54 protein-coding genes and 5 pseudogenes (1 of these 59 only partly in view) are annotated in these 57,110 nt (G+C 58.4%); 24 read left to right on the forward strand and 35 right to left on the reverse strand.

What is annotated here, in order from left to right:
- Positions 1-151 precede the first annotated feature (151 nt).
- The 3 genes from N2601_RS29225 to N2601_RS29235 form a co-directional block, all read right to left on the reverse strand.
- Positions 152-463 carry a type II toxin-antitoxin system RelE/ParE family toxin gene (locus N2601_RS29225; protein WP_260304545.1) on the reverse strand — a complete coding sequence of 104 codons (312 nt, stop codon included), beginning with the start codon at positions 461-463 and terminating at the stop codon, positions 152-154.
- Positions 460-711: an antitoxin gene (locus N2601_RS29230; protein WP_260304546.1), complete on the reverse strand. Its 252-nt coding sequence runs from the start codon at positions 709-711 to the stop codon at positions 460-462. Before N2601_RS29230 ends, N2601_RS29225 begins: the two co-directional genes overlap by 4 nt.
- A 245-nt stretch (positions 712-956) precedes the next feature.
- A complete protein-coding gene (locus N2601_RS29235; protein WP_260304548.1) occupies positions 957-2,723 on the reverse strand; it encodes a rhomboid family intramembrane serine protease in 1,767 nt (588 codons plus the stop codon).
- A 415-nt stretch (positions 2,724-3,138) separates the two neighbouring features.
- Here N2601_RS29235 and N2601_RS29245 point away from each other — a divergent pair.
- Positions 3,139-3,268, forward strand: a pseudogene (locus N2601_RS29245) (recombinase family protein); the annotation flags it as partial.
- A 2-nt stretch (positions 3,269-3,270) separates the two neighbouring features.
- Here N2601_RS29245 and N2601_RS29250 read toward each other — a convergent pair.
- Positions 3,271-3,642 (reverse strand): annotated as a pseudogene (locus N2601_RS29250) (acetolactate synthase large subunit); the annotation flags it as partial.
- Positions 3,643-3,733: 91 nt separating this feature from the next.
- Here N2601_RS29250 and N2601_RS29255 point away from each other — a divergent pair.
- The 4 genes and pseudogenes from N2601_RS29255 to N2601_RS29270 form a co-directional block, all read left to right on the forward strand.
- A pseudogene (locus N2601_RS29255) lies at positions 3,734-3,853 on the forward strand (IS630 family transposase); the annotation flags it as partial.
- A 136-nt stretch (positions 3,854-3,989) separates the two neighbouring features.
- Positions 3,990-4,294 (forward strand): annotated as a pseudogene (locus N2601_RS29260) (transposase); the annotation flags it as partial.
- 191 nt (positions 4,295-4,485) lie between these two features.
- Positions 4,486-4,968, forward strand: coding sequence for a hypothetical protein (locus N2601_RS29265; RefSeq protein ID WP_260304549.1), 483 nt, complete (start codon positions 4,486-4,488; stop codon positions 4,966-4,968).
- A gap of 322 nt (positions 4,969-5,290) precedes the next feature.
- Positions 5,291-7,123, forward strand: a complete 1,833-nt coding sequence (locus tag N2601_RS29270; protein ID WP_260304550.1) for a sigma-54-dependent Fis family transcriptional regulator — start codon at positions 5,291-5,293, stop codon at positions 7,121-7,123.
- A 151-nt stretch (positions 7,124-7,274) separates the two neighbouring features.
- Here the strand turns inward: N2601_RS29270 and N2601_RS29275 are convergent, their stop codons facing one another.
- The 7 genes from N2601_RS29275 to N2601_RS29305 all read right to left on the reverse strand — a co-directional run bounded on the left by N2601_RS29275 (position 7,275) and on the right by N2601_RS29305 (position 15,229).
- Complete coding sequence (locus N2601_RS29275; protein WP_260304551.1) at positions 7,275-8,906, reverse strand: molecular chaperone GroEL; 1,632 nt, start codon at positions 8,904-8,906, stop codon at positions 7,275-7,277.
- Positions 8,907-8,975: 69 nt separating this feature from the next.
- Complete coding sequence (locus N2601_RS29280) at positions 8,976-9,779, reverse strand: iron-sulfur cluster assembly protein (protein ID WP_260304552.1); 804 nt, start codon at positions 9,777-9,779, stop codon at positions 8,976-8,978.
- Between the two features lie 5 nt (positions 9,780-9,784).
- Positions 9,785-10,807, reverse strand: a complete 1,023-nt coding sequence (locus N2601_RS29285; RefSeq protein WP_260304553.1) for an amidohydrolase family protein — start codon at positions 10,805-10,807, stop codon at positions 9,785-9,787.
- 73 nt (positions 10,808-10,880) lie between these two features.
- Positions 10,881-11,249: an MmoB/DmpM family protein gene (locus N2601_RS29290; protein WP_260304554.1), complete on the reverse strand. Its 369-nt coding sequence runs from the start codon at positions 11,247-11,249 to the stop codon at positions 10,881-10,883.
- A 16-nt stretch (positions 11,250-11,265) separates the two neighbouring features.
- Positions 11,266-12,324, reverse strand: a complete 1,059-nt coding sequence (locus tag N2601_RS29295) for an aromatic/alkene monooxygenase hydroxylase subunit beta (RefSeq protein WP_260304555.1) — start codon at positions 12,322-12,324, stop codon at positions 11,266-11,268.
- A gap of 55 nt (positions 12,325-12,379) precedes the next feature.
- Positions 12,380-13,465, reverse strand: coding sequence for an NADH:ubiquinone reductase (Na(+)-transporting) subunit F (locus N2601_RS29300; RefSeq protein WP_260304556.1), 1,086 nt, complete (start codon positions 13,463-13,465; stop codon positions 12,380-12,382).
- A 96-nt stretch (positions 13,466-13,561) separates the two neighbouring features.
- Complete coding sequence (locus tag N2601_RS29305; RefSeq protein WP_260304557.1) at positions 13,562-15,229, reverse strand: aromatic/alkene/methane monooxygenase hydroxylase/oxygenase subunit alpha; 1,668 nt, start codon at positions 15,227-15,229, stop codon at positions 13,562-13,564.
- Between the two features lie 489 nt (positions 15,230-15,718).
- Between N2601_RS29305 and N2601_RS29310 the strand changes: the two genes are divergently transcribed.
- The 4 genes from N2601_RS29310 to N2601_RS29325 are packed head-to-tail and all read left to right on the forward strand — an operon-like array spanning position 15,719 to position 17,863.
- Complete coding sequence (locus N2601_RS29310; RefSeq protein ID WP_260304558.1) at positions 15,719-16,189, forward strand: hypothetical protein; 471 nt, start codon at positions 15,719-15,721, stop codon at positions 16,187-16,189.
- 35 nt (positions 16,190-16,224) lie between these two features.
- Positions 16,225-16,539 carry a hypothetical protein gene (locus N2601_RS29315; protein ID WP_260304559.1) on the forward strand — a complete coding sequence of 105 codons (315 nt, stop codon included), beginning with the start codon at positions 16,225-16,227 and terminating at the stop codon, positions 16,537-16,539.
- A 1-nt stretch (position 16,540) separates the two neighbouring features.
- Positions 16,541-17,656 carry a WD40 repeat domain-containing protein gene (locus N2601_RS29320; protein WP_260304560.1) on the forward strand — a complete coding sequence of 372 codons (1,116 nt, stop codon included), beginning with the start codon at positions 16,541-16,543 and terminating at the stop codon, positions 17,654-17,656.
- A gap of 30 nt (positions 17,657-17,686) precedes the next feature.
- Positions 17,687-17,863 (forward strand): hypothetical protein, encoded by a 177-nt coding sequence (locus tag N2601_RS29325; protein ID WP_260304561.1) that lies wholly within the window; start codon positions 17,687-17,689, stop codon positions 17,861-17,863.
- Positions 17,864-17,938: 75 nt separating this feature from the next.
- Here the strand turns inward: N2601_RS29325 and N2601_RS29330 are convergent, their stop codons facing one another.
- A complete protein-coding gene (locus N2601_RS29330) occupies positions 17,939-18,232 on the reverse strand; it encodes a ribbon-helix-helix domain-containing protein (protein ID WP_311319450.1) in 294 nt (97 codons plus the stop codon).
- 103 nt (positions 18,233-18,335) lie between these two features.
- Positions 18,336-19,388, reverse strand: a complete 1,053-nt coding sequence (locus N2601_RS29335) for an NAD(P)-dependent alcohol dehydrogenase (RefSeq protein ID WP_260304562.1) — start codon at positions 19,386-19,388, stop codon at positions 18,336-18,338.
- A gap of 228 nt (positions 19,389-19,616) precedes the next feature.
- Between N2601_RS29335 and N2601_RS29340 the strand changes: the two genes are divergently transcribed.
- Entirely contained in the window at positions 19,617-21,530 is a 1,914-nt protein-coding gene (locus N2601_RS29340) for a sigma-54-dependent Fis family transcriptional regulator (RefSeq protein WP_260304563.1), read from the forward strand.
- On the opposite strand, the gene N2601_RS29345 is transcribed toward N2601_RS29340, so the two are convergent.
- The 3 genes from N2601_RS29345 to N2601_RS29355 form a co-directional block, all read right to left on the reverse strand.
- Positions 21,527-21,922 carry a VOC family protein gene (locus N2601_RS29345; protein WP_260304564.1) on the reverse strand — a complete coding sequence of 132 codons (396 nt, stop codon included), beginning with the start codon at positions 21,920-21,922 and terminating at the stop codon, positions 21,527-21,529. The genes N2601_RS29340 and N2601_RS29345 overlap by 4 nt on opposite strands.
- A gap of 315 nt (positions 21,923-22,237) precedes the next feature.
- On the reverse strand, positions 22,238-23,131 hold the full coding sequence (locus tag N2601_RS29350; protein WP_260304566.1) for a VOC family protein: 894 nt from the start codon (positions 23,129-23,131) through the stop codon (positions 22,238-22,240).
- 4 nt (positions 23,132-23,135) lie between these two features.
- Complete coding sequence (locus tag N2601_RS29355; protein ID WP_260304567.1) at positions 23,136-24,188, reverse strand: amidohydrolase family protein; 1,053 nt, start codon at positions 24,186-24,188, stop codon at positions 23,136-23,138.
- A 124-nt stretch (positions 24,189-24,312) separates the two neighbouring features.
- Between N2601_RS29355 and N2601_RS29360 the strand changes: the two genes are divergently transcribed.
- Positions 24,313-25,038, forward strand: a complete 726-nt coding sequence (locus N2601_RS29360; protein WP_104827762.1) for a GntR family transcriptional regulator — start codon at positions 24,313-24,315, stop codon at positions 25,036-25,038.
- An 82-nt stretch (positions 25,039-25,120) separates the two neighbouring features.
- Here the strand turns inward: N2601_RS29360 and N2601_RS29365 are convergent.
- Positions 25,121-25,339 (reverse strand): annotated as a pseudogene (locus N2601_RS29365) (acetyl-CoA hydrolase/transferase C-terminal domain-containing protein); the annotation flags it as partial.
- A 153-nt stretch (positions 25,340-25,492) separates the two neighbouring features.
- On the opposite strand from N2601_RS29365, the gene nuoH reads away from it, so the two are divergent.
- The 3 genes from nuoH to N2601_RS29380 are packed head-to-tail and all read left to right on the forward strand — an operon-like array spanning position 25,493 to position 27,560.
- Entirely contained in the window at positions 25,493-26,479 is a 987-nt protein-coding gene (gene nuoH / locus N2601_RS29370; protein WP_104827763.1) for an NADH-quinone oxidoreductase subunit NuoH, read from the forward strand.
- 30 nt (positions 26,480-26,509) lie between these two features.
- Positions 26,510-27,076, forward strand: a complete 567-nt coding sequence (locus N2601_RS29375) for an NADH-quinone oxidoreductase subunit I (protein ID WP_104827764.1) — start codon at positions 26,510-26,512, stop codon at positions 27,074-27,076.
- Between the two features lie 43 nt (positions 27,077-27,119).
- The gene (locus N2601_RS29380; protein ID WP_104827765.1) at positions 27,120-27,560 is read left to right on the forward strand and encodes a CBS domain-containing protein; all 441 of its coding nucleotides are present in this window, start codon (positions 27,120-27,122) and stop codon (positions 27,558-27,560) included.
- Positions 27,561-27,610: 50 nt separating this feature from the next.
- Here the strand turns inward: N2601_RS29380 and nuoG are convergent, their stop codons facing one another.
- The 18 genes from nuoG to N2601_RS29470 form a co-directional block, all read right to left on the reverse strand.
- Positions 27,611-30,202 carry an NADH-quinone oxidoreductase subunit NuoG gene (gene nuoG, locus N2601_RS29385; RefSeq protein WP_260304570.1) on the reverse strand — a complete coding sequence of 864 codons (2,592 nt, stop codon included), beginning with the start codon at positions 30,200-30,202 and terminating at the stop codon, positions 27,611-27,613.
- A gap of 32 nt (positions 30,203-30,234) precedes the next feature.
- On the reverse strand, positions 30,235-31,500 hold the full coding sequence (gene nuoF, locus N2601_RS29390; RefSeq protein WP_104827767.1) for an NADH-quinone oxidoreductase subunit NuoF: 1,266 nt from the start codon (positions 31,498-31,500) through the stop codon (positions 30,235-30,237).
- A gap of 2 nt (positions 31,501-31,502) precedes the next feature.
- Positions 31,503-32,015: an NADH-quinone oxidoreductase subunit NuoE gene (gene nuoE / locus N2601_RS29395; RefSeq protein WP_104827768.1), complete on the reverse strand. Its 513-nt coding sequence runs from the start codon at positions 32,013-32,015 to the stop codon at positions 31,503-31,505.
- 16 nt (positions 32,016-32,031) lie between these two features.
- Complete coding sequence (gene nuoD / locus N2601_RS29400) at positions 32,032-33,246, reverse strand: NADH dehydrogenase (quinone) subunit D (RefSeq protein WP_104827769.1); 1,215 nt, start codon at positions 33,244-33,246, stop codon at positions 32,032-32,034.
- A gap of 1 nt (position 33,247) precedes the next feature.
- Positions 33,248-33,811, reverse strand: coding sequence for an NADH-quinone oxidoreductase subunit C (locus tag N2601_RS29405; protein WP_104827770.1), 564 nt, complete (start codon positions 33,809-33,811; stop codon positions 33,248-33,250).
- Entirely contained in the window at positions 33,808-34,311 is a 504-nt protein-coding gene (locus N2601_RS29410) for a NuoB/complex I 20 kDa subunit family protein (protein WP_104827771.1), read from the reverse strand. The genes N2601_RS29405 and N2601_RS29410 overlap by 4 nt, the downstream gene beginning before the upstream one ends.
- A complete protein-coding gene (locus N2601_RS29415) occupies positions 34,299-34,664 on the reverse strand; it encodes an NADH-quinone oxidoreductase subunit A (protein ID WP_104827772.1) in 366 nt (121 codons plus the stop codon). The genes N2601_RS29410 and N2601_RS29415 overlap by 13 nt, the downstream gene beginning before the upstream one ends.
- A 150-nt stretch (positions 34,665-34,814) precedes the next feature.
- On the reverse strand, positions 34,815-36,254 hold the full coding sequence (locus tag N2601_RS29420; protein ID WP_104827773.1) for an NADH-quinone oxidoreductase subunit N: 1,440 nt from the start codon (positions 36,252-36,254) through the stop codon (positions 34,815-34,817).
- The gene (locus tag N2601_RS29425) at positions 36,251-37,726 is read right to left on the reverse strand and encodes an NADH-quinone oxidoreductase subunit M (protein ID WP_104827774.1); all 1,476 of its coding nucleotides are present in this window, start codon (positions 37,724-37,726) and stop codon (positions 36,251-36,253) included. Before N2601_RS29425 ends, N2601_RS29420 begins: the two co-directional genes overlap by 4 nt.
- Before the next feature lie 8 nt (positions 37,727-37,734).
- Complete coding sequence (locus tag N2601_RS29430; RefSeq protein ID WP_260304571.1) at positions 37,735-39,510, reverse strand: Na(+)/H(+) antiporter subunit D; 1,776 nt, start codon at positions 39,508-39,510, stop codon at positions 37,735-37,737.
- Positions 39,503-39,757 (reverse strand): hypothetical protein, encoded by a 255-nt coding sequence (locus tag N2601_RS29435; protein ID WP_104827776.1) that lies wholly within the window; start codon positions 39,755-39,757, stop codon positions 39,503-39,505. The genes N2601_RS29430 and N2601_RS29435 overlap by 8 nt, the downstream gene beginning before the upstream one ends.
- On the reverse strand, positions 39,754-41,217 hold the full coding sequence (locus tag N2601_RS29440) for a monovalent cation/H+ antiporter subunit D family protein (RefSeq protein WP_104827777.1): 1,464 nt from the start codon (positions 41,215-41,217) through the stop codon (positions 39,754-39,756). Before N2601_RS29440 ends, N2601_RS29435 begins: the two co-directional genes overlap by 4 nt.
- 4 nt (positions 41,218-41,221) lie before the next feature.
- The gene (nuoK, locus tag N2601_RS29445) at positions 41,222-41,524 is read right to left on the reverse strand and encodes an NADH-quinone oxidoreductase subunit NuoK (RefSeq protein WP_104827778.1); all 303 of its coding nucleotides are present in this window, start codon (positions 41,522-41,524) and stop codon (positions 41,222-41,224) included.
- Positions 41,524-42,024, reverse strand: coding sequence for an NADH-quinone oxidoreductase subunit J (locus N2601_RS29450; RefSeq protein ID WP_104827779.1), 501 nt, complete (start codon positions 42,022-42,024; stop codon positions 41,524-41,526). Before N2601_RS29450 ends, nuoK begins: the two co-directional genes overlap by 1 nt.
- Positions 42,025-42,213: 189 nt before the next feature.
- Positions 42,214-42,996, reverse strand: coding sequence for an ATP-binding cassette domain-containing protein (locus N2601_RS29455; RefSeq protein WP_104827780.1), 783 nt, complete (start codon positions 42,994-42,996; stop codon positions 42,214-42,216).
- Positions 42,989-45,244 carry an ABC transporter permease gene (locus N2601_RS29460; protein WP_104827781.1) on the reverse strand — a complete coding sequence of 752 codons (2,256 nt, stop codon included), beginning with the start codon at positions 45,242-45,244 and terminating at the stop codon, positions 42,989-42,991. The genes N2601_RS29455 and N2601_RS29460 overlap by 8 nt, the downstream gene beginning before the upstream one ends.
- Before the next feature lie 80 nt (positions 45,245-45,324).
- Positions 45,325-46,407 carry a substrate-binding domain-containing protein gene (locus N2601_RS29465; RefSeq protein ID WP_104827782.1) on the reverse strand — a complete coding sequence of 361 codons (1,083 nt, stop codon included), beginning with the start codon at positions 46,405-46,407 and terminating at the stop codon, positions 45,325-45,327.
- A 353-nt stretch (positions 46,408-46,760) separates the two neighbouring features.
- A complete protein-coding gene (locus N2601_RS29470) occupies positions 46,761-47,765 on the reverse strand; it encodes a helix-turn-helix domain-containing protein (protein WP_158704618.1) in 1,005 nt (334 codons plus the stop codon).
- A 415-nt stretch (positions 47,766-48,180) separates the two neighbouring features.
- On the opposite strand from N2601_RS29470, the gene N2601_RS29475 reads away from it, so the two are divergent.
- The 10 genes in view from N2601_RS29475 to N2601_RS29520 are tightly spaced (at most 20 nt apart) and all read left to right on the forward strand, a layout consistent with a single transcriptional unit that may run on beyond the window.
- Complete coding sequence (locus tag N2601_RS29475; RefSeq protein WP_104827998.1) at positions 48,181-49,752, forward strand: ABC transporter substrate-binding protein; 1,572 nt, start codon at positions 48,181-48,183, stop codon at positions 49,750-49,752.
- Positions 49,749-50,525 (forward strand): SDR family NAD(P)-dependent oxidoreductase, encoded by a 777-nt coding sequence (locus tag N2601_RS29480; RefSeq protein WP_104827784.1) that lies wholly within the window; start codon positions 49,749-49,751, stop codon positions 50,523-50,525. Before N2601_RS29475 ends, N2601_RS29480 begins: the two co-directional genes overlap by 4 nt.
- Before the next feature lies 1 nt (position 50,526).
- Positions 50,527-50,823 (forward strand): hypothetical protein, encoded by a 297-nt coding sequence (locus N2601_RS29485; RefSeq protein WP_158704619.1) that lies wholly within the window; start codon positions 50,527-50,529, stop codon positions 50,821-50,823.
- Positions 50,816-51,703, forward strand: coding sequence for an SMP-30/gluconolactonase/LRE family protein (locus N2601_RS29490; protein ID WP_158704620.1), 888 nt, complete (start codon positions 50,816-50,818; stop codon positions 51,701-51,703). The genes N2601_RS29485 and N2601_RS29490 overlap by 8 nt, the downstream gene beginning before the upstream one ends.
- Positions 51,704-51,711: 8 nt before the next feature.
- A complete protein-coding gene (locus N2601_RS29495; protein ID WP_260304572.1) occupies positions 51,712-52,308 on the forward strand; it encodes a cysteine hydrolase family protein in 597 nt (198 codons plus the stop codon).
- Between the two features lie 5 nt (positions 52,309-52,313).
- Positions 52,314-53,330: an ABC transporter permease gene (locus N2601_RS29500; protein ID WP_245464135.1), complete on the forward strand. Its 1,017-nt coding sequence runs from the start codon at positions 52,314-52,316 to the stop codon at positions 53,328-53,330.
- Positions 53,327-54,181, forward strand: coding sequence for an ABC transporter permease (locus tag N2601_RS29505; RefSeq protein WP_104827788.1), 855 nt, complete (start codon positions 53,327-53,329; stop codon positions 54,179-54,181). Before N2601_RS29500 ends, N2601_RS29505 begins: the two co-directional genes overlap by 4 nt.
- Positions 54,178-55,074 (forward strand): SMP-30/gluconolactonase/LRE family protein, encoded by an 897-nt coding sequence (locus N2601_RS29510; protein WP_158704621.1) that lies wholly within the window; start codon positions 54,178-54,180, stop codon positions 55,072-55,074. The genes N2601_RS29505 and N2601_RS29510 overlap by 4 nt, the downstream gene beginning before the upstream one ends.
- An 11-nt stretch (positions 55,075-55,085) precedes the next feature.
- Entirely contained in the window at positions 55,086-55,982 is an 897-nt protein-coding gene (locus N2601_RS29515) for an SMP-30/gluconolactonase/LRE family protein (RefSeq protein WP_158704622.1), read from the forward strand.
- A gap of 20 nt (positions 55,983-56,002) precedes the next feature.
- A protein-coding gene (locus N2601_RS29520) for an ABC transporter ATP-binding protein (RefSeq protein WP_104828000.1) crosses the window boundary here: on the forward strand, positions 56,003-57,110 show its 5' portion. 530 nt of this gene lie beyond the right edge of the window; 1,108 of the gene's 1,638 nt are visible here — the first part of the coding sequence; it begins with the start codon at positions 56,003-56,005; the stop codon falls past the right edge of the window.

The following is a 57,110-nucleotide window of genomic DNA, read 5'->3' on the forward strand; positions in this document are numbered from 1 at the left end:
TGCCACATACAAAACCTAAGCATTACTCGGGTGATGCATCTTAGATCGTCTCGGGCGCCTTGAAGGGATCAGAACTGGCGATCCCGCTTAACTACCCGACAATAATGATCTATTGACTTTGCGCTCACGCAATCTCGCCTTCATCCAAATATCATTCGTTCAGACGACGAGCCAAACGCTGCATAAGATCCATTCGTTCATGAAAAATCGCCACGATCAAGGCGGGCGCATCCTCGCGAAGCAGACAAAAGACGTAGTGATGTTCGCACCGCGCCATTCGTAACGCCGGATGAAGCGCGCTCATATCCTTGAAAGGACCTTTGCCCTCGGCCAGGTTTGCGATACCTCGCTCCAAATCTGAGACGTAACGGCGTACCTGAGCGGCACCCCATTGCGCACGTGTATGGCGGATTACCGAACGTAGATCCGATTCCGCCTCTGCGGTAAGAATGTAGGCCCTCAAGCACGACCCTCGGCAATCTCCTCGTCGAGGATCTCACCTACGGTCTTGGTCGACAATTTTCCGGCGAGCCCGTCATTGATGCGCGTGTTCATCAACGTCTTCAACTCCTCCCAGGCTCGTTCTCCATCTGTGTCACCGGGAAAGAGGCGCTCAAGCACGTACTGCTTGATTGTCTTGCCCTGCAAAGCGGCGAGCGCCTTTAGGCTTTGATGTTGCTGGTCAGTTATGTCGATTGTCAATCGGCTCATCTAAAACGCTCCCGAACAGAGAAAACCCACATTAACACATATGTGGGTATATGGCCGCCGCGATGCTCCTTATCTTCCTAATGTCGCTTGATATGCCGCTGTGGAGTTTTGCGAGTTTTGAGCGAAGCGGGCTTTTCCTCTGTCCGAATGGGTCTGCTGTCTCAATCGCGAAAAAGATGCCGATCCGCCTATGCGCCTTGATGCGATATAAAGTGGCGATTGCATCATTAAATCCGCACATGCTCTCAATGTCGGCTAAGTTGCAGCAGTTCACCTTGCGCACCCTCATACTCCATGAATGTTTTCGGACATGAGAGCAGGGCCGCGTTGAACTTTGGAATAGCCTCGGCACTCTCCCCACGCAGCAGGTGCCATTCGCCAACGTAGAATGTAGCTTCACAAAGACTGTCGTTGTTTGTGGCCTTTGCGGTGACTTCTTCCGGCGTGAATTCTCCAAGGAAAAGCTTATAGACCGGATAGGGCCACTTGCTTTGATCCAGCTTGCCGGCCGCCATGCGGAGATCCGATGCTGCTTGGCTGTCATTACCCCGTGTTTGCGCAAGGAAGCGCCAGAGATGGTAATATGGCGTAGCGTCCGGGTTCAGTTTAATCCTTGCTACGAAATCGTCTGCTGCCCGTTGATACTGCCCCTGAAAATATTGCACGAAAGGGTCCCCAAGGTATCCAGCACGCAGCTGACTGACAGGCCAGATCGACCCAAGAGCAATCGTTGCAAATGCAACACTGCTGATGAGTGCCACGACACCGAAGCGTGGATGAGGTCGGTTGTTTGGCCAAGCCTTGAGCAGGCCGAGCGAAACAATGCCCCCGGCGAGTGCTCCGCCAAGATGGGCCGCATAATCGATATGCATGCCATCAGCAGTCTGGCCGACAAGGGGAAGAATGGAGGGTACGAGGATCTGTACAGCGCCCATCCGCAAAATTTCTGGTAGCGGACCCGCCGGAAAATGGAAGCTTGCGACGATCACGGCAGCAAACAAGCCGATGATGCCGCCGGATGCTCCGACACCGACCATGTTTGCAGGGTTCATCAGGAGCGATGCCGTAGACCCTCCGACTGCACTCAGGCAAAAGAGTGCGGCAAACCAGCGCCAGCCGATCAATCGCTCGAGCAAGATTCCGGCGCGCCACAAGGCAAAGCAATTGAATGCGAGATGGAGGATGTTGCCGTGCAGCAAGGAAGCCGTCACCAACCGCCACCACTCACCATATTGTAGAATCCGTTGACGAAACGTCCCGCCGAGGACCAACAGTGTTTGGGTGCTTGGCGCATATTGTTTTTCCGGCACAACGCCGAACTTTAGCTCAGCAACGTAGATGCCGACCAGAACGGCGATAAGGGCGTAGGTGAAGAACGGGCGTCCTTTCAGGTCAAAGACCGGCGCCGCATGGTCTTCCGGCGGGGAAGTTACACCTCCATCCGTCAGCGCCTGCTGTTCACGATTTTTGGCAAGAAATTCAAGGCATTGAGCGTATACCCAATCCGGATCAGCTCGAAGCAGCTTCAAGGAGACGACAGCCGGGGTAGCTCGCCCTTGTAAAGCTCTGGGCAGCCAGCGCATAAGCCCGCGCCTCGTCAAGGTTCGTGCCGCAATCGGATCCAGATCGACATAGAGTTGATCGGCACGTTTGCGTTGATATCTGCGGATGTCACGAACGGATCGCCACGGGATCGTTTCGTCGGCATGGGTTTCGATGTAGATCCCGTCCGGCGATGCGATGAGACCTGGTTTGCCCCGAGCAGCTTTGACGAGCAGGACGAGCCCTAGAAGGCTGATAAGCGCTGCAAGTGGCCAACAGAAAATAGCACTGAGGTGCGGATGCCCAGGCCTATCGGGTAGAAGGGGACCACCGGCAACAGCGACGGCGATCACCTGCGCCAAAAAAACAAGCCATAGGAGCCTACCCTTATCGTAGGCAAACTCCATTTTTCGCCGCACTTGTGGGTCCGCAGAGAAGCTCTCAAGCGAGATTGTGTCTTGGTTATGCATGTTCGGTGATATACCTCCTCAAAAGCGTTCTATCGCTCCTGCATCGCCTGCAAGGTGACCTCGACGATGGGCAAAACAGATATTCGACTATACGGCGCTTGCCGGTCTTGATCTCGGCGGTCGCTGCCCTGCCGGGTGAGAGCGGCACGATATCGCCTTCGAGGCTCATGGTGCTGGCGTCAAGCCGGGCGGTCACGGGAAAGACAAGGTTCTGCACGCGCTGCACATTCGTGATCGGCAGTGTTCATCTGCATTTTGCTGAAATATCCAAAAGTAAATCCATTTTCGATTGCCGCAGTTTAAAACCTAAGCGAGAACTCCGCTTCGATCACAACGCACGCAATATCAATATCTGTACGCGCATTTTGCTCAATGACAATATAGGATTTGCTACTTATGAGAGATATAAGAAGACGCAATAGCCCGTGCTCGCGGTCGAAAACGCGGAGCGCCCTTCAAAATGACACCCGCGAAATTGCGGGCTCGCTCAGGCGGCAATGGGCAAGCCCGAAACGAAGGTGGCCGATCTTTGCGCCGAGCTCGGCAGTTCGACGGTCGCTGGCTGATATCCGACATGCACGACGTTCAGACCGCCCTTACCCATGATGAAGGGCGGTTTCTCGATCGTGTCATGGCCGATGGTGATGATGAGATCAGCCTGTTCGATCGCCTCATGGACATAATCCCGCTCCGACAAGGCGGCGGTGCCCGTGTAAAGCTCCGTTCCGCCTGGAACCGTTCCCTTGCCCATCTGCATCGTGAAGAACGGGATGCCGGTGCAGATGACGAACTGTGCGATGTCCGACGTCGAGCGGCGGCGCGAGGCCGCGGCCCCAAGCATGAATAGCGGGTGTTTCGCCGCTGTGATGGGCGCGGATGCGCGATTGAGGGCCGCGTCACTCGCGATCGGCAGCTTTAGAGCGCGTCTTGAACGCGGAATCGGAATTGAGATTCCATTAGTAATTGATTTCTAATTCGATTGCCTGAGTGGTGATTTGGTCGGAGGCGATATGACCCGTGCTTTCAGCGATGATCTTCGCAGCCGTGTTCTGGCAGCGTCACGTGATGACATGTCGGCGCGATCGGCGGCGGCGCAGGGCGGCATTGCCATAAGATGGATTTCTTCCGCAGTCCGGGTCGCCACGATCGGTCTTTACGGCAGATATTGGTTTGAACAACAACTCAATATTTGCCTTTCGATGAAGGGCCCACGGCAGCATCGGCGCAAAATACAAGTCAAAGCCATTTCATAACCTTGGACCTTTTGTAGCTTCTCCGTCCTTCAGGCACACCATCGATGACGCGACCCGTTTCCGGTCAGCCGCAACCGTTGGAGCCTATCTCGGTCTGACCCCAAGACGAAAGCAATCAGGCGAGACTGACCTAAACGGCAAGACATCGAAATGGGGTGACAGACTTTTACGAACCTACCTGTTCGAAGCCGCGGCAGTACTACTGCATCGGACAAAGAAATGGTGTCGCTGAAAGCGTGGGGATTACGACTGGCCTAGCGCAGCGGAATGAAAAAGGCCCATGTCGCCGTTGCCCGAAAACTCGCCATCATACTTCATTCGTACAAGACGCGATTTATTTGGAGACCTTGGATGGGAGCTGTGCGACAGCAACCCTACGCGTTGCCACAGCGGGCTACCACCGCACCTGCCCAAAGCTCCTGTAATCTTCCCTATTGCATCTGCGGAAAAGTGCTACACACTGCCATAGGACTAGCGAAAGCGCATTGAGACAGGATCTGGGAGGGTTCATGGTCGAAATCTTTTCGAAGCAGGACGGTCCGCGTCGGGAGGACGCACGCATCAAGCACCTGATACAGCAAAATCAACATGTGATCACAAAACTCGCGGACCAGATCAGCGGTGGCCATTATTCGGAATCGAAGAAGCCTAAACTGGCGCCGCAGGCTGAGGGATTGATTATCCATATCGGTGGTTCTGCGAAACCGGCTCCTGAACCTGAACCCAAAATCAGGATCACGCCTAACGGTCGTGTGATCGCCGTCGACGTCAGCTCCGGACTGCAACTGCACTATATCGGAGAGCTGCGCGAGCGCCGCGGTCTGAAGATGTTTGCGCTAGCGACTACCGACAACGGTTTCATTGCCCCGCTGGACGAGACAATGATCGAAGCACTTGCTGATATCGATGGTGTCGCGCTTGGTCCCGCTTATGACAGCGCGGATCTGGCAGCCGATATCGGTCTTCGGCTCAATATTCCTTCCGAGGCGTAACGACGAACGGCATATGCTGCTTGCAAGGGCCGAGGTGGTGTCGAATCGCTAGAGCGAGGAATGTGGTAGCCACATGAAACAAGATTCATACACGCGGAGAAATTCCGCCATGGCTCAATCGTCCAGCGGGGATCGACTCATTGCTGCCGACTTGACGCTATACGCAGACTATGACGAGCGGGTAACCATGCGGGCGTGGGAAGCGTTGCTCGAAGGCCGCTCCGAACCTGCCTCCTCCTCATTACCTGTGAGATCGACGATTCACGAGTCCTGGCACCGTTGCGCAAACGGCGGCATTGATGCGCAACAAAACGAAGCGCCTTTGGAGACAGACAAAGATGCTGTCGAGGCGCTCGCACGAAGCAATTTCGAACTTCTGGCGGCCGCCGCCCGACCGTTTTCGGCAATGGGAAGACTGCTGGACGGAACCGGCGCTATGCTGATGCTTGCCGACAGCAAGGGCGTACTGATCCAGGCGATCGGCGACAAAAAGACTATCTATGACGGAATGGACATTCATCTCGGGGTGGGCGGCAAATGGACCGAAGACGTCGTTGGAACCAATGGCATCGGCACCGCTCTGTGGACCGGCGAGCCCGTGTTCGTTCATGCCGCAGAACATTTCTGCGCCGGGATCAAGGCCTGGACCTGTGCAGGCGCGCCGATCCGCGATCCTTTCGATGGAAAAGTCATGGGTGTCGTCGACCTTTCGGGACACCCCGATATCTTCCGGCCACACAATATCGCTCTCGTCGCAGCAGCGGCTCGAGAAATCGAGCGCGCACTCGCGGACTCCCAGAATGAAGAGCGGATGCGGCTTCTCGAAGCGTTCATCGCCTCTGTCGGCAGCTACCATTCAACTGATGCGGTGATGATCATCGATCGCCATGGACGCGCAATTTACAGCAACAACATACCGATTGCGGATAGCAAGCAGTTTGGCGACACTATTCGTCAGGAAGCCCTAAGCTGTCGGTTGCCGGAGTTGACAAACTCCGGTTTCCTGGATCGCGTCGCAGGTTCGATCCCACAGGACATGCAGTCGTGTAATGTTTGCCCCTTGGAGCTGGACGGAGCAGTGCGCGGTGCGGCGCTGGTCTTTGCCAAGGCCAAGGGCGGCAGAGCGGCCGAGATCGGTAGGGAAAGCAGAACTCAACGGCTCAAGGACGAATCCGCGCTTATCGTTGGTGAAAGCGAGGCGTTGCTGGCAGCCATCGATATCGCCTGTCGGGTCAGCGAAGCCGAAGGAGTAACATCGCTCCTGATCGAAGGCGAAACCGGCGTTGGTAAAGAGCTTTTTGCCCGGCTCATTCACGCAGGAAACCGCAAATCGTCGAACAACCCGTTTATCGCGCTCAACTGCGGTGCCGTTACCAAGGAATTGTTCGGCAGCGAGTTGTTCGGTCATGTTAGTGGCGCTTTCACCGGCGCTTCTCGGGATGGCAAGCCAGGCGTCTTCGAGCTCGCCAATGGCGGCATTCTCAGCCTCGATGAAATCGGCGAGATGCCGCTGGATATCCAGCCGTTCCTGTTGCGCGTGCTTGAGGAAAGGGTCGTGTACCGTCTTGGAGACAGCCGTTCGCGGCCGGTCGATGTACGGGTCGTCGCCTCAACCAACCGGGACCTTAAGGAAGAAGTAGCAGCCGGTCGGTTTCGCAGAGATCTCTTTTACCGGATCAGCACGGTGTCGATTCATGTTCCTCCCCTCAGGGAACGGGGCAGTGACAGCCTGTTGCTCATCGAGCATTTCAATCGAAAGCTCGCCCACCGTAAGGGAACTGCGCCGCTGCGCTTTTCAAACGATGCACTTGATTCGTTGCTCGCCTATCGCTGGCCGGGCAATGTCCGTGAGCTGCGAAATCTTGTCGAGCGCCTGCATCTGCTTTCAAGCAACGGTTTCGTCGACCTCAAAGACCTGCCCTCAGATATGGTCGAGCGGACACGAGATCATATCGACGTCCTGTCGGCAACGGATGCGCTGCCACGAGCGGAAGTGCCCGTCTTAAGCTTCGAGGAAGCAGAGCGGCAAGCAATTCGGAACGCACTGGCGGCGGAACACGGCAATCTCAGCAAGGTGGCTCGGCGGCTCGGCGTGTCGCGCCCGACGCTTTACCGCAAGCTGGAGCAATTCGGGATCAAGCGCGGCTTCATGTGACACGGCAGCCCAAATTTATCCAGTGCGGAGCTATAAACCCCCTGGTATTCGCAATGTGGGTGCGAACGTCTTTTCCTTCAACTGATTGAACACTATCACGCCGGTTGCCGGACATTTTTGTTGTTCCCGGCAACCGGTCGCCCCCTCCGCTCTACGCGCGGCCAAGCTTCTCCGCGCCACCGCCGAGAGCCGGGCCGGCGGTCGGATCTTCATTCTCGGCGAGATCGCCGATGAGCGTCTCCGTCGTCAGGATCAGCTTCGCGACAGAGGCTGCGTTTCTAAGTGCGGTGTAGGTCACGCGGACCGGGTCGACGATGCCTGCGTCAATCATGTTCTCATATTTGCCGATCGACGCATTGAAGCCGTGACCGCTGTTGATCCGGGTAACTTCGGCAATAATGGTATCGGGATCGCCACCGGCGTTTGTCGCTATCCGCCATAGCGGCCGTGTCAACACCGACTGCACGAGCCGAATACCCTCTGCGACATCATGATCCACGGTCGCAAGCGTGGCATTCAGCACGGACGAAATTTGGGCAAGAGCCGATCCGCCACCGGCCACAACGCCCTCTTCAGCCGCGGCACGCACGGCATGCAGAGAGTCCTCGATCAACTGGATCGTTCTCTTCTGTTCTACCGGGGTAACTCCGCCAGCATAAAGTACCGCCGTGCCACCCGAAAGTTTGGCCAGACGCTCCCGCAGCTTGTCCTGTTCGATGTTGGGCGGAGCGACCTCGAACTGCCGCTGTACTTGCGCCCGGCGGGCGGCAATCGCAGAAGGATCACCGCCTCCGCGAACGATCGTCGTATAGGTCGAGCTTGTTATGACGCGTTCAGCCGAGCCGAGATCTTCTGTAGTCACGTCCTCGATCCGCCCGCCGAGATCGCGCGCTATCACCCGCCCGCCGGTGAGGATGGCGACATCCTCCAGCATCGCCTTGCGCCAGTGGCCATATTCCGGCGGATGGACCACGAGATATTTCCCTGGTCCCTGCTTGCCGAGCAATGTCACGACGACGTCCGGCGAGACTTCTTCCGCAACGATGAGCAGTGGCCGACCCGTCTTGTCGGCAATAAGGCGCGCTGCATCTAGAGCAGATGGTTCGCGAATCTTAAGGTCGGTGAGGAGGATTAGCGGACGTTCGAGCACCGCCTCCATCTTTGCCTGGTTGGTAACCATATGGTGCGAAAGATAGCCACGTTCAAAGGACATGCCTTCGACGACATCCAGTGTGGTTTCTGTCGTAACGCTGAAATCGGTGGTGATAATGCCATCCGTGCCGACGCGCTCATAGGCTTCGGCAACCAGTGCGCCGAGTTTCGGGTCAGTGGCGGCGATGTTGGCGACCGCGGTAAGCGTGCCGTTACCCTTTGCAGGCTTGGCGCCGGCCTTCAGGGCCTCGACCACCGTCTCAACCGCAAGATCGATCCCCTTGCAAAGATCGACCGATCTTGCGCCGCGCTCATTGGCGTGAATGCCACCCTGAACGAGCGCATTGGCAAGCACGATGGCCGTCGTGGTGCCATCACCCGCAATCTCGTTGGTCTGCATCGAGACTTCACGCACGATCTGTGCGCCCATGTTCTCGAAACGATCGTGTAGCTCGATTTCGGACGCGATACTGACGCCATCGCGAGTGACCATCGGCGTACCCAGTGGCCGGTCTATCATTGCGTTCATACCTCTTGGCCCTAAAGTGGGCTCCACAGCGGCCGCCAACCTAGCGACGCCCCGGGCAAGCGCACGGCGCGCTTCGGAATTGTGCAACATCAATTTCGGCATGACTCCTCCTTCCGCCTGATGGGCGGTTTGTTGATTTGGGGCCTCTTTCGGGAAGGCCGTTGCTTTCAATTACGGGGTATCGGCGCGCACTGCGGGAGCGGGAACCCGGTTCAAGATGAAGTCGACCAGCGTCGGTTCACCATCGACTATCTCCACTTCCTTGTAGCGAGTATGCTTGAGCCCGCGGCAAAGTGCACCGTTGAACTCCATGTTGATCCGGACACTTCGAAGGTCGGCCAGATGAACGGGCAATGTCTCCGTCGTAACCCGACCGCCGTCATAGCTCAGAATTACCGGGTCGCGCGGATGCAGGGCCGGCCACCGCAAGAAAAGAGCCTGCCGATAACGCAGCCTCCGCTTCAGCACGTCTTCGCTGCCGAAGCCGAGGGTATCGAAAACGGACAGCGTCATGCCGGCGATTTCACTATCCGCCATCCCGCTGCTGCGAAGATCGAGGATTATCGCTTCCTGACGGCGCTTGAAGGCCTTGAGCCGGAACTTCTCACGCAGATCCTCGAGGTCCGTCTTCTCCGCGAGCGATCCGAAAATCTCCGCAAAGCTCTTACCCTCCAGAATGCCCTTGTTCACCTCTTCTGCAAACATATGGTCATGTAGGGTCAACCCATATTCCGGAGACCACGATAGTGCGTCCAGCGCGGTCCTGACATCGTCTAGCATCAGGAAGGCAAAATTTGGCGAACACCAGTATGTGGGCAGCCGGAACCCGACCTCCACACGACCATCGGCCGCAATCTCCGCGCGCTCGATGAAGCCCATATCCGTCACGGGTTCATCCAATTCGGGATCGTTGACCCCTTCGAGGCGCCGCCAGAGTTCCCTCTGGCGACTTTCCAACAAATTGGCCGCGCTCATGGCCTCTACTCCGCCGCAACGCTGAACGGCGAACTGGCGAGTGCGACCTTCTTGGCTTCGATGTCGATGTCATAAATGCGCGCCGCATTAAGACCCAGGATCTTCTCCTTGATCTCTGGTGTAAGGTCGACACCCCTTTCTTTCCTGATGTCATCCGGCAGTTCGAATGCCCAGAATTTTTCGACCAACCAACGCGGCGTCCAGATCGCGTAATCGGATCCGAATAGGATTTTTTCCGGACCGGCCCAGAAAAGCAGCTCGGAAATCACTTCAGCGAAGTAGCGCGGTCGTGAATGAATGAAGGGAAGCGCGACCGCGAGACCGCCATAGACATTGGTTTCCTGCACCGCGATCCAACAGAAATCGTCCAGCCGGGGCAGTCCGCAATGTTCGACGATCCAATTGAGATTCTGGAAGTCGGTCGCAGCATAGTCGACATCATGGACGTCGAAAGCATCCTTGTTGAGCGGGATGATGGTCGGTCCCTTGTGAACATGGATATTCTTGATCCCAAGCTTTTCGCAAAGTTCGAAACAGCGATAGGCCTCGGGATCATTGAGCTTCCAGCCTTTTGAAGCGCCATTCCACTCGGCCGTGTACATTTTCACGCCCTTGATGTCGTAGGTTTCCTTCATCCAGTGGATATACTCCAGCGCCTTCTCTCCATCGCGTGGGTCGAAAGAGCCGTTGACGATGAAGCGTTCGGGATAGCGCTTGGCCATCTCGGCGTTGCGCTCGATGGTATTGAAACCGTTCTTGTAGAAATCTTTGAGATACGTCGATTGAACGATGGCGACATCATCCGGACCGTTGATGAACAGATCCCTATAGAGATCGTCGGCGCTGTATTTCTCGAACTTGCTTTTTTCCCATAGTTGCTCTTTGGGACTGAGCGCCGTGTGATAGCCGTAGAAGCATTCGACGAACTGCTTGCCATGGATGTTGCGCTGGTTCTCAGGGCTGCCGTCCCAGAAATGGGTATGCCCATCGACGACGAATATTTCCTTGCCTTCCGGTGTCTTGAACATTGTTGTTCCCTCCGCTGCAAATGATTGAACATTCCGGCGCGCCACTCCGTCGGCGCGCCGACGCTGGGCTTCGTCAGATGTACTCGAAGACCTCGTCCATATCGCCGAACAGGATGACCTCATTGTCATCGATGCGGACCATCCGCCCGTAGTGGGTAGACGTATTGACCTCGAAGATTTCCGCAGTCATTTCGCGGCCGAGATATTCGCTGATCTCGTCCATTCTGAAAATTAGCTTGCCGTTGCCGTCGATGCGGATCATCGCCGGCGCGTAAGTAACGGTAACGCCGGGTTTCTTGCTCATGAATTCTGCAATGGCGCGGGCTTCGACCGAGTCATTCATGGTGACGCCACACTGGTGGGAAATCGTCTGTTCGAAGGTGATGTCCTTCATCGATTTGAAGATGTTCGATTGAGACGCGTCGCGGGCTACTGATGACATGTTGAAATCTCCTGTGTTAGCGCTTGAGGCCGAGTTCGTCGAGGATCTGGCCAATCCGCTCTTGGGACTGCGCACTGACGTCGGGAAACGAAACCGACTTGGAATGCGGCATGGACCAGATCGGCTGAAGGCCAAGTGCGGCCTTGTCGGCCAGGGCGCCGTGCTTGGTGACCCAGCCCTGGAAAAGCTTGCGGTTTGCCACGCCGTGCTTTTCATCGTTGGCCAGCAGGTAGATCAGATCGATCGTATTAGCGAGATTGCGCTCATAGTCAGCCTCGGCAGCCGAAATCACCGGTGGGGTGATAAAATCATGGTTTGCCGCAGCTGCCTGCATTAGAAAACCTGAGCGAAACAGTTCCCCGACCAAGGGTTCGAAGATGATGTTGATCGCGAAATATTGTTCGAGATAGTCAGTAGTACCCATGATTGTCTCGATGGCTTCGCGCGTGCCTTGCCAGACAGTGTCCTCGAGCCAATGCTTCTTGCCGAGTTCGTCGTCCCAACCAGGAATATCCATGCCGATTTCGGCCAGATAGAGCGTGATGTCCTGGGCAAGCCGGAGCTTGTAGGACGAGTTGGTCAGCGTGGCGTTGTTGATCATCTGGGTGTAGCCATAGCGCTGCGCCTGCATGAGCGAGGTGCCGAGCCCGAATTCGGCATGTTTCCAGGCTCCGAGATGGGCCTGGAGAACTTTGATCCACACTTTGTCAAACGTCTTCGGCGCACCGGCTCGGCGGGCGTTGGAAATCACGCTCTGCACCATCGTTTCGATCTTCGATTGACGCTGATAGTGTGTGCGTTCCCACTCCTGATCGGGCGCCCGGAACGCATGCCAATTGGAGCTCTGCGCTGCCGTATTGTCCTTGACATAGGCACCCTTGCCGTTTGCGAAGGAGATGATCCAATTCTGGATCAGATAGCGCTCCGGATCCGGTTGGACGTCGACGGTGACATCCTCGTAATGTGTGGCGCGCTGTCCCTTTGGATCGAAATAGCGGTATTTCCGGCTATCGGAATCAGCAAAGATTGCCGCTCCGGCTGCGCCCGACCCCACTGAACTCGATAATGCTGGCATAGTCCTCACTCCCTTGTTGCAGTTGCACTATTGCTGTTTCTTCTTCGTCCAGCCCTCAATGGCTCGGAGTTCCTCCCCCGGACGAAGTCGTAAATTTGTCGAAGAAAATGCGCTCGGACTCGAAGCCGTTCATGAAAAGCACCGGCTGCAGAGCGTCGATCATCGGCGGCGGGCCGCAGGCATAGACATCGCCTTGGCCGTCAATTGCCAGTTCCTTGAGTTTGGCATCCACGCTTTGGTGAACAAAGCCACGCTCGCCACCCCAGCCGCTGTTCTCGCCGGCATGCGAAAGCACCGGGATGAAAGTGACTTCGGGATAACGACGCACCAACTCACCGATCCTGTCGAGGTGGAAAAGGTCATCCTCCGTCCTCGCACCATAGAAGAAATAGACCGGGCGTTTCTCACCGCTTAGAAGGTGATCATTGAGGATCGACCAGACGGGCGACATTCCCGATCCCGCCCCCACCAGCACTAGTGGTCCTTGTCGGTCTTCTCGTCGAAAGCAGGTTCCATAGGGTCCGACGACGGTGACATCGGCTCCGACCCGGATACCTCCGGAATCGAGCTCGCCGGAGAATTTTCCTGCGGGGTATTTTTTGATAATAAAGGAGAGTTTTTTGGTTTCGCTCGGCGTATTTGCCATGGAGAACGAGCGCGTAATCGTCTCCCCCTCTTCCGTGGTGACTGTGATGTCGACATACTGTCCCGCCCAAAACTTGATTGGGGAACCGAGTTCGATTTCGATGCCTCTGATATCGTGGGTCAGTTTCTCGATATGCGTGATCTGGCCCTTGAATGTCTTGACGGCAATCGACTTTGCGAGAACCTCCTCGTCATAGTTCAGGAGCTCGACTTCCATGTCGGAATAGGCGATCGACCGGCACAGCAGAATGTGTCCGGAATCCCTTTCCATGTCGTTGAGCGCGAATGTCGAGTATTTGAGCATGTCGACCTCGCCGTCGAGCAGGACGCATTTGCACGCCGAACATTGCCCTTCCTTGCAGCCGTGCGGCAAAGCGATACCCTGGCGAAACGCTGCGTTCAGAACTGTTTCGCCGTTCTCGACCTCGAATTCGACACCGACCGGCTCGAGACGAACCGTGTGTGCCTGCTGATGTAGCTTTTGAGCTTCAGCCATTGACGCAACCTCCAATTCCCGCGTGTTTCCTTGAAGGGAAACGTGCTTTTCCCGGAATGTCGCGGAGGCCGGGACCGGCCCCCGCGGCTCTACGCCTTAGTTAAAGGGCGTGATGGTGAAGCCGGCACGGTACTCGGCGAGGTGCTGTTCGCGGGCCTCCGGCGACATTTCGCGCAGAAGCGTCAGCGGGGATTGCAGTATGTGGCCGCGCACATCGTCCAGCGTCCACATATCCTTGCCGTCGAAACGCAGGTGCGGCTGCGGCACGAGCGTCTTGCCGTCCGAACGAACGAAGTTCAGATCCTTGATGGCATCGGCGAGATCCCAACCGTGATAGAGGGTTTCCCATTCGCGCTTGCCGCTGAACCGGCCCATCGCAGGCGTCGGCCGACCCTGGTATTCGTCAGCGAACGCCTCGACAGCGGTCCAGCGATCGAGTTCGTGGGCGAAGGTGTGCAACTGTCCGTCGATCTCATCGACCACCATGTCCTCGCGGATTAGGCAGGGAACAAGGCAGCTCCAGCAGCGATGCGGATAGACGTAGCCAGTTTCCTCGTTGAATGTGATGATCTTTTCGCCGCGGTGGCTAAGCTTGTCATACCATTTCCAGAAATCGCCGAACTCGGCATACCATCCCGGATATTTCTGTTCGAACCATTCAAAATCGGCTTCGCGCTGAGCTTCGATGCGCCAGAAGTTGACCGGCCAGCCGACCGCGAAGAACTGCGCCACCTTGTGGACGTAATGTTTCTTGGTAATGCGGTTCCAGGCTTCGTGAACATCGTCATGATGAACCTTGATCCCGTATTTTTCGAGCGGCAGCATGTAGGTGCGGTAATAGTCCTCGAAGATCCAGCGATGCCACATCTCCGCATAGGATTCCTTGTTCTTGTCACGGTTGGTGGTGCCGTATTCGATGAATGTTCCGATGGCCGCATCGACGATCGCATGGTTTTGCCAGAAGGCGTAACGAAGGTCGCGCTCGAGCAACAGGTGGTTTTCCGGCTCCTTGAGAGCTGCCATTAGCAGCGAGTGGCCGTTGCCGATATGACGGCTCTCGTCGGATTGCACCGACAGGAAGACTGTCGGGAGAGCATAGTCGCCATTGCGCGCAGCTTCGGACGGCATCGCCACGAAAAGCGTGTTGGTGAAGGCGGTTTCAGCGACGACGGTCAGATACATGCAGGCAGACGTCATCACATCACCGGTGATGAAGCCTTCGCCGAACTGGCGGCCGATCGTGGTGGCGTAGCACTTGCCGAAAGCTTCCTCAGTGATGTCGAAGCCAGCCGGATCGATATAGTTTTCCATGTACCATTTTTTGAGGTTCATCTGGATGGTCGAATGCCGGAACTCGTCGACCATCTGCATGGTGAAGCCGGTGCGCAGATCTTCACCGGGCGCGATGCGGGCGACCATCGCCATGGAACGGGCCGCCGAGATCTCCGGGAAAGGAATGATCGCCAGGAACAGCTTCATCCACTCGACCCAGCGCGGCTCGACATTGCGGAACATATCGCCGCGCAGAGCCGCATCGAGAGCGCCATAGACGCGGTTGTCCTTTTCCTCCTGCATCGGGAAATAGGAGCGAAGCACCTGCTTCATCGGATCGCGCGGCGCCTTGCTGATCTTATAATCCGTCGGAAACGTCATCGCTTCCTGGACATAGGTCGGGTTCCAACCGAGGTCGGAAATCTTCTTGGTTGCTTCGCCGACGGAGATACCGCGCTGCGAGGTTATCTTGTTAAGCGTCAAAGACGACATCGTCATTAGCCTCCACTGTGTTTGAACCGCAGGCGCTCCGGCCCCGGCTGGAACGGCGCGTTCGAGCGCCGCGTGCGAAAATTGGAACGGCACGATAAAGTGGTGCGCTTGGGTGCGACCAAGGTCCGACCATTCAAGTGGATACGGCAAAGGTATTCAGGGAAACGCCGGGACACTCCTCACCCGGCTCAAGTGAACCGCTTCCCCACTCCTTCGTTCTTCTAGCGTCGCAATGAACGCGATGGCTTCTTGTGCGATAGACCTTGCAAAGCGCGTGCCAGTTCAGAAACGCAACGCGTGCCGCAGCAAATAACGATAAAGGATATTCGGAGTGTAACGTTATTTTACAGTCGTAATTTACAAGTGTAATACTTCATACACCCAAGCTTTACGGAGATATCTCAGAGTAAATTGGAAAAAATATAAATATACATCGGTTTATTATGCCGTTATATTCTCTCGGGTGTTTTATCGAAGCCTAAAATCCGTTTGGAAACCGATATGGTGGATAACAACGAAAGAGCGCAGCCTGCCGTGGCCGGCGAGAGCGATGTCACCACAGAACTCGCGCGTCTTATGAAGAGGGATCTGATCTTCACGATGCGCTTCATCGGCGAGAGCCAGCACTTGATGCAGCGTCATTTCCAGCAGTTCATCCTACGGGAACTGGCGATGATGGGCGTGACGCCGGAGAGTCACCCTATGATCCATGTCTTCTCGGAAAAACACGCGCTGATGCTGCGGGATTTCGTCTTTTCCGGCGTCTCGCTGTCACGGCAATTCCGGGTCGAGGAGGTCGAGCAATTGACTGGCGACACGATGATGCGAGTGGATGTGTGGGATGAGCTTCGCAACCATATCCGCATGGCGGAAAGCCAGTTCAGAACCCAGTTGCCGCAACTGCCAACAATTCTCGAGGCATGGAAGTCACCAGAAGCCGGGGCCACCGATACCCCGTGAACTAGCCGTTACCGACCGAGACAGGGGATTTTGTAATGACCACTCAGGACAACACCGCCCTTGAGCTCTTGCGCCGGCGCACCGAATGTGTCGCGGCTGTTTCTTCGTTGACGGCCAAGGCACTGAAGTTGGCTCAAGCGCTTTCTGGTATCGAGATGGATATCCTCAGGCTCGAACTCGCGGCCAGCCGGAGTGGCAACAGCGAGAAATTGGTACGTGAATTGCTCGACACTAAGAACAATGCCGACGAGATGCGGGAGGCGCAGGTCAGTTGCATGGAGGAAATCGCGGAAGCGGAAGCGGAAGTCGCATTACTCGACCGGCTGATTGCTGCGGCAAGAGGAGGATAATATGAACCAGCAGACCACGCCTAACGTAACCCTGTTCGATCTTCTGGCACGCAACTGGAAGCAGCCATCGGCCATCAAACATCTCTGTTTCAATGATGACGATACGCTGCTGGCGATGTCATGCTTTGATGGAACCGTCGCTCTCGCCCGCCTCGCCGACAATGAACCTCCAGAATCCCGCATTACCATCGACAACGGTCGAACCACAATCCACTCCCGTGAGGGACGGCCCTCGCCCCTGATCAATACCCGAATTCGCGATGGCGGCAGGCTCACAGCCTTTGATGGCGGTGAAACGCTGGTCTTGACGGCAAAGGGCGACCTGTTGCGCATCAATCGATCCGGCGAGATTTCGGCAAAAGTCCTCGCGGATAAAAGCCCAATCATTGCTTTTGATTATTGCCGGTCGACGGGGCTGATGGCCGCGGTCCTCCCCAATCGGCTGCGCCTACAATGGAAGAGGACAGATTCAATCAGAGAAGCCGCTCTCAGCGATCCTATCAGCGAAATGGCATCCATTTCGAACGATGGATGCATGATCGCGCTTGTGGCTGCCACCAGCCTCAATATTCGCCACGCGGAGGGCGACCTGCGGTCATTTCGGGAAATTGCGCTCTCAGCCCGGCCAATTTCGCTGATATGGAGCGCAGACAATAGGTGGTTGGCATGCGGCCTGGAGACCGGCGGATTTTGCCTGGTCGACATAGCCTCAGGCGGTGATGCCATCCTCAGCGATTTCCCCGGTCCGATCCGCACACTGGACTGGAGCCAATCCGCAAACGCAGTTTTCGCATCCGGAGCCTATCGCATTGCCGGATGGTCAATGGACACACCGCCTCTTTCGAACAGCTCGACAGGAGCACTGGCTATGGGGCATCCGGGCTTCGTGATGGTGGATGCCGTTGCTTCTCACCCATTCAAGAAGCTTGTGGCAGCAGGTTATGCGAACGGCAAGATCGTCATCGCCAAGATCGGCTCTCCCGACGAACTGGTGATCCGGGACACGGGCGGACCGGTCACTGCACTTCAATGGAGTGCTGATGGCAAACAGCTTGGCATGGGCGACGCGCTCGGCAATGCCGCGATCATCACCTTCCCTAACCAGTTCTTCAAATAGCTGCCACTCAAACAGAAAATGGAGGATATCATGCAAAGAAAACTCACCATTGAAGAAAAAAGCAAGGACGCTTTTTTCGAGAGAATTGCGAAGCTCTCCGAGGAAATGGTTGCCGCACATGGCAAAGAATTCAGCATGGGTGCGCTGGTGCTGGGTGCACGCTGGATCGCCGAAGGCCGCGCCGACACTGAAAAGAAAGTCAACTGAGCACGAATATTTTCCCACTCGGCCAAGAAATATATATGTCAGTCGCAGCGTGCCGGTTGCGGCTGATAGCTTTCATCACGTGATATGAGGCACGGCGATCTCCGTACGGCGTTCTTCCTGATAGATCAGACAGACTGTGCGCAGCATCGAGGCGAGATTGGACATGTCCCCATGCAACTCCAGCGCTTCGTTGTAGAGCACGGATATAAGTTTGGACGTTGAAAGCCCCTCCATTTTCGCGATGTCCTCGAGAACCTGCCAGAATGCGGCCTCAAGCCGTACGCTTGTTGAGTGCCCGGAGATCCGGACCGACCGGCTGACTTTCAAGAATCGCTGCGGGCTCTGCGCTTTTAATACCCTGCACATCATGGCGCCCTCCTCCCTTTGCATTGTTTACGAAAAGGCTCCCCCGCAAAAGCGCGGGGGCACACCAGCATCTGCCACCATTGTGGCGGTCAGTCGGGGTCAGAGGCTAGGGAATGAGCACAGCCCGGCCATGGATTTTGCCATTATGCAGGTCCTTAAGGGCCTGATTGGCATTGGCAAGGCGATATTCGACCGTCGTCAGGTCGACCAGGCCTCGGTCAGCGAGCGCCATCAACTCGACAAGTTCTGCCCACGTACCAACCAGATTGCCGACAATGTTTTTCTCGGTGATCACCATGTCGACGGTCGGCACGCGGATCTCCTCGCCGTAGCCGACGACATAGTAGCTACCCATCGGCCGGGTCATTGCGAGGCCCTTGGTCGTTGTTCCTCGTTCACCGACGAAATCGATTACCGCCTCGGCGCCCTGGCCATTGGTCAGTTGCAGCACGGCCTCCACCTCGTTGCCGTCTGCCTTGACGATCTTGTCTGCTCCAATCTTGTCGGCCAGCGCCAGCGAAGCCTCCGATTTGTCGACCACGACTACATCTGCAGCGCACATGGCCTTGAGGCATTGGATGCCAATGTGACCAAGACCGCCAGCGCCGATCACGACGCAGCTTTCGCCTGGCAACAGATGTCGTGTCGCCTTTTTTACGGCGCGATAGGCGGTGAGACCGGCATCCGCATAGGGCGCGACCTCCTTTGGCGACAGTGTCTTGGGAAGAGGCACAATGTTGCGCTCCGACGTGCAGAGGTATTCGGAATAACCGCCATTGCAATCAAGTCCTGGGAATTTTCCGGGCCCATGCATATCGAAACCTCGGCGGCATGCGAGGCAAGTGCCGCCGGAAATCTTGGGATGAACGATGACCGGATCGCCGACTTTGATGCCCTCGACTTCCTTGCCAATCGCCTCCACCCAGCCGGCATTCTCATGACCCATGATCAGCGGAAGGAGATTGTCGCCAGCGGGATCCATATGCGGCCGCCAGACACCCTCGATGATGTGGAGGTCAGTGCGGCAGACACCCGCTCCCCCAATGCGGACAATAACGTCGGTCGACTTGCTGATGGCCGGATCGGCAACCTCCTGTAGTGAAACCCATTGGTCGGCCGTCAGGTTGTCGTCATACCTGGTTAGAACTTGCGCCTTCATATCGTTGTCTCCTCCACCGTCGGGACCAATGCCCGCTGCAGAAGAACGATTAGCAAGTGCTGTGCCAGATAAGAATTCATAGCGTTGTCATAGACATAAGCGGTCAATTGACCGGCGCTGGTGTTCACCGGCTGAACGATATGGACAGTGTAACTGTACAGTTTCTGTCTATTGCGCGGTCCGGTTCGGTACTGATACCTTGTACCAAATGATGCATGAGGAGGAGACATGCAGCACCTTTCCGGAATGGACCGCGCGCGCAGTGCGCTGGAGAGGGGCGACAGAGTTCCAGCCGGCACTTTGCAGCCGATCGTTGCCGATAGCTGGCAGCGCTGCCGCGACGCCGATCTCGATCCTCGTGGTCGACCGCGGCAAAGCGTCGTCGCCCTTGCCGACGTGAAGCGACGGCGCGAGGCTAATGCGGCGATGCGGCTGTTGGCACTCGCCGAAATGCAGCTTCTCTATTCGCAGATCGCCGGCTCGAATTTCATGATCGCGCTCGGCGATGCCGATGGCATCGTGCTCGATACGATCAGTGATCAGCAATTTGCCGATAGCTCGGCCGGACGGTCGATCATCCCCGGCAGCATGTGGAACGAGAGCGAGCGCGGTACCAATGCGCTCGGACTGGCCGGCATGACTGGCAAGCCGGTGGCAATCTACGGCCGCGAACATTATTTTGCCTGCCACGGGCACCTAAGCTGCATGGCCGCGCCGATCTTCAATTCCGCTGGAGAAATCCTCGGGCTGCTCGACGCTTCCTGCGCGCACGAGGCGCGACAGGAACACACGCACGCGTTGGTGCGGATGGCCGCCGCCCAGATCGAAAACGGCCTGATCTACCAGGATAGTGCCAAGAGCTTCGTCCTGGCCTTCCATCCACGCGCGGAATATCTCGACACGCTGTCGGCGGGGCTGCTTTCTGTTTCACTCGATGGCGAAGTGCTATCGATCAATCGGCCGGGCAAATCTCTGCTTGCGGGGCTGCCTGCTACCCCTGGAAATCGGTTCGATGGTTTGTTCGAAGCAGGGTTCGGCACAGCGATAGACGGCCTGCTGAACGGAGGCGTCATCCGTCTCCGCGATCGGGCAGGCAGTGTCGTCTTCATGGTTTGCCGCCAGATCGGCGAACGCCGGACGGCGATCGAAAAACGCTCCCCTCCGACGGTGCCTGTCTTGCTAAGGCAGGAGGATGCACCAGATTTCGTTGTAGACGATCCCCAGATCAAGCGCTCGCTCATTGAACTTGCCGAAGCCGCGGCGCTCTGCATGCCTGTGCATATTGCCGGCGAAACCGGCACGGGCAAGGAGCTGATGGCCCGGCATGTCCATCGGTTGAGTGGCCGCAAGGGCGAATTCGTTGCGGTCAACTGCGGCGCGGTGCCGGAAGATCTATTCATCGCGGAAATATTCGGGCATGAGGGCGGCGCCTTTACCAACGCGCGCGCCGAGGGCTCGCCTGGGTTGGCGCGAACTGCCGACCGCGGCACGCTGTTCCTGGACGAGGTCGCCGACATTCCGATTGCCGCACAGACCTCGCTGCTAAGGTTTCTCGACAGCATGGAAATCCGTGCCGTTGGCGGGCAGAAGATGCAGAAGGTGGACGTGCAGATCGTCTCCGCCACCAACCGCGACCTGGAGAACATGGTGGCGCAGCGGCAGTTTCGCGCTGATCTATATTATCGCCTCAACAGCTTCCATATCCGCCTGCCGCCGCTGCGTTCGCGCACCGATTTCGGCAGCGTTGTTCGCTTCCTGATGGGCAGCATGGCGCCCGGCACGCCAGTGACCGATGCAGCGATCATGGCACTGTCGCGGCGGCAGTGGCCGGGCAATATCCGCGAACTGAAGACGGTGCTCCGGCGGGCGCTACTGCGGCGGCGCGCTGACTATATCGATGAAGGTTGTTTCGACGAGGCCGAACCGGTCGTAAATTCCCTTTGGGATTGCTGTGAGGAATGTCGCGGCCGACCGCTCAGCCGAACCAAGTGTCAGGAAATCCGCACCGTATACCAGAGGACCGGTGAGAACGTTTCGCGGACGGCCCGCGAGCTAGGCGTTTCCCGAACGACTGTCTACAAGCATGTAGGGACAAACGGCAGTGAGTTCGAAGGCTTGGCCGGTCGTCCAGCCGCATCCTAGAGATAACGCCCGGCGCGCTGCAGAACTTCAATCTTGTAGCCGTCCGGATCGCTGATGAAAAAGAAGCGCGCCATCTTTCTTCCGTCTTGATCGAAGTCAACGAGCTTGCCGGGATTGAGCCCGAGCGAGGTCAGCCGCGTGTGCTCGGCATCCACATCCCCCACGGAAACCGCAAGGTGCCCATAACCGTCGCCGAGCGAATAGGGCTCTGTGCGGCCTTTGTTGACCGTTAGCTCCAATTCGAACGGGGTATCGAGGTTGCTGAGATAGATGAGCGTGAATGTTTCAAAATCAAGCCGATCGACGACCGCAAGGCTAAAAGCCTGCCGGTAGAATTCGACCGATCGCTTTTCGTCTAACACCCGGACCATCGAGTGGATCATCTTGGCCATTGCGCTGCACCTTTAGCATCGTCCCTAAGGGGTTCCGCGACCAAGCTGAGCACACTTTGTCACGATTGCTGCAATGGCTTACATGAAAAGCCTCTAGGTTGGTGGTATCCGGCTATAGTTGCTGGTTTCGGACAATCAACAATGTCTGACAAGATCGCTTCACAAAGATGCCGAACATGATCCATTCGACCGCCTTCGAGGTCGGCATCGAAGCGGCCCGCCAACTCGCCGCGCTTGACCAGATATCCGCGACCGTCGAAGGCGCAACGAAACGTGCTGAAGAAGCGCGCTCGAACTCGGTGTCTACTGGGCGCACTAGGCGCCGGAAAATCCGATGGAAATCTGCGCCTTCTTGCAGGCGTCGCTCTTTGGAGGCGCAATGCCCCAGTGGTCGGTCCGACCGGGCGGCCAGACCCATTCCTCCGGACCTCGGGCTCGGTAGCTGTCATCGACCTGCAGGACTTCCGCGGTGTATTCGATCACCACGCCCTGCGGATCGACAAAATAGGCGAAGACGTTGTCGCCCGGCCCATGCCGGCCGACGCCCCAGCCGATCGGATAGCCGTGATCGACGACGCGGCCCGAGCCTCGCATGACGGATTCGAGATCGGGCATCAGGAAGGCGACATGATTCAGCCCATTGACCGATGCTTCAGCCAGCACGACCGCATGATGGTCGTCGTTGCAACGCAGGAAGGCCATAAGCTTCGATCGGTCGGTCAGGCGGAAACCAAGAACACCGCGGTAGAATTCCGAAAGCGCCTCGATCTGAGCGCTGTTGATATTCACATGGGCAAGCCGCCCGGGCCGATTGGGGACCACATGCCCTTGCTTGCGGTGGTCACCGTACACAAATTCCAGAACCGAACCTTGTGGCTCGCGGATGACGAAACGCTCGCCGCCAGAGGGCGCATCGGCGGGCCCGATTTCGCGCAGGACTGCGCAGCCTGCAGTAACTGTTTTTGCGAAGAGCGATCTCAATTCTTCGGGCGTACTCACGCGAAAGCTGATCTTGCGCAATTCCGAGCGGTCGCTTTGCTTCAATTCCAGCACATGAAAATCATCGCCCGTTGCCGCTAGGAAAACCTTGTTCCCCACCCCGGCAACGACATCCAGCCCCCACACGCGGGTGTAGAAATCGACCGACGCCGCAAGATCGGGCGTACCCAGTTCCACGCTGCGCAGAGCAATAACAGGAAATTCGGTCATAGGATCAAACCTCATCCAGAGCCAGAAAGGCTTGCGCATTCCCAAATGTCAGGCGCTCGCGCAAACCTGTATCTGCGAACGCTTCCTCGATGCGAGTAACAGGCTCGTTCTCGCGGAAATTAAAGGGATAGTCGGTGCCGAGCAGCACGCGCTCCTCGCCGAAAATAGAAACCAAGCGGCGCAGCATGTCCGCATCGAAGACCAGCGAGTCCACGTAGAGCCGCCGTGCCTGCACCGCGGGCCTCTCCGGCATGATCTTGCCAAGTGCCGGGAAGGCCGAATAGCCCTGCTCCAGCCGCGGCAGCAGCGAAGCGAACGTGCCACCGCCATGACTGAAGGCGATCCGCAGTTTCGGGAATTTCCGAAGCAGCCCGCCGGTAATCACGGATGCTGCTGCCAATCCGACATCCGTCGGGTAGCCGAGCACCTGCTGAAGCGGAGCCGGCCCAAACAGCCTGTCCATACCGGTCGGACGCACCGCATGTACGAACACGGCGGCGCCAAGCTTCTCGGCTTCCGCAAAGAACGGATGAAAACGCGGATCGCCGATCGTGACACCATTGATGTTGCTGCCGATCTCAACACCGCGAAAGCCGAGTTCGCCGACGATGCGATGCAATTCGAGGATGGCAAGATCGATATCCTGAAGGGGAACACCCCCAAGTCCGACGAAGCGCCCCTCTCCTTCGGTAACAATCGCGGCGATCGAATCATTGACGTGTCGGACCAGGTCGCAGGCAGCGCTTGTTTCGATCCAGTAGCCGAAGAGTTCCGGCATGGGCGAAAGTGCCTGAATCCGAACGCCGGTCCTGTCCATCTCCTCCAGCCGTCTTTCGGCAACCCAGCAGGCATCGCTGACCGTGCGGTATGGCTTGTCATCGATGACGACAGTCGCATGACACGCGTCCGCGGCCACTATCGATGGCCAGCCGCGAACTGTCACACCGTTGGCCAGAGCTGGAAAACGTGCAGGTACCACATGGCAATGGATATCGATGCCACGGCAGGTGCAGCCACTCGAAAAGGCGCCCGGCGCTCCCTTTTCCGCTCCGCTCATTGGATCCTCCCTCATCAGCACCCCTCATAATGTATAAACTTTTCTGCGTAAAGCAAAAATTTATAAATTTCGCGCGGACGCTTCATCGTGTATATAAAAAGCGATTTGCAAGCCAGAGAGCACCATGAACGTCAACCTGCTGAAGAAAGGGGCCGAAAGCCCCGCGACATTGGCAACCAGCATCTATGAGCGGCTGAAGGCCGACATCCTCTCAACGCGACTGGAGCCCGGCCGGAAGCTGCAATTGCGCTTTCTGATCGAGCATTACGATGCCGGCCAGACGCCATTGCGCGAGGCACTGAACCGCCTGACGACGGAGGATCTCGTCATTGGAAAGGAACAGCGCGGCTTCTTCGTGAAACCGATCAGTCTGGATGAATTACACGAACTGACGAAAACGCGTTGCTGGGTGGAGGGGCTGGCGCTGCGCGAATCCATGGCGAACGCAACGCCCGAGTGGGAGGAGGCGCTTCTGGTGGCGCATCACCGGCTGGAGCGCACTCCGCGCTCGCTCAATCCGGACCATTTTGAAGACAATCCGGAATGGGAAAGGTTCCATCGCGCCTTTCATGCGCTTCTCATTGGCGGCTGCGGATCGAAGCCTCTGATCGGCTTTTGCGAACAGCTTGCTGACCGGCTTTACCGCTATCGAGCCCTTTCAATTCGCAAGGCCTTTCGGGTCCGCAAGGTCAGTGACGAACATGCTCGTATCCTGAAAGCCGTGCTCGATCGAGATACCGCTGAAGCTGAGCGGCTATTGCAGCAACATTATGAGAAGACGGCAGAGATCATCCGCGTTGATCTTGAAGCCGAAACAGTCAGCCCTGACCCGCGAGGCAGAGTAGCCTGATCCCGTCATGAAAGAGCTCGGCAGGTAACGGGATAACAAAACCGGGCTCTTGAAGGGTACCCGAACCGACGGCCTTCTCGTCTCAATGCTGGCTGTCAAAGCTTCGTGAATTCAACACGGTATCAGCATAAAATCCTGCCCCATGGGCTGCCCGGGCCAGCGTAATCAGTGCCCTTGCTCGCTCGGCCACGGACTTGCCCTTGAGGTTCGTCCATCCATATTCCGTGACGACGATATGCATGTCGTTGCGCGATGTAGTCACCGGCCCGGTCAGTGCCGGAACAATGCGCGAGAGCGGGCCAGGTTTTTGCCGTCATAGGCGCCATCGGTGGACGGCAATTGTGTGAGGTGCTTCGCCGTTGTATTCTGTAGGGTGACAAGTGCGTAGCGTGCTCGATTGATAGCCGAGCCGAAGTCCGATCGCGTTTCAACCCGTGAATAAGTAGCCGCGGATATGGAACTTATTGTCGCCCTTGGCCTGATCATCTTCAAGGTCGCGTTTCTGATTGCGATCCTTTTACTGCTGCCCTTGCCGCTGACCTGGCTGGAACGCAAGATTGCCGGGCACATGCAGCAGCGGATGGGCCCGATGCGCGTGGGGTGGCACGGGCTGCTGCAGCCGATGGCGGATGGGATCAAGCTCTTCACCAAAGAGGACCATATCCCTGCCGAGGCCGATCGCTTCCTGTTCAAACTGGCGCCAATACTGGCACTTGTCCCACCCTTTGTGGTGTTCGTCGCGATCCCGTTCGGCGAAACCGTCTCGGTTCTCGGCACCAAGATCACGCTCTACGTCTCCAACATGAATGTGGCGATCCTGTTCGTATTCGCGGTGATCGGGATCGAGGTCTATGGCGTCATCTTCGGCGGCTGGGCCGCCAACAGCAAATATGCTGTCCTCGGCAGTCTCAGGACGTGCGCGCAGATGATCAGCTATGAGATCCCGATGGGGTTCTCGGTCATCGGCGTGGTGATGCTGGCGCAATCCATGAGTCTCCTTGAGATCGTGCGAGCGCAAGCCGATGTTTGGAACATCGTCTATCAACCGATCGGCTTCTTCGTGTTCTTCGTCGCCGGCCTGGCCGAAGCGCAGCGCATTCCCTTCGATTTGGCGGAAGCGGAAGGCGATCTAGGGGCCGGGTTCCATACCGAATACAGCGGCATCCGCTTTGCGTTCTTCATGGTCAGCGAATATGCCATCGTCTTGCTGGTGTCCGTCCTGGTGGTGATCCTATTCTTGGGCGGCTGGAACGGCATATTACTCCCCTTGCCGCCACTCCTCTGGTTTCTGCTCAAGGTCGCGTTCGTCGTCTATTTGTTTATGTGGTTCCGCTTCACTTTCCCCCGTTACCGCTATGATCAACTGATGGCGATCGGATGGAAAGTCTTGCTTCCTCTGTCGATCGCGAACATAATCATAAGTGGTATCGCTTTCTTTTAGGGGCCACGGCGGCTCCGCAGCGAGGCGACAATGTCGCGCGCACAGGACAGACTTGGAACATGGATCGGCTGGGCATTCTTCGCCGATCTGGCGGGCGGCTTGGCTTTGACCTTCGGCTACATGTTCTCCAGATCCGTAACCATGCAATATCCTGACAAGGAAAAATGGCTGCCCTACTCGCGTTATCGTGGGCACCACTTCCTGACGCGCGACGACGAGGGTGAGATCAAATGCGTGGCCTGCGAACTCTGCGCCCGGATTTGTCCCTGCGACTGCATCGAAGTCGTCCCCTACGAGGATGCGAAGGGCAATCGGCACCCGGCAAAATTCGAGATCGACACGGCCCGGTGCCTGTTTTGCGGGCTTTGCGAGGATGCCTGCCCCGCGGATGCGATCGCGCTTGGCCAGCAGTACGAATTCTCTAGTTTTTCCTCCCGTGACCTGGTGATCGGACGCGAGGATCTGCTCGGCAAGCCGGGCAAGGCGACAACCGGCGGCGGCGTGGTCGCTGCGCGCCTGAACGCCGGACAGGACGTTCGGGTCGAGACGAACGATCCGCAGGGTTACAACTGGTGGCGAAATATCCGGCGAACATGAGCGCGCCCGCGGGCAAGCCGGAGCGCGCAGACAGGAGGCTCAGATGCTTGTTTGCCAAATCTTGAAAACCAAATCGCCCGAGCTCATCTCGATCAGGCCAGATCGGCCCATGTTGGAGGTCCTGCGATTGTTTAGGGAAAACAACATCGGCTTCGTGGTCGTCGGCCGCAAACCGGGGGAATGCCTGGGTACGCTGTCGGAGCGGGACTGCTGCAATGCGGTGGCTGAATACGGAACCGAGGCTCCGATGATGCGGGTTGCCGACATCATGAACCGCAGGGTGGCGACCTGTTCGACACAGGATTTGCTGCCCTTTGTGATGGCGCTTATGACCAAACGACGCACGCGCCATGTGTTGGTCATGGAGGGCGGCAGCCCTGTCGGGGTGGTGAGCATCGGCGACGTGGTCAAGCACCGGCTCGATGAATCGCTGCGCAACGAGCAGGCACTGCATGATTATATTGCCGGAACCGGTTATCACTGATGATGCCGGCCTGATATAGAGACGCGGGACCAGGCTGGCAGTAGGAGCCCTCAGCGCAAGCTATTGGATTTTGCGTCTCCGTCGACGACCGTGGGAATCGCGAAGGTCGCGTACGCCTTTCGAACGTCGACGGGGCATGGATATTCGCCCCGCCGCATCAATGCGTTGAGGCGCAGAGCTCTGTAGTTTTCGGGAATGAATACGAGCCCTTCGGGAAAGCGCCTGTTGACCTTGAGCTTCGCCGTCAACTCGCCCCGAGCAGATCGCACGGTGACCTGATCAAGATCCGAAAGGCCGAGTTGAGCGGCATCCTGCGCGCTCATCTCGACATAAGGGTCATCTGCGACCGTATTCAGGATTTCCGAGCGCTCGGAGAGATACCCGTTGTGGAATAGGCAGTCTCCGGTGATGAGCATGAGCCGGTCGGCTGCTTTCGGCGCCGGTGGTGACGCGAAGAACTCGCCGGCCGGTATTGCGGGGACTGCCTTGGTGAATGCGCCATCGGCGCCAAGCCCCGCCTGTGTCAGCCCCTGATAGGCGGGAACCAATTGGGTAATCTCGGCAAAAATTTCGCCTTGTATCGATGGCCGCAAAGCTTGGTTGCGAAGCGCCGCGACGAAGTCGAAGATCGCCAGATTGCCTCGCGCCTCGAAGGCGGGTTCGCGAAATTTGCGGACCGTTTGAGTCCGGCCTTCATTATTGGTGAAGGTGCCGGTTTCTTCGCCGTAACCTGCCGCGGGTAGGACGACCTCGGCAAGACCCGCGGTATCCGTAAGGAAAGTGTCCTGCACGATCAGCAGATCGGCGGCGCCAAGCGCCCGGGTCACGAAATCCCTGTCGGGATAAGCGATCAGAGGATCGGCTCCGGCTATGTAAAGTGCGCCCATCTCCCCACTGACGCAGAGCTCCAACATGGCGTCGAGACCCGCGCCGGATTCAGACGGGATTTCGGTACCCCAGCTCCGTGCGAGTGTGGCTCGCGCCGCGTCATCATGGATCGCCTGCAACCCCGGCAGAGCCGCCGGCAAAACCCCCATATCCCAGGCGCCCATCTGGTTGGCGCGGTCGAAGAGGAACTGCATTGCAGGGTTCTTGCCGAGCAGGCGGAGAACCCGCAGCAGGTTGTTGAGCTGTTGCAACGTCGCCCGCGCTTCGGGTGATCTCAGCAGCTCAATGCTGACGAGCACGCTGACGCTGCCGCCGTTATTGAGGGCTTCGACGAGGTGATCCGGCCGGTCATTGCCGGTACTCGCCGCCGATCTACCAATTTTTGCGCTGATGTCGGCCAAAGCGTCACGCTGCAAAGTCTGGTCGGCCGCTGCCAAGAGCCCGGTTACTACCGCCGCGAGGCTCGCCGGTTCTCCACCTGGGGAAACGCGAACGACCACCCGGGCATCGGCATCCAGACGGGATGGCCGCGCCGAAAGCATCAGCAATGCGGTATGTCGCCGCCGGGCGCCGTCCCGCAGCAGGTATTCGGTAACCGGGTTCTCTTCGGTGACGTTGCCGCCAACGATCAGCACGCAGTCATTGCCGATCATTTCCTCGAGCGGTGCGCGGCTGTAGAAGCTTGCCGCCAACGGGCCGAGTATATCGAAGGGCGTGGACCAGCGCGTCGAACAGTCAATGTTGTTGGTCCGGAACACCGTCCGCATCAGCTTCTGGAACTGATACAGCACTTCATTCGGCAAACGCGGCGAGGCCAGCCCGCCGGCAGCCTTACTCTTGACGTCCGACAACCGCCGGCGCAGATAGTCCCCTGCTTCGTCCCAGGAAACCGGGACCAGGGCGCCATCGCGACGGATCATCGGCCGCTTGATCCGGTCTCTGCTCGAGACGAAATCCAGACCGAAGCGTCCTCGCACGCAGAGCGTTTCGCGGTTGAGCCCCTGATCCCACTTCGAGCGCACCCGCATGAACTCGCCCTTGCGCGTGCCCACCGTTAGCTGGCAACCGGTGCCGCAATGCGGGCAGACAGTATCGGTTTCAACCAGATCCCAGGGCCGCGCCTTATAGCGATAGGGGAAGCTCATCAGCGCGCCGACCGGGCAGACCTCGATGCAATTGCCGCACTGATCGCAACTCGCGAGGCTACCCTCGAAACCGGTGACGGCGGTATCCATGCCTTTTTCGACGGTTCCGAGCGCGACCGCGCCGACGACCTCCTCACACATCCGGACGCAGCGCTGGCACTGGATGCAGCGGTTGACGTTCATGATGATCACGGGGCTGAGGCGGATGTCCTTGGAGTGGAACACACGCTTTTCATCGCGGAATCCACTTTCACGGGGCCCGTAGGCCATCACCATGTTCTGAAGCTCGCATTCGCCGCCCTTGTCGCAGATCGGGCAATCGAGAGGGTGGTTGGCGAGCAGCATGTCGAGCATCGAAGAGCGCGTTTCCTCAATGAGCGGCGTGGTCGTCCGTACCACCATGCCGTCGGTGACCGCGGTGGCGCAGGACGGCTGCAGCCGCCGCAGCCCCTCGATCTCCACCAGACACATGCGGCAGGAGGCCAGCGCCGGCAGGCGCTTCAGATAGCAGAAGGTCGGGATATCGATGCCCAAACGCTGGGCGGCCTGCAGCACGGTCGAGCCAGCCTCAACTTCCAGCGTTTGTGTGTCGATCGTAATGCTAACCATGGCTTCCTCACGCGTCTCACCCAACGCTCTGCTCAGTGAAACGGACACCTCCGCTCCTCTATATGGGCGACGAATTCAGGCTCGAAATGCTGCAGCGCCGCCCTCAGCCCCATGGCCGCGCCGTCGCCGAGCGCACAGAACGTATTGCCGAAAATGCCCTTGCAGAGTGCCTTTAACTGTTCCAGGTCGCCCGGTGCGCCCTCCCCGGCCTCAAGCCGGCGCAGCACCTTCACCACCCAGTTCAGCCCCTCGCGGCAAGGGGTACACTTGCCGCAGGACTCATGGTGGAAGAACTCGATGATCCTGGTGGCGACCTTGACCACGCAGGTCGAGTCGTCGATCACGATCACCCCGGCCGAGCCTAGCATCGAGCCGACAGCCGCCAGCGAGTCAAAGTCCATTCCAACGTCCAGACCCCTTTCCGGGATCAGCGGCGCAGAAACGCCGCCGGGGATCACCGCCTTAATCTTGCGCCCGGGCAGCGCGCCACCGGCGTGCTCCTCGACCAGTTCGCGAAGCGGGATGCCCATCGGCAACTCGAAGAGGCCGGGTTTGCGCACCTGTCCGCTGAGGCAATAGAGCTTCGGGCCGGGGCTCTTCTCCGGGCCGATGCTGCGGAACCAATCAGGCCCTCGCATAACAATGTGCGGCACGCAAACCAGCGTCTCGACATTGTTGATAACGGTCGGGCTGGCATAGAGCCCGGCCACAGCGGGAAATGGCGGTTTCAGTCGCGGCTGAGCCCGCTTGCCCTCGAGCGACTCGAGCATCGCAGTCTCCTCGCCGCAGATATAAGCGCCTGCGCCGCCGTGAATGTGTACGGTGAAATTGAAGTCCGACCCCAGAATGCCCCTTCCGAGATAATGCTTTTCATGAGCCTCGGCGATCGCCTGCTCCAGGCGCCGTATCGCCGTTACATATTCTCCGCGAACATAAACATAGGCGATCTCGGCTCCAATTGCGTAAGCGCTAATTGCCAGCCCCTCGATGAGCTGATGCGGGTCACGCTCCATGATGATCCGGTCCTTGAAGGTACCCGGTTCGCCTTCATCGGCGTTGCAGCACAGATATTTCGGCTTATCGGCCCGCTTCGGCACGAAGCTCCATTTCATGCCCGTAGGGAATCCTGCACCGCCGCGACCACGCAGGTTGGACTTCTTGACGAGTTCGACGATCTCGTCGGGCGCGGACTCGCGCAGCACCTTTGCCAGCGCCTGGTAGCCACCGCCAGCCTCGTAGGTCGAGAGCAAATGGCCTTCGGGCATTCCGACATTTTTGAGTAGAACCTGCTCGAACATGGCTACGCTCCCGGCGGTCGCACAGAGGCATGCTCAATGCTCGCTGCCCGCTCGGCTGTCGCCCGAAGGCGGTCCAAGAGTGCATCGATCCGCGCGATGTCGAGGTTTCCGTGATAGTCGTCGCCGACCTGCATCGTCGGAGCCATTTCACAAGCGCCAAGGCATTCGACGGTCGAAAGCGTGAACAGCCCGTCCGGGGTGGTGTCGCCCTTTTTGATTCCCAGCACCGTTTCCAGATGCGTCAGCAGGCTCTCGGATCCGCACAGCATGCAGGAGACATTGTCGCAGAGCTGCAGGTGGAAAATCCCCACCGGCTCGGTATGGAAGTGGGTGTAGAAGGTCGCCAGTTCGTAGACCCAGATCCGCTCGACCCCGAGAATGTCTGCAACCTCTTCCAACACAGAGCCTGGCAGATGGCCATGTTCCCTCTGGGCAATCAGAAGCGCGGGCATGATCGCCGAGCGCCGGTCGGGATACCGCACTGCCGCCTCTTCGATCTTTTCGCGCATGGTCATTGCGTCCAAATCCCTGCTACTTGTCCACCTCCGCCATCACGGGGTCGAGGCTGCCCAGCACGGCGATCATGTCCGCCAGGTAACGAGCGTTGGTGACCCCGAAAAGTGCCTGAAGGTTGACGAAGGAGGGTGCTCGCACCTTCATGCGGAATGGCTTTGGTGACCCGTCGCTGATGATGTAGAAGCCGAGTTCGCCCTTCGGCGCTTCGATCGCCGAATAGACCTCGCCCTTCGGCACCTTGAAGCCGTAAGCAGACAGGTCGAAATGCTGGATGAGCGCCTCCATCGAACAGTGCACCCGATCCTTATCCATCGGGAAGGCGATGGTCGGCATGTCGATCTGGAACGGCCCCTCGGGCATCTGCTCGATGCATTGCTCGATAATCCGGATGCTTTCGCGCATCTCATCGACCCGACACCTCCAGCGTGCGTAACAATCGCCCTCGCTGCGGGTGATGACGTTGAAATCGAGCCGGTCATAAATTTCATAGGGTTCGTCGCGCCGGATGTCCCAGTCGACTCCGGAAGCGCGCAGGTTCGGGCCACTCAAGCCGAGATCGATAGCGTCCTCGGCGGAGATCACGCCAACTCCTTCGGTGCGCTTGAGGAACACCCTATTTTTCTCGAGCAACCGCTCATAGTCGCGGATACGGTTCGGGAAGATGTCGCAGAACTCCCTGATCTTGGGCAGGAAGCCGTCAGGCAGGTCCTCGCGCAACCCGCCGACCCTGCAGAAGGAGGTGTGCATGCGTGCACCGGTAATCATTTCCATCAGGTCCATGATCATTTCGCGTTCGCGCATGGCGTAAAGGAGCGCGGTCATGGCGCCGAGGTCCATCGGCAACGCGCCAGTGATCAGGAGATGACCGGATATCCGCGCCAGCTCGGCCATCATCACGCGGACATACTGCGCCCTGAACGGTGCTTCTATGCCGAGGAGTTTCTCCACCGCCAGTGCAAAGGCCAGATTGTTCGAGGGCGGGCAGAGATAGTCGAGCCGATCCGTCAGCGGGAAAATCTGGGTATAGGTGAAGCTCTCCGCCAGCTTTTCGGTCCCGCGATGGAGGTAGCCGATATGCGGGTCTACGCGCTCGACGCACTCGCCATCCAGCTCAAGGACGAGTCTGAGAACCCCATGAGTGCTGGGGTGCTGCGGGCCGAGATTGAGAAGCACTTCCCTGGTATTGAGCGCTTCGCCCTCTGGCCTGCTGAGCTCGGTGACTTCGGTCATCTCAACTTTCCGGCGTAGAACGGACCCCCTGTGGAATGTCCCTGGTGGCGAGGTCCGGCTGCGTTGGCGGCGGGCCTTCGGCACCAAAGGGATTCAGCTTGTCCTTGTATCCGCGCAGGGGAAAATCCTTGCGCTGGGGAAACCCCGCGAAGCCCTCCCACATGTAGATCCGGCGCAGGTCGGGATGCCCCTCGAACCTGATGCCATACATGTCCCAGGCCTCGCGCTCATGCCAGTTGGCCGTGCGCCAGACGCCTGTGACCGAGGGAAGCTGCGGTGGGTCGCCAAGCCGGCATTTGATGCGAACTCGCCACCTGTTGGATAGCGAATAGAGGTGGTAAACCGCTTCGAACCGCGGCGTTTCGGGATAATGATCGACTCCGCAGATGTCCGAAAGAAAATTGAACTGCAGCGCCGGATGTTCTTTCAGGAATCGGCAGAACTCGACGATCGCGGCAGGTGGGACAGCAAAGGCATGAATGCCGTGGGCGACGCCGAGATCCTCGATTGCTTCTCCGAAACGCTCCATGATCAGGGCGGGATTGAGAGGCTGCTTCACGCTCATGACGTTGCAACCCGGTCCAGGGGCGTTCCGGCCAGCGCGCGGGACCTCTTGATCTTCTCCTGAAGCAGGAGGAAGCCATGCATCAGCGCCTCCGGCCGCGGTGGACAGCCGGGCACATGCACGTCGACGGGCACGAAGGTTTCCGACCCCTGCACCACGGCGTAGGTGTTGTAGACCCCGCCTGAAATAGCGCAGGTACCCATTGCGATCACCCAGCGCGGTTCCGGCATCTGGTCATAAAGCCGCCGCACGACGGGCGCGAATTTCCGGGTCACAGTACCCGCGATGATCATCACATCGGACTGTCGAGGCGAAGGACGGAACACCACGCCGAAGCGGTCAAGATCATAGCGAGCGCAACCCGCCGAAATCATCTCGATGGCGCAGCAGGCAATTCCGAAAGTCTCGGGCCACAGCGCCGACCTTCGACTCCAGCTAATAATGCTGTCGGCCGTTGTGAAAAGCACGCTGTCGCGGATCGCATTGTTTACGCCTCCCATTCCAGCGCTCCCTTCAGCCAGGCGTAGGCGAAGCCCACAAGAAGCAGCAACATGAAGACGAACATCTCGACATAGCCGACCAGCCCGATCTCTTTCAGGACGACAGCCCAGGGAAAGAGGAACATTGCTTCGACATCGAAGACGACCAGCAGGATTGCAAGAATAAAAAACGGCACCCTGAAACGGCCACCGGCCGCCTCCCCCGCCGCGTCCATCCCACATTCATAGGGCATGTTCTTCGCGGGATAGGGATTGGATGGGCGCAGTAGCGAGGAGACGAAAAGCGTCAGCCCCGCCACCAGAACGACTCCGGCGACCATGAAAAGAACCGGCAAGAATTCCATTGCAGTCATAGCACACTGCACCGGTTACCCACTTGGAGGCTTTCCTCGGCAAACCGACCTCGTTTGGACCGGTAAGCGTCGCTCCGGAAAGCGGCTTGGGCAATCCTTTCTTGAATTGTCAGTTTATTCCGTCGGGCGGGTCATTGCAAATCCAATTGATCAACCGCCAAACACCGAATGCTGGGCAAGCCTCAGAAACCACGATGGAAATAGGCCGATACCGATTGTACCGGCGGCGGTGAAGGCGAGCGTGGCGCGCACCAATGGCGTCAGCGCCGGGGCGAAGGCCCTCCCTGGCTCGCGCATATAGATCACCATGACGATGCGGATGTAGAAGTAGGCGGCAACGGCGCTCAGCAGCACTGCGATCACCGCCAGCATGACGAAACCTCGCTCGACGAGCGCGACCAGCACGTAGAACTTGGCGAAGAACCCGGCCGTGGGCGGAATGCCGGCCAGCGAGAAGAGATAGAGCAGCATCAGAAGTGCCAGCCCCGGATGCGACTTGGCCAACCCCGCATAGTCTTCGATGACTTCGCCCGAAAAATCGCCATTCCGCATCATGATGACGGTGCCGAAGATGCCGAGATTCATGAAAGAATAAATCAATAGGTAGAGCATCACGCTGGCGATGCCGTCCGGGCCGCCTGCCGCCACGCCAAAAATCGCGAACCCGGCATGGGCGATGCTGGAATAGGCCAGGAGGCGCTTGAAATTATCCTGCACCAGCGCCACGAAACTGCCGAGCGCCATCGTCGCCACCGCAATGACCGCAACGATGATCCAAACATTCGAGGCTGCAACGAGCGGATTGAGGAACACGCGCAGGATCACCGCGAACCCCGCAGCCTTGGGGCCAACCGACATGAAAGCCGTGATCGTCGTCGGCGCGCCTTCGTAAACGTCCGGCACCCACATATGGAACGGGACCGCGCCGACTTTGAAGACCAGCCCCGCGACGATGAAAACCACCGCCAGCAGTAATCCGGGGTCAAGCGGATTACCGGTCACTGCCGCAGCCATCCCGTCTAGCTGCGTCGTGCCGGTGAGCCCATAGACAAGGGAAACGCCGAAAAGGAAAATCCCGGTCGAGACCGAGCCGAGGATCACATATTTAAGCGCCGCTTCGTTCGACCGACGCTGCTGGCGCAGGAACCCGGTCAGCACATAGGTGCAAAGCACCATCAGTTCGAGCCCCACATAGATCGACAGGAGATCGGTCGCCGAGGCCATGATCATCATTCCCGAAAGCGCGAAGAGCAGCAGGACATAGTATTCGCTGCTGCCGATCCCTTCGATATCGGCATATTTTCGTGAAAGGAGGAATGTCAGGATAGTGGCTAGGTAGAACACGAACTTGAAAAAGACCGCGAAGCGGTCGGCGATGAACATGCCTGCATAGGCCGGCCGCACCTCGCTCGCCAGCATGAGTGTCGCCAGGGCGGCGATCAGCACGACCACGACGGAAGCCCAGACAAGGAAATATTCCTGCTCCTTTCGCACAAACTGTCCCAGGATCAGCAGGACGCAGGCTCCGGTGACCACCACGATCTCGGGTATGCTCGCCAGGATCGACTGGAAAAGCGCGGCGTCGGTCATTGGCCATTCCCCTCACCGTGTACGTGCGCCAGCAGATGCTTTACCGACACGTCTATGATGTTGAGAAAAGGTTTCGGGTAGAGCCCGACCCAAAGAACAAAGACGGCGAGCGGCAAGATCGCAGCCACTTCGCGGGCATTCACATCGCGTATCTTGAACCGGATGCCGACGCTGGGCGGACCGAGCGCGACTTTCCCATACATGCCAAGCAGATAGGCGGCACCCAGCAATGCGCCCAAAACAGCGGCCGCGCCGGCCGCCAGGTTGGTCGCAAACCCGCCCGACAGCACCAGCAACTCGCCCACGAACGAATTCGTTCCCGGCAGCGCCATTGATGACAGGGTGAACAGCGCGAGAAACGCTGTGTAAACGGGCGCCACCTTCATCAGCCCGCCATAATCCGCGATGCTGCGAGTATGTGTTCGCTCGTAGATCAGGCCGACGAACAGGAACAACGCACCCGTCGTTATGCCATGATTGAACATTTGCAGAATGCCGCCCTCGAGCCCACGAAGGTTCAGCGAAAAAATTCCCAGCGTCACGAAGCCCATGTGGCTGATGCTGGAATAGGCCACCAGCTTCTTCAGATCGTCCTGCGCCAGCGCAAGCAACCCGCCATAGACGATCGCAAGCGCCGAAAGCCCCAGCATCAGCGGCCCATAATACACCGACGCCTGCGGCAGCATCGGCAGCGAGAACCGCAGGAACCCATAGGCGCCCATCTTCAAGAGCACGCCGGCAAGGATGATGCTGCCCGCCGTCGGCGCCTGCACATGAGCGTCGGGCAGCCAAGTATGAAGCGGGACCATCGGCACCTTGACCGCGAAGGCGATCAGGAAGGCGAAGAATAGCCAGGACTGGAGCCGGAACGGCAAATCCTGTGCTGTGAGCGCAAGGATGTCGAAGGTCTTGCCGCCCTGGAGATAGAGCACGATGACACCGATCAGGAACAGAAGGCTGCCCGCCAGCGTGTAGAGGAAGAATTTGAACGCTGCATAGATCCGGCCGTCGCCGCCCCAGACGCCGATGATCAAATACATCGGGATCAGCATGGCCTCCCAGAAGACGTAGAACAAGAAGAGGTCGAGCGCGCAGAACACCCCCAGCATAAGAGCCTGCATGACCAGGAGACTGGCCATGAACCCCTTAACCTTGCGGTCGATCGCGACCCACGAGGCGAGTACGCAGATTGAGCCCAACAGCGCAGTCAGGAACACGAAGAGCGCGCTGATTCCGTCGATCCCAAGCGCATAGCTGATCCCGATTGCGGGCACCCACAGGCGCGTCTCGGTGAACTGCATCGCGTGGCTGGTGGTGTCAAAGTTCGCAAGCATGACGATGCAGAGAGCAAGGTCGAGAATGGTGACGGTAAGCGCCGTCCAGCGCGCCGCTTCATCGCCGCGCAGAAACATCAGAACCGCAGCACCCGCGGCGGGCGTGAATACGATCAGGCTAAGAAGCGGGAATCCCATCGCACCCCCTACCGCCACACCACGGCGAAGACGACGGTAGCTGCGATCACACCGACGATCATCGCCAGCGCATAATGGGTGACGACCCCGGTCTGGAGCCGCCGCAGCGCCCCGCCACCACGCAGAATCGAGCGAGCAACGCCTTTCACGGCGGCATCCACCCCGCTGAGATCGATCTGCAGTCCCGATCGCGCCGCTCCATGCAGGAAGGGCAGGGCTGCGGTCTCGGACACGTCGCTCACCGCCTTCTCGTAGCGCGCCAGTGGTTTTTCGGCGAGCCACATGAAGAGCCGAGCGCCCTTGCGATAGAACCAATCAGTATCGATGCTGATCGTGTTCTCGGGATCGAGCGCCTTGAGGAACAGCACAAATCCCAGGGCGGTGAACATCAAGAGGCCGAGGCTCTCAGTGACATGGAGGCCTGTGTAGGGTTCAAAGTCGACCGGATAAGGCAGAAGCGCATAGAGCGGCTGGGGGAACACTCCGATCCCAATGCAGAGCACTGCCGCCATGGCCATTGCAACCAGCATGTTGCGTGGCGCCTCCCGCGCCTCGATTTTCCGATCCGTGCCGAAAAACATATAATACGGCAGCTTGAGCCCGGTGTGCAGGAACGTTCCAGACGACGCCATCGTCAGCGCCAGCACTACCAGCGCCCGATGATCCGCTCCAGCGGCGGCTATCACCATCGACTTGGTCACAAAGCCCGAGAAGAACGGAAACGCCGAGATCGCGAAAGCGCCGACCATGTAGAGTGCCACGGTAAGCGGCATGCTCTTGTAGAGGCCGCCAAGCTCGGTGAGCTTGCGCCGCCCGGTAACATAGATCACTGCGCCGGCTCCCATGAAGAGCAGGGCCTTGTAGAGGATATGCGCGAAGGCGTGGCTGGTGGCCCCATTCACGGCCATCTCCGTCCCGATGCCGATGCCCGCCACCATGTAGCCCACCTGGCTGACGATATGATAGGCCAGAAGCCGGCGGCAGTCGTTCTCCAGCACCGCGTAGATGACACCGTAAAGCGCCATTGCCGTGCCGAGCCAAACAAGAAGCTCGGTGCCTGGAAACGCCCGCGCCAGGGCATAGACGGCGGTCTTGGTGGTGAAGGCGCTCATGAACACCGCCCCGGTGACGGTCGCTTCCGGATAGGCATCGGTCAGCCAGGCATTGAGTGGCGGCACCGCTGCGTTAAGGATGAACCCGGCGAGGATCAGATAGGCGCCCACGCCCATTCCACCGTCGATCGGCCCCCACTCCATCGGGCCAAAGAGCAGCGAGCCGGTGGCGAGACCATGGAGAATGATGCCGCCGAGCAGAACGACACCGCCGGTGATATGAACCATGAGATACCGGAACCCTGCCCGGATCGCCGGCCCGCCGCGCTGCGCGAAGACCAGGTAGGCGGAAGCGAATGCCATGGCCTCCCAGAACATGTAGAGGGTCAGGTAATCACCGGCGAACACCACGCCGAGCGCCCCGCCAACATAGATGAAGGCCGCCACGTGCTGACCAGCATCCGTCAGGTGCAGCGCATAGACCATGCCGATCAGCGCCATGATGGTGAAAACGGTAGCGAAGACGATGCTCAGCTTGTCGACCTTCGCGATCAGGATTTCCTGCCCGATGAACCGCATCTCGCCATAGCTACCCGGCTGCATCGCCAGCACGGCGAGGATCGCAAGCGCCGGGATTACGAGCAAATAGGCCTTGCGGATCGACCCGCTGAGGAACGGGATCGGTAGAGCGCCCAGAATGAAGAGCAAAGCCGGATGGATGAAGTCAGTCATAATAATCCTCGCGCCGCATCAGCCCGGCCCGATGGCCGAGAAACTTGGAAACGAAGATGATCAGTATGCAGGAGCCGAAGCCGTAGACGGCGGACCAGCCAGGCAGGCGGTCCCACAGATATTCGGCATGTTCGTGAGAGACCAGAAAGTCAGCCGCGACGATCAGAATGAGCACGAGATAGAATAGCCGGCGCCGGCGCCTCGCATATTCCTCGTCACCAAAGAAGTCGATGACACGCTTGATCATTTGACCACTCCGTCGGCCAGGGTAAGGAAATAGCCGGGAAAGATGCCCATCAGCACCGACAGGATGGCGGTCGCGACGAGCGGGATCGTGACCATAGGGATTTCACGGATCGTCGCCGGGTTTTCCTCCGCCTCCGCCCCGAAAAAGGCGGCATAGCTGACTGGCAGGAAGTAGGCAGCATTCAGGATCGAGCTCACCAGGAGCACGGCCAGGAACGCGATCTGCCCTGCCTCCACGGACCCCAAAGTCAGATACCACTTGCTGATGAAGCCCGCGGTCGGCGGTATCCCGATCATGCTCAGCGAAGCGATGAAAAATGCGCCCATCGTCCATGGCAACCTGCGGCCGATGCCCGCCATGTCGCTGATGTTGCGCTTACCGGACGCGCAATAGATCGACCCCGCGCAGAAAAACAGTGTGATCTTCGAGAATGCGTGGGCAGCCATGTGGATAATGCCGCCAACCATCGCGACCGGCGACAGCAGAACCGCACCCAACACGATGTAGGAGAGCTGGCTAACTGTCGAATAGGCGAGCCTCGCCTTAAGGTCGTCTCGCGTCAGGGCATAGATCGACGCCATGAGGATCGTAAACGAGACCAGATAGGCCGTGGCGATGCCGAGGCCGAGCTCCCCGACCAACTTGACGCCAAAGACATGAAACACCACTCGCAGCAGGCAAAACACGCCCATCTTGACCACGGCCACGGCATGCAAGAGCGCGCTGACCGGCGTCGGCGCCACCATCGCGGCAGGCAGCCAGGCGTGCATCGGCATCACCGCGGCCTTGGCGAAGCCGAAGAGATAGCAGAAATAGACGATCGTCAGCAGCGCCGCCGAGGCATTGACGCCCGCCAACAGCCCGCCCTCCCTAAAATCGAGCGATCCCGCAATGGAGTAGGTCAGTGCCAGCGCGGCGAGCAGGACGCTTTTCGAGGCTCCCATCAAATAGACGAGATATTTGTGGGCACCCCTCCACCCCTCTTCATCCTCGTGGTGATAGACAAGCGGATAGGTAACGAGGCTGAGCACCTCGTAGAAGATGACCAAGGTGAACAGATTGGCGGCGAAGGCACCCCCGACAGCCGCCGCGAGGCTGGTGGCGAAGCAGGCGAAGAAGCGGGTCTGCGCATGTTCGTTCAAGTGCCGCATATAGCCGATGGAATAGAATGCGGCCACGATCCATAAAAGCGACGAGATAGTGGCGAACACCATGCCGAGCGCGTCGGCCCGGAAAGCGAACTCGACCCCCGGCAAGATTTCGAACAGGCGCAAGTCGACGGTCCCGCCCGCCAGCACCGTCGGCGCCATTGAAGCGACAATCGCAAACAGAACAATTGCTGCTATTGGCGATACGATATCGCGGAGTTTCTCGCGGTTGTTCAGAAGCAGAATTATTAGGGCCGCCAGGCCTGGGACGGCGACGGCAAGCAGTGGCCGGATCGATATCACCGGGTCCAAGCCGCTATCCTTTCATCATGGTAACGTCGTCGACCTTGAGGGTGGATTTGTTCCTCACAAGGGCGACCAGGATACCGAGGGCGACGGCAACCTCCGCCGCGGTAATTGCAATGACGAAGATCGCGAAGATCTGCCCGCGGAAATCGTCGTATTGACGTCCAAAAGCGATGAAGTTGATGTTGACCGAGTTGAGCAGTAGTTCCAGCGACATCAGCACGACCAGAATATTGCGCCTGAGCAGCACGCCCGCTGCTCCGATCACGAAGAGGATCACTGCGAGCAAAATATACCACCAGAGCGGAACCATCAGCTCGACTCCTTCCGCGCCAGAACGATAGCCCCGATCAGTGCCGCCAGCAGAATGACAGAGGCGACTTCAAACGGCAGAAGATAGTCGGAAAAAAGTGTCGTGCTGAGCTGCCTAATCTCATCGCCGCCACGCGCAACGACGGGCTCCGTGGCCAAAAAGCGCGGGCTCCGGAGAACCAGCACGAGCATCTCGACGCCAAGCAGAACGAGCAGCACCAGAGCCGGCAGATTGCCACCCGGCAAGAACCGCTGCAACACCGCTTCGCGCACATCAATCATCATGATCACGAATAGGAACAGGACCATGATCGCGCCGACATAGACGAAGATCTGGATGGCCGCGAGCAACGGCGCCCCGAGCAAGACGAAAATTGCGGAAACCTGCAGGAAACACGCCATCAGCGCCAATGCGCTGTGAACCGGATTGCGCGCCACGACGACCATCAGGGCCGCGATCACGGACACCGTAGCGAACAGAAGAAAGAACCCCTGATCCATCGACGCGACCCTCCCACGCGAGCTCTCACTCGGCGCGAGATGGCCGGATTCGAGTTAGCTCCGCACTTCAGGTGCATTCACAAATTGTGCCCTAGTATTAGGTTTTTCACAAGATTGTTGTCGCTAGCGGAGCAACCAAGCCGGTCCGAATGTGATGAAAACACCTCCGAAGGTCTATAAGGTGGCCGATCAGGTATTTCTTGCCTCATCGGCTGTCAGCGCAGTCTCCCGCGTGCCGGAAACAATTATCTCCAAGACTTCGTGCTCGTCAGTGTTTTTGATGTAGCGGTCGCCGACATATTCACCGCGCTTGAGGACCATAACGCGATCACCCACAGCGAAAATATCGACCAGGCGGTGCGAGATGATGATCTGAGCAACGCCTTGTTTCTTCAACTCGAGCATGGTTTCGAGCAGCCGTTCGGTCGCCATCACGGAGAGGTTGGCGGTCGGCTCGTCGAGAATTACGACGCGCGGGTCGAACGAGATCGCCCGGGCAATCGCCACGGATTGCTGACGGCCGCCCGACAGGCTCTCAACCTTTTGATAGACGGAGTTGACGTCGACTTTGAGCCGTTTCAGCACGCCATCGGCTTCCGCATACATCTTCCGGCGGTTGACGAAGGGGCCCTTGAGCGGCCAACGGCCGAGAAAGATGTTTTGACCGACGTCCATGTTCCCGCAAAGCGCGAAGTCCTGATAGATCATTTCAATGCCGACATCGCGGCTCTCATGCGGGCTCTTGAAGTGCACCGCTTGACCGGCAACAAGGATTTCACCCGCATCCCGTTGATAGGCACCGGTCAGGATTTTCATCAGAGTGGATTTGCCGGCGGAGTTGTCACCGACCAGGCCAAGAATTTCCCCGGGATAGAGCACCAGGTCGACTTTGCGGAGCGCCTGCACAGCTCCGAAAGCCTTTTCGACGCCTCGCATTTCCACAATCGGCTGTAGTGTTATCTCGTCAGCCATGGATGCCTTCCTCTGTTCGCGCGCGCCTTGCGAGGCGCGCTCGCAGGCGTCCGAAGATATTGGCCTGGCGCACCCATATATCGATCAGCACCGCGACAATGAGGATGACGCCGATGAAGACATTGATCCAGTGCTGCGGCATGCTGAACCCCTGAACGTTGAGCTGAAGGAGCGCCCGAACGAGCGTGATAACAGCCGCGCCCGCCAGCGAACCGATCACCGTGCCATAACCGCCGAAGATTGATCCGCCGCCAATGATGACCGACGCTATGGCGTCAAGCTCACGGAACTGGCCGGCGACCGGATTGAAGCTGCGGAAGTATGCGACGTTGATAATGCCGGCCATCGTTGCGCAGAGCGCGGCCAGCAAAAGGGAGATGAAGCGTACCCGGTTCGTGTTGATGCCGGCGTAGGCAGCGGCACGGACGTTGCCGCCGGCGGCACAGACCTTCAGCCCGAACGGTGTGTAGGCAAGCACGATGCCGGCGATGATGGCGACGAAAAACATCCAGATCGTCTGGACGCTGACGACCTCAGCCACCGTGCGAATGATCCCCTGCGGCAACGTAAGGCCGAAATGGAGGAGAACGTCATTCATTTTTCGACCAAGAAGATTGTAACCTTCCGGCCAGCCGGTCAATTGTTGTCCGGCGACAAACCAGGCGGCCATGCCGCGTGCAATGTAAAACATGCCGAGCGTGGCTATGAAGGCGGGGAGTTTGAAGCCGATTGTCACGACGGCGTTGACGAGTCCGGCGACCATCCCCACCAGCAAGGCCATGGTAACTGCGGTGAGCGGATCGGCACCCAGCACCTTCAAGAAATAGGCTGCGGTGCTGCCGGCCAAGGCGAGCACCGCACCGACGGAGAGATCGATGTCGCCGGCCGCGATGACGTAGGTGAGACCGACTGTAATGATTGCCAGCTCCGTGTAGTTGAGCAGGATGGCAAAGGTGTTGGACAGGTACCACCAGTAATCCGGCCTTAGTGCAAGGCCCGTCAGCCACAACACGATTGTGAGGATAATCGCGAGAGCGTCGCGTCGGGCGAGAAATTTGCCGAGTCCCGTCGCAGACAGTGCCGTATCGGTCGCCATAGCTCCCTTGGTCTGGACGCCCTCAAGTGCCACGCCACCCATTTCATAAGCGGGCGGCGGCGGCCTACCGCGAAGCCACGCCCAAAGCCGGCCCGCGATCTGCCGGCGAATGAGGATAGGCTCAACAAGCACGGCGATAACAAGAAGCAGACCTAGAAAAACCAGCACCGCACCCGCGGGCAGCGTGAACTTGGCGCCGACGGCAATGCTTTCACCGTCGATAACGACAGTCCGCGTGATCGGCCAGCCTTCACGCAAGACCTTGTCGATCAGGACGACGACCGCAGTGCCAAGACACGATCCGATGACCCGCCCGCGCCCACCAAGGATCGACGCACCACCAATAATGACAGATGCTATGACGGTGAGCTCCCAGCTTACGCCGTAGAGAGGCGTCACGCCCTTGTCCTGCGCAGCCGACAGGAGAGCGGCAAGTGTGGCGCAAAGCGACGAGAGCAGATATGCGCGAATGCGCACCCAGCGCGTGCGAATGCCGGCATAGACTGCCGCTTGTTCGTTTCCCCCGGTGGCGAAAGTCTCGTAACCCCAGCGGGTCCCGGCAAGCACATAGGCCCCGATGGCAGCGATGAGGAAGAAGATCGCAATCTGGTTGTTGAACCCCAAAGCATTTGTCTCCCCCAGGTGGAAGAGCAGCGGATGGTCTTTCGCCTTGTCGGAATAGTAGATCGCCTGTCCATGTGTGAACGCGAGCACGAAGCCACGACCGATGAAAAGCATTGTCAATGTCGCTATGAACGCAGGTACCTTCAGGATCGTAACAAACGCGCCGTTGATCAAGCCAATGGCCGTGCCCAGCAGCACACAGAGGATCACCGACGTCGTAACGCTGAAATCGAGAAAGTTCGGGGCAAAGAGTCTGGCAAAGACGACAGCGACCAGGCCATATGTCGATCCGACCGAAAGATCGAGATCCCTGTTGGCGATCACAAACGTCATTCCTACCGCGATGATCCCCACACGGGAAGTGTCACGGAGAAGCGCATGCAGGGCTTCGGTTGATCCGAAAAACGCCGGATTGACGAGAGTGCCGCCAAGATAGAGCAACGCAAGGAAGATCAACAGCCCGACCTCCCAGCCACCAGCGAGCTGAGGTGGCGCACGGCCCAGCGATGTCGTCGCAGTAAGCGCCATGATTTCTACCGACCAATCCTTGCCACCCGCGTTGCGGGAGGGCTTGTGCCCTCCCGCATTCTCCAGATGCTTCGAGCGGCTTAGTTTTCGAAGCGCTTGCCAACCTTTGCGACCGTGTCCTTCGTCACGAGCTGGGCTCGCGTGTCGAGATTGGCGGCCGCAATGCCACGATCAATTTGCAGATAGAGCTGCATGACAGGCCAGAAGCCCTGCAGGAAAGGTTGCTGTCCCAGCGAGCCGGTCAGATTTCCAGCGGCAATACCTTCCTGCTGCGCCGGGCCGAGATCGAAACCAAAACTGCAGAACTTGCCGGTCCGCCCCATCTGAGCCACTGCCTTGACGAGCGGTGGCGTAAAGACGTTGTTGGCTGTGAAGGCGCCGACCACGTCGCCGCGGGATTCGAAAAGCGAAACAAGTGCGTTGACCGGATCGTTCGGGTTGGTGTCGATGCCGACATTCTCCGGACCCGCGTCAACCTTGAAGGCGTCGAGCTTACCGGCGTCCTTCAGCGTCTTGACGATGGCGTTGAAAGCGGCGGTCACGCGATTGTTCACCTCGATGTTGCCCATCGCAGTGGAGGACGGCAGGACAATCGAGCCGCTGGTCGCTCCGCTTGCGAGCACGCATTTTGCGAGCGCCTCACCGCCGATTGCCGCCGCCGACGCATCCTGACCGGTATGGCTTATGCTGCTCCGGTCCAAGAGGTTCGCATCGAACGAGTTGGTTGTGGCAACTGGGATACCAGCCGCTTCGGCAGCCTTGACGATATCATTATAGGCGCCGACCTGCGGCGTCGTCATGATAATCCCGTCAATGGTCGGATCTTGAACGATCTGGTTGAGGATCTCGATCTCGCGGGCGGGATCGTCCACGGGCGATTCCGAACCCAGCAGCAATATCTTGGCCCCGATCATGTTGCCGGCAACGGTCGCGCCGACATAGACAGGGTCAAAAAAGCCGTTGCCCGCTGTGTGCGTTACAATTGCGAAGGTCAAATGACCATCAGCCGAATGGAAATTCTTCGTGCCGGGATCTTCCTTGGCGGCTTCAGCGAAATTGTAGCCGCCAACCGCCTTCTCGACGCTGCCGGACTGCGCAAATGCATGCGAGATGCCAAGTGATAGTGCCGCGGCCGATACCGTGTACAGCAAAATCCGCCTCATGATTGGTCCTCCCTTGAACCGAGGGAGAAAAGCCGTTCGGGCGCAATTTATCGGGAATGGGGCCGAAGGCTTTTTCCCATTTGCTAATATTCTTCGCAATTCTGATGCAAGTAAACGGTCAACTCATCGTATTGGCGAATTTGTTCGCTCCGAAAACACCCGATGATCGTTTTTGGCGGAATTCGACGGGTCGGCAAGCCTGGAAAAGTTTCTGGCAGGTCAGTTCCGACCGCGTTCCCCGATCCGATTTAGGATCTGACGGGCGAGCCCAAGCCGAAGAATCCGAGCGGAGTTCGCCGCTGCGCGAAGGCTCGTTTGGGTTCGTATGCCGCCAACAGCAACTCGCTGGTCCCTCACGCGACCAATGTGACTTTAACTGAACCCGATCCATCATGGTTGAGGGAGGCGTCCAGATCGATATGAACCCTTTCGGCGATACCGGAGAGGTAATCCCGCGGCGTATTTCCGAACGCTCTTCGGAATGTTCGCTGAAAGTAAGAAAGATCTGAGAAGCCGGCCTCGAAGGCAATTGTGGATATGAGTTCGACCCGCCTTCCCGCGATAATCTGGTCTATTTCCTTTCTCGCATGCTCAAGCCGCTTTATCAGCAAATACTTCGTCGGCGTCGTTCCCAACGAGGCGAAGCTACGTTGAACCTGCCGCATCGACAGGCGTAGCGTGTCTGCCATTTCCCTTATCTTGAAGTCGGGATCACGATAGCGGCTATTGATATATTGCCGGCTTATTCTGAGAGCGTGATCCATGCCATTGCCCGCAGGGCTCTTGTACTCCTGCTCGCGGTCTGGCGTCTCGCGAAGCATGATGGTCAAAACGCTAAGAAGGGCATCACGCAGCAGGCTATCGAGCCCGTTTTCCGATGATGTCGTCTGCCTCATTTTCTGAAGCATTGCAGAGATCGCGCCGTTGATCGGATCCAGCCGTGGAAGAAAATTTCCGCCGACCACCGATCCGCCTAACGCCTTGCCCAAGACATCGCCGCGAGGCAACATGACAAAGCAGAGCTTGTTGAATTCCCCGAAGAAGGTGAATTCCGAAGGTTCGAGGCTATCGACGAGAACCATGTCCCCGGGTTGCAGCCAGTGAGACAATTCATGCTGGCTTACCAAAGCATTGCCTTCCCGCTGAATGATCAGGAAGAAATCATCTCTGAAATCGAGGTTTATCTCCCGCCGACTTCTCGACGCCTGCTGGAGATTGGAGCACACCTCCACGAAGCTGATGCCTGCGCCGATCTCGATCGATACCTGGCCCTCAGCCTTTTTGTTGCGGGCACTCAAAAGGACGAAGTAGCCGCACATCTTGCGCAAATCCGCTTCGAAAGCCCCGATATCCGACATTATGTGCACATCCTGTTTATCGTACCAGTCGGTCTGCGACCGCATTTGGGTCAACACGCCCACTGAAAACACGATCTGTCGCTACAGTCCGCATTTTCCGTCACTTTTGACCAAGCTTACATGAAACGATTGGTCTTAAATAGCCGTAATGAAACCCCATTCGGCACGCGCAAGCGAGACAAATAACGCGCTCGCAAGTCGTGAGAAACGAGCCGCATTTAAGGCAAATCCGGGTCAATCCATAGCCGACGCGCTCGTGCCGTTGTGCGGCAGCTTGCCTGCTGTTTGAAAATGCGGTGCATCGGTCCTGCGCGCAGGACGAGGAAACGGCGGTCAACGCCACATTGCGTATGTAGTCGAGGGCCGGCAGAGAGCCGGCATTCTCCGGGAGGGAGAATAATATGGGGGAGAGGAAATGAAGAATTTTTTGACTGGGAATTACGGGCGCCGCGACTTCTTGAAAGCCGGGGCGTTAGCGGGCGCTGCCCTCGCCGGCGGGACCTCCTTCGTCGATCATTTTGGAAATCCGCTTGTCACAGAGGCCCGGGCCGCAACGCCAAAGCGCGGCGGCATGCTTATCCACGGTATTCAGGGCGGCAGCGCCGGCGATTCACTCGATCCGTTCAAGGTGCTTTCGGCGGCGGACTACGCGCGGTTCACGGCACTTTACGAGACATTATGGTCGGCTTCCGCAGCTTATACGATCGATCCGTGGCTGATTGAATCGGGCGAACCGAACGCAACGCTGGACGAATGGACAATCCGTCTCAAGAAAGGAATTCAGTTCCATCACGGCAAGACGCTGAGCGCCGACGATGTCATCTACAGTGCCCAGCGCTGCCTCGATCCGGCGACGGGAGCCATATATGGCGGTCTGCTGGCAACGCTCGATCTGAAGGAAACGAAGAAGCTCGACGAGCGCACGGTGCGCTTCAAGCTCAAATCCGGCATGATTTGTTTTCCGGAGGCCGCATCACTTGCCTTGCCGATCGTCCCGACGGACTTCGACCTCGCAAAGCCAGTCGGGACCGGTCCATTCAAACTGCAAAGCTTTGTGCCGGGCCAGCAATCCGTCATGGTGCGGAACGAGAACTACTGGCGCGATGGACGTCCCTATGTGGACGGCATTACGCATGTCAATTTCAACGACGAAACCGCAAGGATCAATGCCTTGCAGGGCGGCCAGATCAACATGGCCGATTTCGTATCCTTCCCGTTGATCCGCGTCCTCGCTGCGGACACCAGCCTCCAGATTAATCGCAGCGAGACAGTCAGCTTTATCCCACTCAACGTGCGGGTCGACCAGAAGCCCTATGACGATGTGCGGGTTCGCGAAGCACTCAAACTGCTCGTTGATCGCGATGCCATGGTTAAGGGTGCCTATCTGGGCGAAGGCCGCATCGCTAACGATCTCTATGCGCCTCTTGACCCCTTGTTCAATAAGGATTTGCCGCGGCGTCAGCACGATCCCGATAAGGCGAAGTTCCTGCTCAAGCAGGCCGGATTCGAAAATCTTCAAGTCGAATTGACGACCAGCGATCTCGGCTCCGGCGTGCTCACCTCGACCGAACTATACGCTGCGCAGGCGCGATCGGCAGGCGTCGACGTGAAGCTGAACAAGGTGGATTCCGCCGCATTCTATGGCGATCAGTATGGAAAGTGGAGCTTTTCTCCGAACCTTCAGCCGCCCTACAATTATTTCGTCACACTGATGCAGGCGGACGGTCCGACTTCGAGCCTCAATCTCTCGCATTTCAATGACGAGGAATTCTCCGGCCTGTTCTACAAGGCGCTTGCTGAAGCAGACGATGCAAAGCGGACATCGATGGCCCATCGTATGCAGGAAATCCAATACCAAAAAGGTGGCACGATTATCTGGGGCTTCCAAAATTCAGTCGACTTCACTCGTGGTGTGGCTGGAATCGCACCTGATGTGTCCGGTTTCTCCACCTACCGGTCCGCAGATCTCTGGATTGAAGAGCAATGACGAGGACCGGGAAGCCCGTAGCGATCGTGACAGGTGGCGGAAGCGGCATCGGCCTTGCTTGTGCTAGGTCACTCGCCTTGGCCGGATATCGGCTTGTCATCAACGGCCGGCGTCAACGCACACTCGATGAGGCGGCGCACTCCATCCTCAGCACGGTCGCCGACGCGGAAATAGAAACGGTCAGCGGCAGCGTCGCCAACTCGTCCGATGTCGATGCGGTTTTCGTTCGCGCGGCAAGCGCTTACGGCCGTCTGGACGCTGTTGTCAGTGCAGCGGCTGCCCTTCATGTCGCCAATTTCAAAGATATGAAGTTGCAGGATTGGGACGACATGAACGCCACCGTGCTTCGCGGCGCGGCCTTGATCGCCATGGCTTCGACAAAGGCCTTTCTCGCCGCCGGTACGCATGGGCGCATGGTGTTCATCTCCTCGATCAGCGCGCGTGTCGCCGATCCGGGTCTTGCGCATTATTGCGCGGCGAAAGCGGGCGTCGACGCGCTCGTGCGGTCCCTTGCAGTCGACCTGTCCTCCGACGGCATCGTTGCGAACTCTGTCGCCCCGGGCTGGATTCACACGCCCATGATCGGAGAGTTCGTGGAATCCCTGCCCCCCGGCGCACTCTCGGTCATGAACCCTCAGGCACGCGCGGCTAACCCTGACGAAGTTGCGAAAGTGGTCCGGTTCCTGGTGGTGGACGCCCCGGACTTCCTCACCGGATCGACCATCACGGTGGATGGCGGTCAAACTATCATGAACCACGTAATCGATGGATGAAATGACAGCATCAGAGAAAACCGGCCTGGTCGAAGTCGTGCATATTCGCCCGAAAGAGGGCATGGCCGACGCGATCCTGGCCATGCGCCCGCGCTTCTGCAGCGATTTGAGGGAAAAGACACCCGGCTTCATTTCCAACGCCTTCTATCAGATGGCCGATGGCACGTTTCTCGACGTCGTTTTGTGGACTGACGCGGCATCGCTTGAGGCCGTGGACGAAAACCATCCGCTGCTCGAGGAATGGTACGACAAGGTCGAAATCATTTCGATGGAAACAGGAGTGCCTGTCGATGCCTGAACTTGCGGCTACGATTGCGGAGTCGCTCGGGCATCCTCAAGGACCTGACGTCATGGACGACGGCACCGTGATTTTCGCGGAAACATACAGGTCCCGTCTTATGCTGTGCAGCGCCTCGGGACGACTGTCCGAGCTTTATCGCTGCGGCGGAGGACCAAATGCGGTGCTGCTCGGAAGCGACCTGCAGGTCTATTTCACGCAGAATGGCGGACAGGCGGGTGATTGGCGCGCCGACCATCAACGCCCACCGGCACTAGAATGCCTTGACATGTCCACTGGCAAGGTGACGGAAATCTGCCGCGAAGTGGGGGGACGGCCTCTACTTGCCCCTCACGATCTGGCGTGGGGTCCGGACGGATCCTTGTATATGACAGATTCAGGGACATGGGCTCCCGACGGAGATACGGAACCCGGTGCCATCATTGCCATTTCGCCACGCGGGCATGCCGAATTGATCCTCGACACCGGCCATGTGTTCCCGAGCGGAATCGCACTTGCCGGGGACGGGACCGTTTATTGGGCGGAATGTTATACTCGGCGGATCATGCGCATGAAAAAGGGAGGCTCGCCGGCTGAGGTTTGCACCTTGCCTCCCGGCCATACGCCGGAGTCGCTCAAAATCGACGAGAATGGCAATTTCTGGGTCGCTGCCCTGGAAGCCGCGGGCTTCGATATCATCACGCCAAACGGCGAAATCATCGGCTTCATTCCAACCGGTGGTTTGCCGCTGAACGGAACACTTCATGGCGGACGACTTTACGTTGCCGACTTGGGGCCATTCGACGAAAGCCAGCCGGCTCCACAATTTCTCGGCCGTATTCAAGCGGTGCAATGCGATGCCCGCCCCTGGCCGGCTTTTCGCTCAACGATCGACATGTGAGGAAAGTCATGCGTTTGCAAGACATTGACGCAGCCAGCACGGCACTGATCATTCTGGACATGCACGTCTGCATCGTCGGCCCGGAGGGAAATGCACAACCTCACGCGACCGAGCAGAATTTGGTCGCCAATATTGTCGCTCTGCGTGACGCAGCAAACAAGAAAGACGTCGCCGTCGTCTTCATTCATCATCGCAGGCCACGGGGCCTGAGGGCACGCGGCATGATGAGCGCGCTGTTTCGGGAGATCGCCGATGATCCCGATCTTCAGCCGGGCGCCCCTGGACTGGAGATGCTGCCGGAGCTTTCGGTAGGCCCTAGCGATATCGTCATCGAGAAGCAGCGGGCGGGCGCTTTCGCCGGCACCGATCTCGACCAGACGCTGAGGGCGATGGGGATCGACACCCTCGTCTTGACTGGCGCATGGACTAATCTTTCGGTCGAATCGACCGCGCGCTACGGGAGCGATCTCGGGTATCGCGTAATCATCGCCAGTGATGGCACAGCATCGCAAAGCGCTGAAATGCACGAGATCGCATTGAGCGGCGGCCTGTCCATGCTTGCCGAAATAGCGACCTGCGACGAGGTGATTGGTGCGCTGCGATGAAGCCAATGTCTGACGCCGAAGCAAGAACCGTAAGCATGCCGGCGAGTTCAGACGCAGCGGCACAGCTCAAATGGCTGTTCCGGAGGATGTTGAGCGGCGTCCTCGTTCTTTTTGTCGTTTCCATTCTGATTTTTGTAGCCACCCAGGCGTTGCCCTCGGATCCGGCACAGACCATTCTGGGCCGGCAGGCGACACCCGAACTCCTGGCCAATCTGAGGGAACAGCTCGGGCTGAACCGTCCGTTGCCAGTTCAATACGTCTCTTGGCTTGGCGGCCTCCTGACGGGCGATCTTGGCGTTTCGATTGCGGCAAAGCAGCCTGTCGTCTCCTTGATCGGAGCCCGGCTTCTCAATTCTCTGGCTCTTCTCATCTTCTCAGCGGCAATTCTCATTCCGCTTTCCATCGCTGTGGGCGTCGCAATGGCGGTCTGGCGCAACCGCATTGTGGACAGATCGCTAATGCTGGTTTTTCTCAGCCTCATGGCGCTGCCGGATTTCGTGATCGGCACCATATTGCTGATTTCGCTCGCCACGCTCGTCTTCCAGATCTTTCCCGCCGTTTCTCTGATTCCACCGGGGCAAAACGGCTTCGGACATCCCTACAAGCTCGTCTTGCCCGTGCTGACCGGCGTGCTGATCACCGCGCCCTATCTCATACGCCAAATGCGGGCCGCGATGATCGAGGCGCTTGAATCGGAATATGTGGTCCAGGCGCGGCTGCGCGGCATCAACGAACGGCGAGTGGTGTGGCGGCATGCGCTTCCGAATGCCCTGGTGCCGATGGTGCAGGGAAGCGCCCTGATGCTCAGCTATCTCCTCGGTGGCGTTGTCGTCATCGAATACATCTACAACTATCCCGGTCTCGGAGGGTTGCTGAATGATGCGGTCCGCTTTCGTGACCTGCCGGTCCTGCAGGCCGTGACCCTGATCTTCGCCACCGGCGTCGTCATCTTCAACATCGTCGCGGATCTGCTGACGATCCTGCTCACACCCCGCCTGCGAACCATCGAGTGGAGCAAATGAGTAATCCATCCTACGACGCGACCGGAACCGGATTCTGTCGGAAACTGCTTGCCTCGGGGCGGGTACGCCGTGCGGCTGTGGCGACGTTTCTGTTGCTGGCGATCGCATATCTCGGACCTTTGTTCGCACCCCACGAGCCATCTGATATTGTCGGAATACCCTTCGACGTGGCAGGCGTCGGTGTCTGGCTCGGGACCGACTACCTCGGGCAAGACATATTCTCGCGAATTCTGTGCGGAGGCCGGTCGGTTGTCTGGATGTCCACGCTGGCAAGCCTCATCGCGATCGTCTTCGGTGCCGCCCTCGGCTTGTTCGCGGCCTATGCAGGCGGGCTCGTCGACACGGCAGTTGGCTGGTTTAACGACATTCTGCTGGCGTTTCCCTTGATCGTCCTCGTCATATTGTTTCTGTCCATGCTCGGCCACGATCCGTCGTTGATCGTCGTGGTCGTCGCCATAGGCTGGCTTCCGACGGTGACGCGGCTTAGCCGCGGCGTGGCGCTGTCTGTCATCCATCAGGAATATGTCGCCTGGGCGGAGCTCGTGGGGATGCCTCGCTACAAAATTCTGCTCAAGGAAGTCCTGCCCAACGTCACAACGCCGCTGATCGTCCAATTCGGAGCGCTCCTGACCTGGTCCATCGGCATCATCGCGGGATTGAGCTTCCTCGGTTTCGGCATTCAGCCGCCGAATGCCGATTGGGGCCTGATGGTCAACGAGAACCGAAGCGGCCTGATGATCGCCCCGTGGGGAACTATCGCACCGATCGCAATGATCGCCTTCTTCGCGCTGGCAGTGAATTCACTGACGGATGCCGTCAGCGACATACTCGGTATCGGAGACGTGCTGTGACAGCGGTCGTGGAAATCGAAATTCTGGCTGAGGGCCTTGGCCATCCGGAAGGTCCCGATGTCTTGCGGGATGGCGGTATCCTGTTCGTCGAGGCCGATAGCGGCCGGGTTTGCGTATGGTATCCGGATCGAGCCGTTGTAACGCTTGCCGCCACAGGTGGCGCTCCCTACGGCTCCACGCTCGGCTCCGACGGTTGGATCTATGTCACCCAAAGTGGAGCCAATTACGGCGGCCATGCCCTTCCGCGGCCGCAGATGCCTTCGATACAACGAATTTCGCCGGATGGCGCTGTCGTGCAGTCGGTTTGCTCGGCATCAAATGGCGAGCCATATTTCGCACCCAACGATCTGGTCTGGGGACGGGACGGACGGTTGTATTTCACCGATTCCGGCCTCTGGGAACCGGACAATCCGACACAATCGAGCGCCATCCACGCCGTAAGCGCGGATGGCTTGGCCGAGAAGATCATTGATCTCGGACCTGTTTTCGCAAACGGCATCGGCTGCGAAGCGGACGGGTCGATCATCTGGCTCGAATCCTACACGAGGGTGATCGGACGATTGCGTCCCGATGGCCGACGCGAAGTCGTCGCTCGCCTGCCCGCCGGCCAGACCCCCGAGGGTGTTGCCATCGATAGCGAGGGAAATCTCTGGATCACGACGTTCGAAGCAGGGCTTGTCGCGGTCCTTTCGCGCGACGGCAGGACGCTCAGGGAAATCGAAGTCGGCGGCGTACCCGTCAATTGCACGTTTGTCGATGACTGGCTCTACGTTACCGATTTCGGATCGCCGGTCGATCCCGGCGATGAGGACTCGCTGCGACCGGGCCGCTTACTTCGCATGCGCGTCGATGCCAAGGGCATGCCGATGACGCGCGGCTTCATGAGGTTATGAGGAACACCAAAATGAGCGATCAAAACACGGTTCATATCCTGGAGCGGAACTTCGGTGAGATGCCGCAGGGCGGCGACACCCTGAAAGATGGACGCTTCCTCACGGTCGACGTAATGACTGGCGAGATCGTCGCTTATTCGCTGCGGAGTGGGCGGGAGGTTATTTCCAGGGTCACAAGTGGCCCGATTGCCATCCTTCGCGGTAGCGACGACGCATTCTATCTCGCCCATACGGGCGGTGTCCTCGGCAATTTCTGGGCGGCGGATGACCAGATCGCACCCTGCATACAGAAGATATCGCCTGGTCAGGATCAAGCCGAAACCATCCTGACCGAGGTTGCCGGAGTGCCTCTTGTTTCTCCTCATGATATCGCTTTCGGACCGGACGGCCGGCTTTATGTCGCGGACTCCCACATTTGGGAGTGGGAGAAGGAGAACCGGAAAGGCGAAGGCCGGATTTTCGCGATCAATCCGGACGGCAGCGCGGAACTTCTCGTCAATACGGGATGCACATTCCCTTGCGGACTTGTGGTCGAGGCGGATGGGGCCGTCGTCTGGACGGAAGCTTATTCGGACAGGGTTCGTCGCCTGCGCAAGGACGGAAGGATCGAAGACGTCATTCAATTGCCTGAAGGCCACACGCCGCACGGCATCCGCGTCGGCGAGGACGGGACGCTTTGGATCGCTTCCTTCGGTTCCAGTTCGATCGATGAAGTCGCCCCGGACGGAAGCAGCCTGATATCCCATCCAGTCCCTGGCCACCCGATGCATCTCGCATTCGACGGCGACGGTCTCTTGATCGCCGCCTTCCGGGCTGCCGATGCGGACAACATGGTCGGCCAACTGCTGAGGCTCCACACCGGACGGCTGGGCGCTTCGACCGCGCGCGGCGCGATCACATTGCAATGATCGTGGAAGAGGAGCTGACGATGGCGGACCAAGATCCAGCAAGGGCTTCCCGCGCAAAGGTGACCAATCTCTGCGTCGCGCTGAAGGACGGTCGGCAAATTGTCTCAAACGTCAATTTTGAGATCTCGCCCGGCGAAATCCTATGCCTGATTGGAGAATCGGGATCGGGCAAGACGACAGTCAGCACCGCCCTCCTGGCACACACCCGCACCGGCGCAACGATCGCATCCGGTCACGTATGCGTCGAAGGGATCGATATTCTCTCTCAGACACCGCAATCCCTCCTATCGGTTCGCGGAAAGATCATTGCCTATGTTGCGCAGGACCCGGCCTCTGCGTTCAATCCGGCCATCCGTATCCTCGATCAGATGATCGATGTCGCCCTGTGTCACGGCTGGGATCGTAGGACGGCACGAATCCGGGCAACCGAGATCCTCGGTGAAGTTGGCCTTCCCACCCACGACGAATTTCTTGCCCGCTTTCCGCATCAGGTTTCCGGCGGCCAGCTTCAGCGTCTCGGCATAGCCATCGCCATGCTGCTGGAACCAGCGGTACTGGTGCTCGACGAGCCGACGACAGGCCTTGACGTTGCGACCCAGGCAGTCGTGCTGAAGCTCGTGCGCCGGCTTTGCACGGATCATGGCATCGGCGCCCTCTATGTGACGCACGACCTCTCTGTGGTCGCAGCGATAGCCGACCGCATCGTCGTTATGCGCGATGGAAAGATCGTGGAGGAGAAAGCGGCAGGCCCGTTTTTCAAGGCGCCGGCACATATCTATAGCCGCGAGCTCCTGGCCGCCGCCCCGGATGTCGCACTCACCGGACCGCACAGGAACATTCGGCCGGGTGGTGATGCGTCCGCAAGACCAGTGTTGAGGGTCGTTGACCTTGCGGCGCACTACGGCACGATCTCGGTGCTGGCCGGAGTCACTTTCGATGTCCATGCGGGCGAGTGCCTGGCCGTTGTCGGCGAATCGGGTTCGGGAAAAAGCACCCTCTCGAAGAGCATCGTCGGGCAGCACGTGCAACAGAACGGTTTGGTAGAGCTTGAAGGCATCGCCCTGCCAGCACGCGCCCGTCAACGTTCTCTGCAAGCGCGGCGGGAGCTGCAATACGTCTTTCAGTCCC

The sequence above is a fragment of the Rhizobium sp. CB3060 genome (assembly GCF_025200735.1).
Classification (GTDB): domain Bacteria; phylum Pseudomonadota; class Alphaproteobacteria; order Rhizobiales; family Rhizobiaceae; genus Rhizobium.

Bases quoted from the DNA above. Each gene is read 5' to 3' on its own strand.
- N2601_RS29230 (WP_260304546.1), bottom strand. From the start codon at position 711: ATGAGCCGATTGACAATCGACATAACTGACCAGCAACATCAAAGCCTA.
- N2601_RS29235 (WP_260304548.1), bottom strand. From the start codon at position 2,723: ATGCATAACCAAGACACAATCTCGCTTGAGAGCTTCTCTGCGGACCCA.
- N2601_RS29265 (WP_260304549.1), top strand. From the start codon at position 4,486: ATGGTCGAAATCTTTTCGAAGCAGGACGGTCCGCGTCGGGAGGACGCA.
- N2601_RS29275 (WP_260304551.1), bottom strand. From the start codon at position 8,906: ATGCCGAAATTGATGTTGCACAATTCCGAAGCGCGCCGTGCGCTTGCC.
- N2601_RS29280 (WP_260304552.1), bottom strand. From the start codon at position 9,779: ATGAGCGCGGCCAATTTGTTGGAAAGTCGCCAGAGGGAACTCTGGCGG.
- N2601_RS29285 (WP_260304553.1), bottom strand. From the start codon at position 10,807: ATGTTCAAGACACCGGAAGGCAAGGAAATATTCGTCGTCGATGGGCAT.
- N2601_RS29290 (WP_260304554.1), bottom strand. From the start codon at position 11,249: ATGTCATCAGTAGCCCGCGACGCGTCTCAATCGAACATCTTCAAATCG.
- N2601_RS29295 (WP_260304555.1), bottom strand. From the start codon at position 12,324: ATGCCAGCATTATCGAGTTCAGTGGGGTCGGGCGCAGCCGGAGCGGCA.
- N2601_RS29300 (WP_260304556.1), bottom strand. From the start codon at position 13,465: ATGGCTGAAGCTCAAAAGCTACATCAGCAGGCACACACGGTTCGTCTC.
- N2601_RS29305 (WP_260304557.1), bottom strand. From the start codon at position 15,229: ATGTCGTCTTTGACGCTTAACAAGATAACCTCGCAGCGCGGTATCTCC.
- N2601_RS29315 (WP_260304559.1), top strand. From the start codon at position 16,225: ATGACCACTCAGGACAACACCGCCCTTGAGCTCTTGCGCCGGCGCACC.
- N2601_RS29320 (WP_260304560.1), top strand. From the start codon at position 16,541: ATGAACCAGCAGACCACGCCTAACGTAACCCTGTTCGATCTTCTGGCA.
- N2601_RS29325 (WP_260304561.1), top strand. From the start codon at position 17,687: ATGCAAAGAAAACTCACCATTGAAGAAAAAAGCAAGGACGCTTTTTTC.
- N2601_RS29330 (WP_311319450.1), bottom strand. From the start codon at position 18,232: ATGATGTGCAGGGTATTAAAAGCGCAGAGCCCGCAGCGATTCTTGAAA.
- N2601_RS29335 (WP_260304562.1), bottom strand. From the start codon at position 19,388: ATGAAGGCGCAAGTTCTAACCAGGTATGACGACAACCTGACGGCCGAC.
- N2601_RS29340 (WP_260304563.1), top strand. From the start codon at position 19,617: ATGCAGCACCTTTCCGGAATGGACCGCGCGCGCAGTGCGCTGGAGAGG.
- N2601_RS29345 (WP_260304564.1), bottom strand. From the start codon at position 21,922: ATGGCCAAGATGATCCACTCGATGGTCCGGGTGTTAGACGAAAAGCGA.
- N2601_RS29350 (WP_260304566.1), bottom strand. From the start codon at position 23,131: ATGACCGAATTTCCTGTTATTGCTCTGCGCAGCGTGGAACTGGGTACG.
- N2601_RS29355 (WP_260304567.1), bottom strand. From the start codon at position 24,188: ATGAGCGGAGCGGAAAAGGGAGCGCCGGGCGCCTTTTCGAGTGGCTGC.
- N2601_RS29360 (WP_104827762.1), top strand. From the start codon at position 24,313: ATGAACGTCAACCTGCTGAAGAAAGGGGCCGAAAGCCCCGCGACATTG.
- nuoH (WP_104827763.1), top strand. From the start codon at position 25,493: ATGGAACTTATTGTCGCCCTTGGCCTGATCATCTTCAAGGTCGCGTTT.
- N2601_RS29375 (WP_104827764.1), top strand. From the start codon at position 26,510: ATGTCGCGCGCACAGGACAGACTTGGAACATGGATCGGCTGGGCATTC.
- N2601_RS29380 (WP_104827765.1), top strand. From the start codon at position 27,120: ATGCTTGTTTGCCAAATCTTGAAAACCAAATCGCCCGAGCTCATCTCG.
- nuoG (WP_260304570.1), bottom strand. From the start codon at position 30,202: ATGGTTAGCATTACGATCGACACACAAACGCTGGAAGTTGAGGCTGGC.
- nuoF (WP_104827767.1), bottom strand. From the start codon at position 31,500: ATGTTCGAGCAGGTTCTACTCAAAAATGTCGGAATGCCCGAAGGCCAT.
- nuoE (WP_104827768.1), bottom strand. From the start codon at position 32,015: ATGACCATGCGCGAAAAGATCGAAGAGGCGGCAGTGCGGTATCCCGAC.
- nuoD (WP_104827769.1), bottom strand. From the start codon at position 33,246: ATGACCGAAGTCACCGAGCTCAGCAGGCCAGAGGGCGAAGCGCTCAAT.
- N2601_RS29405 (WP_104827770.1), bottom strand. From the start codon at position 33,811: ATGAGCGTGAAGCAGCCTCTCAATCCCGCCCTGATCATGGAGCGTTTC.
- N2601_RS29410 (WP_104827771.1), bottom strand. From the start codon at position 34,311: ATGGGAGGCGTAAACAATGCGATCCGCGACAGCGTGCTTTTCACAACG.
- N2601_RS29415 (WP_104827772.1), bottom strand. From the start codon at position 34,664: ATGACTGCAATGGAATTCTTGCCGGTTCTTTTCATGGTCGCCGGAGTC.
- N2601_RS29420 (WP_104827773.1), bottom strand. From the start codon at position 36,254: ATGACCGACGCCGCGCTTTTCCAGTCGATCCTGGCGAGCATACCCGAG.
- N2601_RS29425 (WP_104827774.1), bottom strand. From the start codon at position 37,726: ATGGGATTCCCGCTTCTTAGCCTGATCGTATTCACGCCCGCCGCGGGT.
- N2601_RS29430 (WP_260304571.1), bottom strand. From the start codon at position 39,510: ATGACTGACTTCATCCATCCGGCTTTGCTCTTCATTCTGGGCGCTCTA.
- N2601_RS29435 (WP_104827776.1), bottom strand. From the start codon at position 39,757: ATGATCAAGCGTGTCATCGACTTCTTTGGTGACGAGGAATATGCGAGG.
- nuoK (WP_104827778.1), bottom strand. From the start codon at position 41,524: ATGGTTCCGCTCTGGTGGTATATTTTGCTCGCAGTGATCCTCTTCGTG.
- N2601_RS29450 (WP_104827779.1), bottom strand. From the start codon at position 42,024: ATGGATCAGGGGTTCTTTCTTCTGTTCGCTACGGTGTCCGTGATCGCG.
- N2601_RS29455 (WP_104827780.1), bottom strand. From the start codon at position 42,996: ATGGCTGACGAGATAACACTACAGCCGATTGTGGAAATGCGAGGCGTC.
- N2601_RS29460 (WP_104827781.1), bottom strand. From the start codon at position 45,244: ATGGCGCTTACTGCGACGACATCGCTGGGCCGTGCGCCACCTCAGCTC.
- N2601_RS29465 (WP_104827782.1), bottom strand. From the start codon at position 46,407: ATGAGGCGGATTTTGCTGTACACGGTATCGGCCGCGGCACTATCACTT.
- N2601_RS29470 (WP_158704618.1), bottom strand. From the start codon at position 47,765: ATGTCGGATATCGGGGCTTTCGAAGCGGATTTGCGCAAGATGTGCGGC.
- N2601_RS29475 (WP_104827998.1), top strand. From the start codon at position 48,181: ATGAAGAATTTTTTGACTGGGAATTACGGGCGCCGCGACTTCTTGAAA.
- N2601_RS29480 (WP_104827784.1), top strand. From the start codon at position 49,749: ATGACGAGGACCGGGAAGCCCGTAGCGATCGTGACAGGTGGCGGAAGC.
- N2601_RS29485 (WP_158704619.1), top strand. From the start codon at position 50,527: ATGACAGCATCAGAGAAAACCGGCCTGGTCGAAGTCGTGCATATTCGC.
- N2601_RS29490 (WP_158704620.1), top strand. From the start codon at position 50,816: ATGCCTGAACTTGCGGCTACGATTGCGGAGTCGCTCGGGCATCCTCAA.
- N2601_RS29495 (WP_260304572.1), top strand. From the start codon at position 51,712: ATGCGTTTGCAAGACATTGACGCAGCCAGCACGGCACTGATCATTCTG.
- N2601_RS29500 (WP_245464135.1), top strand. From the start codon at position 52,314: ATGTCTGACGCCGAAGCAAGAACCGTAAGCATGCCGGCGAGTTCAGAC.
- N2601_RS29505 (WP_104827788.1), top strand. From the start codon at position 53,327: ATGAGTAATCCATCCTACGACGCGACCGGAACCGGATTCTGTCGGAAA.
- N2601_RS29515 (WP_158704622.1), top strand. From the start codon at position 55,086: ATGAGCGATCAAAACACGGTTCATATCCTGGAGCGGAACTTCGGTGAG.